At 57.5% G+C, this 57,671-nt stretch carries 51 protein-coding genes and 1 tRNA gene (1 of these 52 running past the window's edge); 16 read left to right on the top strand and 36 right to left on the bottom strand.

All coding sequences use genetic code 11. The features are described from left to right. The 3 genes from trpS to BLQ24_RS04090 form a co-directional block, all read right to left on the bottom strand. Positions 1 to 287, bottom strand: the 5' portion of a protein-coding gene (gene trpS, locus BLQ24_RS04100; RefSeq protein ID WP_090162944.1) for a tryptophan--tRNA ligase. It extends 811 nt beyond the left edge of the window; 287 of the gene's 1,098 nt are visible here — the first part of the coding sequence; its start codon is at positions 285 to 287; its stop codon lies beyond the left edge, outside the window. 88 nt (positions 288 to 375) lie between these two features. Then, the gene (locus tag BLQ24_RS04095) at positions 376 to 783 is read right to left on the bottom strand and encodes a VOC family protein (RefSeq protein ID WP_090162942.1); all 408 of its coding nucleotides are present in this window, start codon (positions 781 to 783) and stop codon (positions 376 to 378) included. A 3-nt stretch (positions 784 to 786) separates the two neighbouring features. Beyond that, entirely contained in the window at positions 787 to 1,278 is a 492-nt protein-coding gene (locus tag BLQ24_RS04090) for an HD domain-containing protein (RefSeq protein ID WP_205508137.1), read from the bottom strand. A 100-nt stretch (positions 1,279 to 1,378) separates the two neighbouring features. Here BLQ24_RS04090 and BLQ24_RS04085 point away from each other — a divergent pair, with 100 nt between their 5' ends. Further along, a complete protein-coding gene (locus tag BLQ24_RS04085) occupies positions 1,379 to 2,293 on the top strand; it encodes an ROK family protein (RefSeq protein WP_090162938.1) in 915 nt (304 codons plus the stop codon). A gap of 45 nt (positions 2,294 to 2,338) precedes the next feature. On the opposite strand, the gene BLQ24_RS04080 is transcribed toward BLQ24_RS04085, so the two are convergent. The 5 genes from BLQ24_RS04080 to BLQ24_RS04060 all read right to left on the bottom strand — a co-directional run bounded on the left by BLQ24_RS04080 (position 2,339) and on the right by BLQ24_RS04060 (position 6,824). Continuing rightward, positions 2,339 to 3,118, bottom strand: a complete 780-nt coding sequence (locus BLQ24_RS04080; RefSeq protein ID WP_090162936.1) for an amino acid ABC transporter ATP-binding protein — start codon at positions 3,116 to 3,118, stop codon at positions 2,339 to 2,341. Positions 3,119 to 3,120: 2 nt separating this feature from the next. Beyond that, complete coding sequence (locus tag BLQ24_RS04075; protein WP_090163009.1) at positions 3,121 to 3,774, bottom strand: amino acid ABC transporter permease; 654 nt, start codon at positions 3,772 to 3,774, stop codon at positions 3,121 to 3,123. Positions 3,775 to 3,915: 141 nt separating this feature from the next. Continuing rightward, positions 3,916 to 4,752 carry an amino acid ABC transporter substrate-binding protein gene (locus tag BLQ24_RS04070; RefSeq protein ID WP_090162934.1) on the bottom strand — a complete coding sequence of 279 codons (837 nt, stop codon included), beginning with the start codon at positions 4,750 to 4,752 and terminating at the stop codon, positions 3,916 to 3,918. Positions 4,753 to 4,880: 128 nt separating this feature from the next. Next, a complete protein-coding gene (locus tag BLQ24_RS04065; RefSeq protein WP_090162932.1) occupies positions 4,881 to 5,852 on the bottom strand; it encodes a D-2-hydroxyacid dehydrogenase in 972 nt (323 codons plus the stop codon). Positions 5,853 to 5,855: 3 nt separating this feature from the next. After that, positions 5,856 to 6,824: a LysR family transcriptional regulator gene (locus BLQ24_RS04060; protein ID WP_090162930.1), complete on the bottom strand. Its 969-nt coding sequence runs from the start codon at positions 6,822 to 6,824 to the stop codon at positions 5,856 to 5,858. A gap of 247 nt (positions 6,825 to 7,071) precedes the next feature. Between BLQ24_RS04060 and BLQ24_RS04055 the strand changes: the two genes are divergently transcribed. Both BLQ24_RS04055 and BLQ24_RS04050 read left to right on the top strand, forming a co-directional pair. Then, a complete protein-coding gene (locus BLQ24_RS04055; protein WP_090162928.1) occupies positions 7,072 to 7,545 on the top strand; it encodes a C-GCAxxG-C-C family (seleno)protein in 474 nt (157 codons plus the stop codon). A gap of 401 nt (positions 7,546 to 7,946) precedes the next feature. Continuing rightward, positions 7,947 to 9,326: an alanine/glycine:cation symporter family protein gene (locus BLQ24_RS04050; RefSeq protein WP_090162926.1), complete on the top strand. Its 1,380-nt coding sequence runs from the start codon at positions 7,947 to 7,949 to the stop codon at positions 9,324 to 9,326. A gap of 136 nt (positions 9,327 to 9,462) precedes the next feature. On the opposite strand, the gene BLQ24_RS04045 is transcribed toward BLQ24_RS04050, so the two are convergent. After that, positions 9,463 to 10,788, bottom strand: coding sequence for a replication-associated recombination protein A (locus tag BLQ24_RS04045; protein WP_090162925.1), 1,326 nt, complete (start codon positions 10,786 to 10,788; stop codon positions 9,463 to 9,465). Positions 10,789 to 10,980: 192 nt separating this feature from the next. Between BLQ24_RS04045 and BLQ24_RS04040 the strand changes: the two genes are divergently transcribed. Continuing rightward, the gene (locus BLQ24_RS04040) at positions 10,981 to 12,741 is read left to right on the top strand and encodes an aminopeptidase P family protein (protein ID WP_090162923.1); all 1,761 of its coding nucleotides are present in this window, start codon (positions 10,981 to 10,983) and stop codon (positions 12,739 to 12,741) included. Between the two features lie 196 nt (positions 12,742 to 12,937). On the opposite strand, the gene BLQ24_RS04035 is transcribed toward BLQ24_RS04040, so the two are convergent. From BLQ24_RS04035 to BLQ24_RS04005, 7 genes are all read right to left on the bottom strand, one after another. Continuing rightward, positions 12,938 to 13,822 (bottom strand): methionyl aminopeptidase, encoded by an 885-nt coding sequence (locus BLQ24_RS04035; protein WP_090162921.1) that lies wholly within the window; start codon positions 13,820 to 13,822, stop codon positions 12,938 to 12,940. Between the two features lie 97 nt (positions 13,823 to 13,919). Further along, positions 13,920 to 14,315 carry an aspartate 1-decarboxylase gene (gene panD, locus BLQ24_RS04030; protein ID WP_090162919.1) on the bottom strand — a complete coding sequence of 132 codons (396 nt, stop codon included), beginning with the start codon at positions 14,313 to 14,315 and terminating at the stop codon, positions 13,920 to 13,922. A gap of 94 nt (positions 14,316 to 14,409) precedes the next feature. Continuing rightward, positions 14,410 to 15,273, bottom strand: coding sequence for a pantoate--beta-alanine ligase (gene panC / locus BLQ24_RS04025; RefSeq protein ID WP_090162917.1), 864 nt, complete (start codon positions 15,271 to 15,273; stop codon positions 14,410 to 14,412). Between the two features lie 1,003 nt (positions 15,274 to 16,276). Beyond that, positions 16,277 to 17,425, bottom strand: a complete 1,149-nt coding sequence (locus BLQ24_RS04020) for a double-cubane-cluster-containing anaerobic reductase (RefSeq protein ID WP_090162915.1) — start codon at positions 17,423 to 17,425, stop codon at positions 16,277 to 16,279. Positions 17,426 to 17,434: 9 nt separating this feature from the next. Continuing rightward, positions 17,435 to 17,791, bottom strand: coding sequence for a cupin domain-containing protein (locus BLQ24_RS04015; RefSeq protein WP_090162913.1), 357 nt, complete (start codon positions 17,789 to 17,791; stop codon positions 17,435 to 17,437). A gap of 26 nt (positions 17,792 to 17,817) precedes the next feature. Next, entirely contained in the window at positions 17,818 to 18,138 is a 321-nt protein-coding gene (locus tag BLQ24_RS04010) for a hypothetical protein (protein ID WP_090162911.1), read from the bottom strand. 83 nt (positions 18,139 to 18,221) lie between these two features. Then, positions 18,222 to 18,297 (bottom strand) — tRNA-Ala (locus BLQ24_RS04005). 288 nt (positions 18,298 to 18,585) lie between these two features. Here BLQ24_RS04005 and BLQ24_RS04000 point away from each other — a divergent pair. Beyond that, positions 18,586 to 19,749: a 3-phosphoglycerate dehydrogenase family protein gene (locus BLQ24_RS04000; RefSeq protein ID WP_090162910.1), complete on the top strand. Its 1,164-nt coding sequence runs from the start codon at positions 18,586 to 18,588 to the stop codon at positions 19,747 to 19,749. 92 nt (positions 19,750 to 19,841) lie between these two features. On the opposite strand, the gene BLQ24_RS03995 is transcribed toward BLQ24_RS04000, so the two are convergent. The 6 genes from BLQ24_RS03995 to BLQ24_RS03970 all read right to left on the bottom strand — a co-directional run bounded on the left by BLQ24_RS03995 (position 19,842) and on the right by BLQ24_RS03970 (position 27,556). Then, a complete protein-coding gene (locus BLQ24_RS03995; RefSeq protein ID WP_242869581.1) occupies positions 19,842 to 20,615 on the bottom strand; it encodes a radical SAM protein in 774 nt (257 codons plus the stop codon). A gap of 10 nt (positions 20,616 to 20,625) precedes the next feature. Continuing rightward, positions 20,626 to 22,992, bottom strand: coding sequence for a glycyl radical protein (locus tag BLQ24_RS03990; protein WP_090162908.1), 2,367 nt, complete (start codon positions 22,990 to 22,992; stop codon positions 20,626 to 20,628). A gap of 246 nt (positions 22,993 to 23,238) precedes the next feature. Then, a complete protein-coding gene (locus tag BLQ24_RS03985) occupies positions 23,239 to 24,108 on the bottom strand; it encodes a LysR family transcriptional regulator (protein ID WP_090162906.1) in 870 nt (289 codons plus the stop codon). Positions 24,109 to 24,111: 3 nt separating this feature from the next. Further along, positions 24,112 to 25,044, bottom strand: a complete 933-nt coding sequence (gene hslO / locus BLQ24_RS03980) for an Hsp33 family molecular chaperone HslO (RefSeq protein WP_090162904.1) — start codon at positions 25,042 to 25,044, stop codon at positions 24,112 to 24,114. Positions 25,045 to 25,131: 87 nt separating this feature from the next. Then, complete coding sequence (locus BLQ24_RS03975) at positions 25,132 to 26,505, bottom strand: MATE family efflux transporter (RefSeq protein WP_242869580.1); 1,374 nt, start codon at positions 26,503 to 26,505, stop codon at positions 25,132 to 25,134. Between the two features lie 22 nt (positions 26,506 to 26,527). Further along, the gene (locus BLQ24_RS03970) at positions 26,528 to 27,556 is read right to left on the bottom strand and encodes an ornithine cyclodeaminase family protein (protein WP_090162900.1); all 1,029 of its coding nucleotides are present in this window, start codon (positions 27,554 to 27,556) and stop codon (positions 26,528 to 26,530) included. A gap of 334 nt (positions 27,557 to 27,890) precedes the next feature. Between BLQ24_RS03970 and BLQ24_RS03965 the strand changes: the two genes are divergently transcribed. The 4 genes from BLQ24_RS03965 (at position 27,891) to BLQ24_RS03950 (ending at position 34,945) form a co-directional block, all read left to right on the top strand. Then, positions 27,891 to 28,457, top strand: coding sequence for a TetR/AcrR family transcriptional regulator (locus BLQ24_RS03965; protein WP_090162898.1), 567 nt, complete (start codon positions 27,891 to 27,893; stop codon positions 28,455 to 28,457). A gap of 1 nt (position 28,458) precedes the next feature. Beyond that, on the top strand, positions 28,459 to 30,972 hold the full coding sequence (locus tag BLQ24_RS03960; RefSeq protein ID WP_090162897.1) for a glycoside hydrolase family 2 protein: 2,514 nt from the start codon (positions 28,459 to 28,461) through the stop codon (positions 30,970 to 30,972). Positions 30,973 to 31,079: 107 nt separating this feature from the next. Further along, a complete protein-coding gene (locus tag BLQ24_RS03955; protein ID WP_090162895.1) occupies positions 31,080 to 32,447 on the top strand; it encodes a glycoside-pentoside-hexuronide (GPH):cation symporter in 1,368 nt (455 codons plus the stop codon). A gap of 23 nt (positions 32,448 to 32,470) precedes the next feature. After that, entirely contained in the window at positions 32,471 to 34,945 is a 2,475-nt protein-coding gene (locus tag BLQ24_RS03950; protein ID WP_090162893.1) for an alpha-galactosidase, read from the top strand. 6 nt (positions 34,946 to 34,951) lie between these two features. Here BLQ24_RS03950 and BLQ24_RS03945 read toward each other — a convergent pair whose 3' ends face one another. The 3 genes from BLQ24_RS03945 to BLQ24_RS03935 all read right to left on the bottom strand — a co-directional run bounded on the left by BLQ24_RS03945 (position 34,952) and on the right by BLQ24_RS03935 (position 38,924). Then, positions 34,952 to 36,553, bottom strand: coding sequence for a UDP-glucose--hexose-1-phosphate uridylyltransferase (locus BLQ24_RS03945; RefSeq protein ID WP_090162891.1), 1,602 nt, complete (start codon positions 36,551 to 36,553; stop codon positions 34,952 to 34,954). A gap of 25 nt (positions 36,554 to 36,578) precedes the next feature. After that, positions 36,579 to 37,577: a UDP-glucose 4-epimerase GalE gene (gene galE, locus BLQ24_RS03940; protein ID WP_090162889.1), complete on the bottom strand. Its 999-nt coding sequence runs from the start codon at positions 37,575 to 37,577 to the stop codon at positions 36,579 to 36,581. Between the two features lie 69 nt (positions 37,578 to 37,646). Further along, positions 37,647 to 38,924 (bottom strand): galactokinase, encoded by a 1,278-nt coding sequence (locus BLQ24_RS03935; protein WP_173452345.1) that lies wholly within the window; start codon positions 38,922 to 38,924, stop codon positions 37,647 to 37,649. A gap of 317 nt (positions 38,925 to 39,241) precedes the next feature. Between BLQ24_RS03935 and BLQ24_RS03930 the strand changes: the two genes are divergently transcribed. Beyond that, entirely contained in the window at positions 39,242 to 40,270 is a 1,029-nt protein-coding gene (locus tag BLQ24_RS03930) for a 3-deoxy-7-phosphoheptulonate synthase (protein WP_090162885.1), read from the top strand. Positions 40,271 to 40,440: 170 nt separating this feature from the next. Further along, positions 40,441 to 41,358 carry a carbon-nitrogen hydrolase family protein gene (locus BLQ24_RS03925; RefSeq protein WP_090163005.1) on the top strand — a complete coding sequence of 306 codons (918 nt, stop codon included), beginning with the start codon at positions 40,441 to 40,443 and terminating at the stop codon, positions 41,356 to 41,358. Between the two features lie 179 nt (positions 41,359 to 41,537). Here the strand turns inward: BLQ24_RS03925 and BLQ24_RS03915 are convergent, their stop codons facing one another. The 11 genes from BLQ24_RS03915 to BLQ24_RS03865 all read right to left on the bottom strand — a co-directional run bounded on the left by BLQ24_RS03915 (position 41,538) and on the right by BLQ24_RS03865 (position 52,389). Then, positions 41,538 to 41,978, bottom strand: coding sequence for an MFS transporter (locus BLQ24_RS03915; RefSeq protein ID WP_090162880.1), 441 nt, complete (start codon positions 41,976 to 41,978; stop codon positions 41,538 to 41,540). A 98-nt stretch (positions 41,979 to 42,076) separates the two neighbouring features. Continuing rightward, the gene (folE, locus tag BLQ24_RS03910) at positions 42,077 to 42,673 is read right to left on the bottom strand and encodes a GTP cyclohydrolase I (RefSeq protein WP_090163003.1); all 597 of its coding nucleotides are present in this window, start codon (positions 42,671 to 42,673) and stop codon (positions 42,077 to 42,079) included. A 46-nt stretch (positions 42,674 to 42,719) separates the two neighbouring features. Further along, on the bottom strand, positions 42,720 to 43,385 hold the full coding sequence (locus BLQ24_RS03905) for a radical SAM protein (RefSeq protein WP_090162879.1): 666 nt from the start codon (positions 43,383 to 43,385) through the stop codon (positions 42,720 to 42,722). Next, a complete protein-coding gene (gene queD, locus BLQ24_RS03900; RefSeq protein WP_090162877.1) occupies positions 43,375 to 43,707 on the bottom strand; it encodes a 6-carboxytetrahydropterin synthase QueD in 333 nt (110 codons plus the stop codon). Before queD ends, BLQ24_RS03905 begins: the two co-directional genes overlap by 11 nt. Positions 43,708 to 43,728: 21 nt before the next feature. Then, positions 43,729 to 44,430 (bottom strand): 7-cyano-7-deazaguanine synthase QueC, encoded by a 702-nt coding sequence (gene queC, locus BLQ24_RS03895; protein ID WP_173558062.1) that lies wholly within the window; start codon positions 44,428 to 44,430, stop codon positions 43,729 to 43,731. Between the two features lie 201 nt (positions 44,431 to 44,631). Continuing rightward, a complete protein-coding gene (gene queF / locus BLQ24_RS03890; RefSeq protein WP_090162875.1) occupies positions 44,632 to 45,114 on the bottom strand; it encodes a preQ(1) synthase in 483 nt (160 codons plus the stop codon). Positions 45,115 to 45,175: 61 nt separating this feature from the next. After that, positions 45,176 to 45,541, bottom strand: a complete 366-nt coding sequence (locus BLQ24_RS03885; RefSeq protein ID WP_090162873.1) for a metal-dependent transcriptional regulator — start codon at positions 45,539 to 45,541, stop codon at positions 45,176 to 45,178. Positions 45,542 to 45,638: 97 nt separating this feature from the next. Further along, positions 45,639 to 47,999, bottom strand: coding sequence for a ferrous iron transport protein B (gene feoB, locus BLQ24_RS03880; RefSeq protein ID WP_090162871.1), 2,361 nt, complete (start codon positions 47,997 to 47,999; stop codon positions 45,639 to 45,641). Between the two features lie 343 nt (positions 48,000 to 48,342). Further along, a complete protein-coding gene (locus BLQ24_RS03875; RefSeq protein ID WP_090162869.1) occupies positions 48,343 to 49,524 on the bottom strand; it encodes an iron-containing alcohol dehydrogenase in 1,182 nt (393 codons plus the stop codon). 13 nt (positions 49,525 to 49,537) lie between these two features. Further along, on the bottom strand, positions 49,538 to 50,758 hold the full coding sequence (locus BLQ24_RS03870; protein ID WP_090162867.1) for a homocysteine S-methyltransferase family protein: 1,221 nt from the start codon (positions 50,756 to 50,758) through the stop codon (positions 49,538 to 49,540). Positions 50,759 to 50,760: 2 nt separating this feature from the next. Next, complete coding sequence (locus BLQ24_RS03865; protein ID WP_090162865.1) at positions 50,761 to 52,389, bottom strand: ASKHA domain-containing protein; 1,629 nt, start codon at positions 52,387 to 52,389, stop codon at positions 50,761 to 50,763. A gap of 161 nt (positions 52,390 to 52,550) precedes the next feature. Here BLQ24_RS03865 and BLQ24_RS03860 point away from each other — a divergent pair, with 161 nt between their 5' ends. The 5 genes from BLQ24_RS03860 to BLQ24_RS03835 all read left to right on the top strand — a co-directional run bounded on the left by BLQ24_RS03860 (position 52,551) and on the right by BLQ24_RS03835 (position 57,189). Then, positions 52,551 to 53,087, top strand: a complete 537-nt coding sequence (locus BLQ24_RS03860; RefSeq protein ID WP_090162863.1) for a DUF2284 domain-containing protein — start codon at positions 52,551 to 52,553, stop codon at positions 53,085 to 53,087. Between the two features lie 67 nt (positions 53,088 to 53,154). Further along, entirely contained in the window at positions 53,155 to 54,945 is a 1,791-nt protein-coding gene (locus BLQ24_RS10470; protein WP_336433257.1) for a cobalamin-dependent protein, read from the top strand. 133 nt (positions 54,946 to 55,078) lie between these two features. Further along, complete coding sequence (gene ndk / locus BLQ24_RS03845) at positions 55,079 to 55,492, top strand: nucleoside-diphosphate kinase (RefSeq protein ID WP_090162861.1); 414 nt, start codon at positions 55,079 to 55,081, stop codon at positions 55,490 to 55,492. Further along, the gene (locus tag BLQ24_RS03840; RefSeq protein WP_090162860.1) at positions 55,493 to 56,686 is read left to right on the top strand and encodes an AI-2E family transporter; all 1,194 of its coding nucleotides are present in this window, start codon (positions 55,493 to 55,495) and stop codon (positions 56,684 to 56,686) included. Next, positions 56,686 to 57,189 carry an NUDIX hydrolase gene (locus tag BLQ24_RS03835; protein ID WP_090162858.1) on the top strand — a complete coding sequence of 168 codons (504 nt, stop codon included), beginning with the start codon at positions 56,686 to 56,688 and terminating at the stop codon, positions 57,187 to 57,189. Before BLQ24_RS03840 ends, BLQ24_RS03835 begins: the two co-directional genes overlap by 1 nt. The last annotated feature ends 482 nt before the right edge of the window (positions 57,190 to 57,671 follow it).

Genomic DNA, 57,671 nt, shown 5'->3' with positions numbered 1-57,671 from the left:
GTCAGTTCCGGGATTTCTGACTGGACCATAATGGTGGTTTTCGACGGATCCAGTCCCACCGCCAGGTAGTCCAGCGCGACTTCCAGCACATTCTTCCGGACCTTCTCCGGGTTATCGAAATTATCCGTCAGGGCCTGGGCATCGGCGACCATGACATAAATCTTGTCGAACTCACCGGTATTCTGCAGTGCCACCCGGTTCCGGAGAGAACCGACGTAGTGACCGATGTGCAGTCTGCCCGTCGGCCGATCCGCCGTGAGAATGATCTTCTCTTTTTCGTTACTCATCTGCTATACTCCTTATCTGAAAAAAACTGATGTCAAATACATGCAAATACACAACTATTTATTGTACTCCGAAACCGGCGTGCTGTCACTACTTCTGCGCATCGGTCCGCTGGGCCGCCGGAATCCACGATTCGTTGCGCTCCGCCGGAAGGATCTCCACCCAGTAGCCGTCCGGATCCTCGATGAAGTAAATGCCCATGGCCGGATTCTCGAAGCAGATACATCCCATCTCTTCGTGATGTCTGTGGGCTGCCTCCATATCATCCGTCACGATGGCCAGATGATACTCGATCTCTCCCAGATCATATGGTTCCTTCCGGTCCTTCATCCAGGTCAGTTCCAGCCGGAATCCCGTGGCATGATCCTGCAGGTAAACGATGATGAAATCCTCCGCTTCCTTCCGGTTCACCTCTTCCAGGTCCAGGGCCTCCCGATAAAACGCCATGCTGCGTTCCAGGTCCAGAACATTGAAATTAAAATGATTGAAACGATACATGCTTTACTCCTCTCTCAGATAAAGTGTATTCAGCAGCCGGATGCCGGATTCCGTCCGGTACACCCGGTCCCGGAATTCCCGGATCTGCTCCGTGCTGTATTCCGATTCGTCCGCATTCACCAGAAAATCCGCCTCCAGAAGAATCTGCCAGTCGATCCCGTCCACCCCCGTATAGGTGTGATGATGGGACACCACCCGGATCAGCCGTTCTTCCGTCTCCGGCGGCAGATTGAATTCCTCCAGAAACGGTCTGAGCACCCCCTCACTCTCCGCTTCCTGGTGCGCCCCGGCGGTATTTCCGTATTTTTCACGACAGACCGGGCAGGCGATGTCATGCACCACCGCTTCCATCTCCAGAAGCGCCTGCATCCGCAGATCCAGCCCCTCCAGCCTTCCGATGGTTCTGGCCCATCCCCAGACCTTCAGGAAATGCGCCACATCATGACGATTACCCTCATAAAAATCCGTCATTTTCTCTGTCATTTCCGCAATCATTCGCTGTCCTTTCTGCTTTTCCATGTAGTATATTAGAGTAAATTGTATCACAGTTCCCGGGGTTCATGACAGTCCCGGCATCGGAAAGGACGGACAAAAAATGACAGAATATGCGATCGGCATCGATATCGGCGGCACCACGGTGAAGCTCGGACTTTTCGCTGCAGATACCGGGAATCTCACAGAACAGTGGGAGATCCCCACCCGCCGGGAAGAGGAAGGCCGGTACATCCTGCCGGACATCGCAGCTTCCCTGCGCGAGGTTCTGATCCGGCTTTCCATCCCGCTTTCCCGGATCCGGGGCGCCGGTCTGGGCATCCCGGGTCCGGTGCTGGAAGAGCGGATCGTGAACCGGGGCACGAATCTGGGCTGGGGCCGCTTCGACGTATGCGCCGCCTTCCGGGAACTGAGCGGCATCTCCCGGGTGAAAGCCGGAAATGACGCCAATGTGGCCGCCCTGGGGGAAGCCCGGAAGGGAGGGGCCGCCGGATACCGGAGTGCCGTTCTGATCACCCTGGGCACCGGCATCGGAGCCGGCATCATCCTGAACGGTCAGATTATTTCCGGCGCCAACGGGGCCGCCGGAGAAATCGGACACTTCCACGTGAGAGACGGCGAACCGGAAGCCTGCGGCTGCGGTCTCCACGGCTGTCTGGAGCAGTACGCTTCCGCCACCGGACTGGTCCGGCTGGCCCGGCAGGGCGGAGCAGATTTCCCGGTTCTGACGGCGAAAACCGTCATGGACCGGGCGAAAGCCGGAGATCCGGCCTGTCTTTCCGCAGTCTCCGAAGCAGCGGAGCTGCTGGGGGATGCAATGGCCCGGATCGCCGCCGTAGTGGATCCGGAAATATTCCTCATCGGCGGCGGCGTTTCCCAGGCCGGTGAATTTCTGTTCTCCCGGATCAGGTCTGCCTATCGGGCCCGCGCCTTCCATCCTTCCCGGGATACAATAATCCGGCCTGCGGAGCTGGGTCCGCAGGCCGGCATCTACGGCGCAGCCCACCTGATTCTGTAATCTGATCCGGTGATCCGAAGCAGTGATCTGTCCCCGCTTTTCCTTCTAAAGCATTGCCTGCAGGAACTCCCGGAGCCGGTCACTCTTCGGATTGGTGAAGATTTCTTCCGGCGTTCCTGTCTCCAGAATCTGGCCCCGGTTCATGAAGACCACCCGGTCCGCCACTTCCCGGGCGAATCCCATCTCATGGGTCACCACGATCATGGTGATCCGCTTGGCCGACAGGTCCTTCATGACATTCAGCACTTCTCCGGTAATTTCCGGATCCAGCGCAGAAGTCGGTTCATCGAACAGCATGATCTTCGGTTCCATGGCCAGACCTCTGGCAATGGCAATCCGCTGCTTCTGGCCGCCGGACAGCATGTTCGGAAACTCGTCCCGCTTGTCCGAGAGCCCCACCATTTCCAGAAGCTCCATGGCCCTTGCTTCCGCCTTCCGGGGATCCTCCCCCTTCACCTTGATCGGCGCATAGGTGATATTTTTCAGGCAGGTCATATGTGGAAACAGATTGAAGTGCTGGAACACCATCCCTGTCTCGCTGATCAGTTTCTTCAGTTCCCGGTCCGGCAGATACTTCGCTTCCTTCAGACGGCCGGTTTCCTCACCCGGCTTTCCGTCCACGAAAGTGGTGCCGTTCAGCGTGATCTTACCGGAACTGATCCTGGTCAGGCAGTTTACGGTGCGAAGCAGGGTACTCTTTCCGGAACCGGAAGGTCCGATGATCGCCACCGTCTCTCCGTCTTCCACCGTGAGGTTCACATTGTTCAGCGCTGTGAAGTCTCCGAAATGCTTTACAATATTCTTCATTTCCAATACTGCCGCCATCACTACGCCTCCTTTCTGTCATACCGGGATGCCCGCTTCTCCACATAGGTGACGAATACGGTGGCCACCGCCGTGAAGGCCAGGTAAATCAGGGCCGCTGCCGCATACGGCATCAGACTGCCGGTACGGTTGACCGTGCCCTCTGCCACACGCATCATTTCTCCCAGAGAGATTACGGACGCCAGCGGCGTATCCTTGATCAGCACCAGGATCTCGTTGGACACCGGCGGCAGAACAACCCGGAGGGCCTGGGGGATGACGATATCGAAAGTGGTCTGGGCCCGGGTGAGTCCCAGTGAGTGAGCGGCCTCATACTGCCCTTTGTCAATACTGTTGATGCCGCCCCGGTAGATCTCGGCGAAGTACGCCGCATAGTTCAGGGTAAATGCCAGCACAGCCGCCGGGAATGCCTCGATGTTCCATCCCATGACGAAGGGGAAGAAGAAGTAGAAGAACATGAGCTGCAGCATCAGCGGTGTGCCCCGGAACACGAACACGTATGCTTTGCAGATCCAGCGCAGGGGCGGGATCCGGGAATTTTCACCCAGAGCGATGGGAAGTCCCAGGGGCAGTGAAAGCACCAGGGTCGCTGCGAACAGAGCGATGGAAATTTTCGCACCGGTCAGCAGCGGCGGGAATAATTCAGCAAAACTCATTCTGTCTCCTTCCGATCCGCGGCCGGGCCGCGGCATTTTCATCAATACATCGAGGATCGTTTTCTTTCCTTCTCTTTCCAAAGGAACGTGAACAGGCGGCCGCCCCTCCGGCCGGCCGCCCGATACTCGCACATCGTCCTTCTACTTGTTTGCGCCGATCTTCACCAGGTTCTTTCCGAACCACTTCTTCGAGATCTTCGCCGCCTGGCCGTCATCCACGGTCTTCTGCAGCGCCTCGTTGATCTTCTTCGCCAGCGCCTCGTCTCCCTTGCGGAAACCGATTGCGTAGTTGTCCGCTCCGAAATTGTACTTGCTCTCGTAGAGCTTGGTCTTGTTCTTGTTATTGTAGATTGCGTAGACCTCGTCGATCGCTACCACGTCGATCCGGCCGGCTTTCATATCCATCATGGCCGCATCGTAATCCTTGTATTCCTTCACATTGTCCTTGAAAGAATCGTAAGCCTTGTCCTTCTGAATTGCTTCCAGCGCAGAGGAGCCGGCCTGTGTGCCGATCTTCACCTTCGTCAGCTGCTTCGCCGAAGTGATGTTCATATCCTTCTTCAGGGACATGAGCAGAATCCGGTTCTCCAGATAATGGTCGGACATGGTCATCGCCTTCAGACGATCCGGTGTCACGGAAAGACCGTTCCAGATGCAGTCGATCTTCTTCGTCTTCAGTTCCGCTTCCTTCGCATCCCAGTCAATCGGCTTGAACTCCACTTTCACGCCCAGTTCCTTGCCGACCGCCTTGGCCAGATCAATGTCGAAACCGATCAGATTGTTATCCTTGTCCCGGAAACCCATCGGTGCGAAGGTGTCATCCAGTCCGATGATCAGTTTCCCGTTTTTCTTCACATAGTTCCAGCTGTCATCCTTGCTGCCGCCGGAGGATTTCCCGCTGTTTCCGCAGCCCGTCATCACAAACATCGTCGTCACTGCCAGAACCAGCGCCAGCAGAAGCGATACTTTCTTCTTCATACCAGTCATTCCTTTCTAAGACATCCGTTTTCGCTATATCGCTTTAACGTTCTAAAACATCAATATCGATATCTTAGCACAGGGACCCCCGGTATGTCAATTCCGATTCTCCCTGGCGGGCCCCGGGTCTAATACCCCCGGATCCGGTCCACCACATGATGCAGCGGTTCCCCTGCCGCATAACGGCGCAGATTGTCACAGAACAGCTCCACACTGCGGTCCGCCGTGTATCCCAGCGTCATATTTCCGGAAATGTGCTGGGTCAGGATCAGATTCTCCGTTTCCCACAGCGGATCTTCCGCCGGCAGCGGTTCCGGCACTACCACGTCCAGCGCAGCGCCGCCGATCCGGTGCTCCGTCAGCGCCTGCCGCAGCGCATTCTGGTCTACGGCGCTGCCTCTTCCGACGTTGATGACGATCCCGTGCTCCGGCAGCAGTGAAATCCGCTGCCGGGACAGAATACCCCGGGTTTCCGGTGTATCCGGCATACAGAGAATCAGAATATCCGTCTCCGGGAGATAGGACTCCGCTTCCGTGCTCCTCGCTGTTTCATCGAAAGCGGCGCCCTCCGGCATCCTTCCGCTGTGGTTCAGACCCACAATCCGGGATGCACCCATGGCCTTCAGCGTTCCTGCCGTGGTTCTCCCGATGTCCCCGGTTCCCATGATTGTAACCCGGCTTCCGTGGATCGAGCGGATGCCGAGACCGCCCAGCCATTCGTGCCGGGCCGCCGCCTCCTGATATTCCCCCATGCGGCGCAGCAGCATCAGCGCCACCATGACAATATGCTCCGAAATCGTCACGCCGTAGGCGCCGGCGCCGTTGGTCAGCACCGCCTGATCACTGGCGAAAACCCCCGGCACCAGGAACGGATCCACCCCGGCGTTGCTGCTGGCGCACCACCTCAGGGCCGGCGCATCCTGCAGAACTTCCCTAAACTGAGTGAAAATAATCTCCGCATCCGCTAACTTTCCCCGGGCTGTCTCCGGACCGTCAAAAAAATCCACTGTAAATCCCAGTGCCTCACCGCATTCCCGGATTTTCTCTTTCTGGGTGTCGTTCAGATACTTCTGGACAACGGCCAGTTTCCTGCTCTCCATTTCTCAGCTTTCCTCCTGTCTTACCCTTTCTTCCTTCTGCCGCATTTCCATTTCGCGGTAATATTTCTCCAGATATGTCACAAACTGCTCCACCGCCCGTCTGGATTTCCGGGGCCTTGAGATGCCGATGACCCGCCCAACCTCCGGGCGGTACGGCACAGCAATCAGATCCGCAGGCATTTCCGTCAGGTTGAATTCCGGCATGGCACAGACGCCGAGTCCCCGGGCGGCCATGGACATGAGAACCTTGTCCTCATCCGATGCAATGGTGATCACATTGGACACATCCCGGACATTCAGCTCTGCGAAATCATCCATCGTGGCGGAAATGAACGGCACTTCTGCGATGTCCGCCTTCGTGACAAAAAGATCCGGCACCGGCGTCCAGTCATCCGCTCCTTTCCGCTGCCCCATCATCTCATGCATCATTCTCTGTTTCTCCGGCGTTCCGATCCGGTCAATCAGCTTCTCCGGCACGAGAATATAATAGGGGTCTTCGAACAGCCGGGTCCAGCGTACACTGCGGATCCGCTCGTCCCCCAGCGCCACATCAATTTCTCCCAATTCCAGTTTCCGCTTCAGAGAAGTCGTGCCGATGACAATGTCGAAGGCCGCTTCCGGCGCCACCTTCTGATACCGTTCGATGATCACCGGCATCCACCGGCAGGCGATGCTGGAGAAGGTCCCCACACGGATCGTCTCTTCATTCCGTTTCGCAATCCGCTCCGCAGCCTCCCGCAGAAAGACCAGGCTGTCCAGCGCATTCTGCATATAGACTTCCAGCTCCCGGCCCTCTCTGGTCAGCGAAACGCCCCGGTGCGTCCGCTCCAGAATTCTCACCCCCAGTTCGGATTCCACCGCATTCATCATCTGGGTTACGGCGGACTGGGTACAGTGCAGTCTCTCTGCCGCTGCGCTGAAACTCCCTTCTTCCAGAACCGCCTCCACCCCCTTCAGTTTTCTTTCGTCCATCTCCGTCCTCCTGCGAAGAACATTAGTGACTCTAATAACAGCATTATATATTCTATCTTCTTATGCCGCAACAGCAGTGCTATTATAATGTTACATTCATAACAGAGCAGCAGACGGGCCTCCGGTATCCGCTATCAATACCCTGGCCTGTCCGACGCTTTTTTATTTTTTTGCGTTTTGCCGCAGGAAGCCCCTCCAGGTACTCCTGATACGCTATAATGGAAAGGTTACGAGGGAGGTATACCATATGAACAGGAATATCGACATGGAACAGCTCCGGAAGGATGCCGCAGACTATTTTAACGGCGGATACGCCTGCTCCGAATCCGTCATCTGTGCCATACGGAAGAATTTCGGCCTGGACTGGCCCGACGACGTGATCGCCATGAGCTCCGGATTCCCCTGGGGGCTGGGAGATCCGGGCTGCATCTGCGGCGCACTGGCCGGCGGCACCATGTGCCTGGGCTACTTCTTCGGGCGCCGCCGCCCGGGGGATCCGAAAGTGCAGCGCTGTTTCCGGCTTACAACCGAGCTCCATGACGGCTTCACGGCCAAATGCGGCGCCCCGTGCTGCGGGAAACTGATCGCCGGATATGACCGGGACGCACCGGAACGGAAAACGAAGTGTACCGGATTCGTGGAGTACGCCGTGACGAAAACCGCAGAAATCATCCTGCGGGAACTGGCGGCGGATGAAACGTCAGAAAGACCGGAAGTGTAGTCCCGCAGTCCGGAACGAAAGCTGTACAATTTATGACCCAACGAACCCTTACGGATGACGGACCCATCCGAAGGGTTTTATTATTTTTGTATATCACAACAATAAGCGCGCTTTATTTGTGTAGATTTAGTGTGAATGCACAATAAAAAAATAATTTTCTCGTTATCAAATTATCAATATTGATTTTCCAATGGTTACAGCCGTCCACGATGCCGTAATTGTCAGAATCATTGGATATATTAGGTTTTTTTACTTGTAACTGGATAACTCTTGTATTATCATGATGATAAAGACATAAAAGTATGAAGTTCAGGATATCCCTGCTCAGTTATTCTGAAGATGTGTTTCGCTCTTTTGTGTTTCGACGATTCGTTATTGGCTCGAATTAAGGTGGTGTTATTATGTTGAAATTTATCACGTGGTTTGACGGCTGGTTGTGGGGTCTCCCTCTGATCATCATTCTTCTCGGTACGCACATTTTCTGTACCATTCGTTCGAAGTTCATTCAGCGCAGGGTCGGACAGGGCATCAAGCTCTCCGTAACTCCTGACCCGGACGGTGAAGGTGAAGTTTCCCAGTTCGGTGCGCTGGCGACGGCGCTGGCGGCAACCATCGGTACCGGAAATATCATCGGTGTTGCCACAGCGTTTGCATCCGGCGGCCCGGGAGCCATTTTCTGGTGCTGGATCACCGGTGTACTCGGTATGGCCACCAAGTACATGGAAACCGTCATGTCCGTTAAGTACAGAGAGCAGACGGAAGACGGCCGTATGATCGGCGGTGCGATGTACGCACTGGAGAGAGGTCTCCATGCGAAATGGCTGGGCGTTACCTTCGCTCTGCTGGGTGCCGTCGCCGCCTTCGGTATCGGCTGTATGACCCAGGCGAATTCCATTGCGACAGCCCTGAACCAGAACTTCGGCGTCAGCCCGCTCATCGCAGGCGTCGCAGTCGCAGCGATCACCGGCGTCGTAATCATCGGCGGCGTGAAGTCCATCACGAAGGTAACCGAAAGACTGGTGCCGTTCATGGCAGCATTCTACGTCATCGGCTGTATCTGGGTTCTGATCCAGAACGGCGGAGCAGTCGGAACCGGTCTGGTACTGATTGTCAAGTCCGCATTCTCCATGCAGGCAGGTGCGGGCGGACTGTTCGGCTTCAGCGTAGGCGCAGCACTCCGTTACGGATGTGCGAGAGGACTCTTCTCCAATGAGTCCGGCATGGGTTCCGCTCCGATCGTAGCGGCATCCGCGAAGACGAGAAACTCCGTCAGACAGTCTCTGGTATCCATGACAGGAACTTTCTGGGATACCGTTATCATCTGCGCTCTGACAGGTCTGACACTGGTCAGCTCCGCTGTTGCACATCCGGAATTCCTGAAGGGCGACGATACAACCATTCTGACATTCAAGTGCTTCGAACTGATTCCGGTGATCGGCCGTCCGATTATCGCCATCGCTCTGGCCATGTTCGCCTTCTCCACAATCCTCGGCTGGTCTTACTACGGTGAGAGATGCGCCGAGTACCTGGTGGGCGCGAAGATCATCATGCCGTACAAGATCGCATGGATCATCTTCTCATTCGTCGGATGCGTTATCAAGCTGGATACCGTCTGGACCATCGCAGACATCCTGAACGGTCTCATGGTTATCCCGAACGTCATTGGTATCTGGGCACTGTCCGGTCACATCATGGAAGACACGAACAAGTATGTGAACGATGTGGATGCAGTAGACCCGACGCCGATCCCTGTTATTCACAAGGAAGTGGCGGATATCTAATGTACAGGGTGCAGTATCCGAAATAACAGATTATAACGTTCCGTCTCACAGAGCAGTGTGAAACGGACGCTGCACACACAGCAGGAGGGCTTCCCGGCATCCGGGAAGCCCTCCTGCTGATTTATTTTGTCTTTCATCAGCCCCGCCAGCCGTGACGGCGCTTCCATTCCTTGATCTGTTCCAGCCGCTTCCGAAAACGGGCCTCGGTGCCCTGTTCGGTGGGATGATAGTACTCCCGGCCCGTCAGAGACTCCGGCAGGCACTGCATGTTCGTCAGCTTATCCTCGTAGTCGTGGGCATACTGGTAGCCCTCACCGTATCCCATCTCTGCCATCAGCTTCGTCGGCGCATTCCGGATGGTCATCGGCACCGGTTCGTTCAGCTGATGAAGCGCGTCGTCCCGGGCGGCGAAATACGCTTCCTCCATGGCATTGGACTTCGGCGCCACGGACAGATAGACCACTGCCTGGGTCAGATGGACGGAGCACTCCGGCATTCCCAGGAAGTGACAGGCCTGATATGCCGCCACCGCCTGTTCCATTGCCCGGGGATCCGCCAGTCCAATGTCCTCACTGGCCATGCGCACGACCCGCCTTGCCACATAGAGAGGGTCCTCCCCTGCCTCCAGCATCCGGGCCAGCCAGTAAACCGCCGCATCCGGATCCGAATTCCGCACGGACTTGTGCAGCGCCGAGATCAGATTGTAATGCTCTTCCCCGTTTTTGTCATACAGCAGCGACTTCTTCGAAGTGATCTGCTCCAGGGATTCCTTCGTGATGTGAATGCCGTCCTCTGAAAAGTCGCCGTTCAGAATGGTCATCTCCAGGGTGGACAAAGCCATCCGGGCGTCCCCGTTCGCAAACTCTGCAATCATCTCCAGGGTGTCCTCCTCCACTACCACCTTCTGATCCCCATAGCCCCGGGGATCCGTGATTGCCCGCTTCAGCAGCACCAGCAGATCCTCTGCCTTCAGCTCCTGCAGCACGAACACTTTACAACGGGAAAGCAGAGCGCTGTTGATCTCAAAAGAAGGGTTTTCCGTGGTGGCACCGATGAGGATGATGCTTCCCTTCTCCACAAAAGGGAGAAAGGCATCCTGCTGTGCCTTGTTGAACCGGTGGATCTCATCCACGAACACGATAGTCTTCTCCCCGTAGAGCCGGTTCTGCTCCGCTTCCTTCATCACATTCCGGATATCCTTGATCCCGCTGGTGACAGCCGAAAAATTAATGAATGTCGCCCGGGTCCGCTCCGCAATGATGCGGGCAAGAGTGGTTTTCCCCACCCCCGGCGGCCCCCAGAAAATCATGGACGTAATCCGGTCGCTCTCAATCAGACGCCGCAGCACCTTCCCCTCGCCGATCAGGTGCTGCTGTCCCACATATTCATCCAGATTCTTCGGCCGCAGCCTGGCCGCCAGAGGCTGGTCATTCTTCTTCTCGAATAGATTCATCTGTTCCATGCCGCACCGGTCCTTTCTGCATCTTCACAATATACCGGTGTCTATTGTATCACATTCCCCACCCCCGGCAAAAACGAACTCGCGGCCGGCCACACAATTTCGTCATGTATGAAGATCTTTTCGTGCTATAATGACATTTGGCTGCGGGAACGATCCGCAGCGGGAGATATTATGTGTAATTGAGGTGAAAATATGAAAAAAGAAGTTCTGGAACTTCGGGAGAAAATGAAGGAGAACGGAATCGACGTATATTTCGTTCCTTCCGGAGACTATCACAGCTCCGAGTATGTCAATGATTTCTTCAAAGCCCGGGAATTCATGAGCGGCCTGACCGGCGAATCCGGCGAGCTGATCGTGAATGCCGAAGGTGCTTACCTGTGGACGGACGGACGTTACTTCCTGCAGGCGGAAACCCAGCTGGCAGGCAGTGAAATCGAACTGATGAGAATGGCAGAGCCGGGGGTTCCGACTGTAGAGGAATTCCTGGAGGACCTGGCGAAGAAGAACGGCGGATACACACTGGGCTTCGACGGACAGATCGTGAACGGCGCCCGGGGTGAAGCGCTGAAAGCACTGCTGGAGCCTTATGGCGTCACCATGAAATATGACAAGGATCTGGTGGGCGAAGTCTGGACTAACCGTCCAGCGATTCAGCCTTCGAAGATTTATGAGCTGTCCCAGGATATCGTCGGTCTCTCTGCGGATGAGAAGATTGCCGAAATCCGTGAGATCATGAGAGAGAACAGAGCGGACTACCTGCTCATTTCCGACCTGATGGAATCCGCATGGCTTTTCAATCTGCGGGGTGCGGACATCGACTACACACCGGTATTCTTCGGCTACACACTGCTGAGCCAGGACAACGTGACCCTGTATGTCATGGACGGCGCGCTGGACGAGATGCCGGAAGACCTCAGCTACGTCAACCTGAAGAAGTACGACGAAATTGCCGGTGACCTGGCGAAACTGCCGGCGGGCAAGACCCTGTGGCTGGACGAAAACACAGCCAACTACGCACTGTGCCTGAACGTGGCGGAAGGCGTCACCCTGCAGAACCGGGAGACACCGATCGCCATCATGAAGGCGGTGAAGAATGACACTGAGATCGACGCCACCCTGAACGCCCACGTGAAGGACGGCATCGCCATGGTCAACTTCATCTACTGGCTGAAGCAGAACCGGGGCAAGATCGAAATGACTGAGCTTTCCACCGGAGACTATCTGTGGAACTGCCGGAAGGAACAGGGCGCTTTCGACCTTTCCTTCGAGACCATCTCCGGATACGGCCCGAACGGCGCAATCATCCACTACGCTCCGACCGAGGAAACCAATGCGAAGGTGGAACCGAAGAGCTTCCTGCTGGTAGACTCCGGCGGCCACTATGAGGACGGTACCACGGATATCACCAGAACCATCGCCATGGGCCCGCTGACCCAGGAAGAGAAGGACGACTACACCTACGTTCTGAAGTCCCACATCGCCATGGCCACAGCGGTTCTGACACCGGATATGAACGGCATCGATCTGGACCGGATCACACGTCAGCCGATGCGTGATGCCGGACTGGACTTCAAGCACGGCCTGAGCCACGGCATCGGCCATCTGCTCAGCGTCCACGAAGGACCGAACATCCTGCGCAGAGTGCCGACACCGATCCAACTGCTGCCAGGCATGGTTATGTCTGATGAACCGGGCGTATACATCGACCACAAGTTCGGTGTCCGGATCGAGAACGAAGTGCTGCTGTACCAGAACGAGCTGGGCAACACAGCATTCCAGTCCATCACGTACTGCCCGTATGAGCCGGAAGCGATCAACGTCGACCTGCTTTCCGATGAGGAAATCGACTGGCTCAACGCTTACAACATGGAACTCAGAGAGACTCTGACACCATATCTGGACGAGGATGTGGCGAAGTGGCTCATCGACGAGACGAAGCCGATCAGCCGGTAACACGAAAAATCACCAACAGGCGGCCTGCGGGCCGCCTGTTTTCCTTTCAACCAGCTGGGCACGGCGGATTGCATACGATCATGGCCTTTCGGGCGGCCTGTGCACCCCAAGACTTCGTTTTTTGCGGGCGCCTCCCGGCACCCGCAAAAAAAAGCACAGGGAAGCACCCGCTTCCCTGCGCTCTTCGATCGTTCTGTTACCGGCACAGTATTTCGCAGCCGTCTTCGGTTACCAGCACCTGTACCTCCCACTGGGCGGACCAGGAACCATCCTTGGTGTAGACCGTCCACCCGTTTTCTTTGTCCACCGTCACATCCGGCTTCCCCATGTTCACCATCGGCTCGATGGTAAATGTCATGCCCGGCACCATCAGCATTTCTGTTCCCGGCTCGCTGACGTAGCTGACGAATGGGTCTTCGTGGAATTCCACACCGCAGCCATGGCCGCCGAACTCCCAGACGATGGAGTAACCGTTCTCCAGCGCATGCTGATGCACCGCATTTCCCATGTCCCCCAGGCAGGTCCACGGTTTCACATGCTCCACGCCGATTTCGACGCATTCCTTCGCCACCTGCACCAGCTTCCGGTGTTCTTCGGACACGTCTCCGATGCAGAGCATCCGGGAGGAGTCCGAGAAGAAGTGATCCTTGATGGTGGAGGCGTCGATGTTCACGATATCCCCGTCCTTCAGAACAACCTTCTCGGACGGGATGCCGTGGCAAACCTCATTGTTGACGGAAGTGCAGATGCTCTTCGGGTATCCGCCGTAGTTCAGGTCCGCCGGGATACCACCCATGCTGTAGGTGATATCGTTTACAATCTCATCAATCTGCAGGGTGGTCATGCCCACATGGGCTTCCTTTTCGATGGCGTCCAGGACAGCCATATTGATTTTCGCACTTTCCCGGATTCCCTGAACCTGCTCCGGTGTCTTGATAATCGAGCGGGAAGGCACTTCGAATCCCTCGAATTCGAATTCCCTCAGTTTCTCGTCGAAATGCATGTGACATTTCTTGTATTTCTTCCCGCTGCCGCACCAGCAAGGAGCATTCCGGTCGTATTTCTTATTGACATATTCCATTTCGCTTTCCTTCTTTCTGCCCGCCTGCTGCGGGCTCATACGGAAATATTATAGCACGAAACGGAAGAAAAGGAAGTACCCGCCGGGCTGCCGGAAACTACTTTCCCATGTCCTCCAGCAGGCCGTGCCGCTCGTAGTTCGTGACCTGCTGTATGGCGTTTCCTTCTCCCAGGAACACCACCTTCGGTTCATGCCGGTCCGCCTCCTCCGGCGTCATTTCGGCGTAGGCCATGATGATGACCTTGTCCCCCACCGCACTGCAGCGGGCCGCCGCACCGTTCAGGCAGATAATGCCGCTGCCGGCCTCTCCTGCGATTGTATATGTGGAAAACCGCGCACCGTTGTCCACGTCGGCGATTTCCACCTTCTGATACTCCCGGATGCCCGCGGCCTCCAGGAAGGCCCGGTCGATGGTGATGCTGCCCACATACTCCAGATCCGCCTGGGTGACAGTGGCCCGGTGGATCTTCCCCAGTAACATTGGAATTGTCATTATTCTTCTCCTTCTGCTGTGTGAATACCTGTTCCTTATTTTCGCCGCCGAATGTTCCTGCCCGGCGGCCCTGCGAATCCTGTTGACCGGCCTTCTAACGCACCTGAATCATCGGATCCCCCACGGTAAAGTTATCGATCAGCCGGGTGGAACCGATCCGGACCGCCATGGCCACCAGATCTCCTTCCTTAAACTGTTCCACCGGCTGCATGCTCAGGCCGTCCACGACTTCCACATACTCCACGTCTGCCATCGGCTCCGAAGCCAGATTCTCCTTCATCTTCTCCAGCAGCGCCGCAGCATTCCGCTCCCCGCCGGCACAGATCTCCTGTCCCAGACGGATGGTGCGGCTCAGAATCACTGCCGCCTTCCGCTCTTCCGGGTTGAGATAGGTGTTCCGGGAGCTCTTCGCCAGTCCGTCCGCTTCCCGGACGATCGGGCATCCCACCACCTCAACATCGAAGTTCAGATCCCGCACCATTCTCCGGATAATCGCCAGCTGCTGAGCATCCTTCTGACCGAAGAAAATCCGGTCCGGTCTCACGATGTGCAGCAGCTTCGTGATCACCGTGCAGACACCCCGGAAATGAATCGGCCGAGTCTTCCCGCACAGCGTCTTGGACAGCACATCCATATCCACATATGTACAAAAATCATCGAAATACATCTCCGACGGTTCCGGATGGAACACCATATCCACGCCGTGGGCTTCCAGCAGCTGACAGTCGTGATCGAAGTCCCGTGGATAGGTGGCCAGATCCTCCTTCGGTCCGAACTGAATCGGATTGACGAATACCGACGCCACAGTGCGATCGTTCCGCTTCACTGATGCATCCATCAGGGACGCATGCCCCTCATGCAGATACCCCATCGTCGGACAAAGCCCGATGGTGAGGCCTTCCGCCTTCCATGCATTGATCTGATCGGTGACTTCCTGAATTGTTGTTGCGATGATCATGATATCTTCCTCCGTTTGTGAAATAAAAAAACATCCGTACGTTCCGGCGGCCGGTGAACCGACCTGTCCGAAACAGCGGATGGACTCAAAAAACCGAAGGTTCCTGTATACACAATTCCCAAAAAAACGCACGCCCCGTGCGTCTCTTCCTCTAAATCTGTCAATTGGTACAGTTTCTTCGTTGAATACCGTCCATCGTTAAAAAAAATACCACAATTCCCGCATGGTGTAAAGGCTTTCTCATCACGAGAGCGGGCAGACGGTCGGGCGTGTAGAGAGAACCGCCGGGTGTACCGCCCGGCTGATTGTGGATGAGGGTACCGCCCCGGCTGATTGTCTGCGCCCCGGGGTCCGCCCCCGCTGGTTGTATATGGCCGGATACCACCTTGCTGATTGTATACAAATCACGATCTGAATATGAGTGCATAGTAGCGGATGACTTTTCGTATACGAATCATGGTTATATAACGGTGGAAGGTGCGAAATCGCCCTTTTTCTCGATTCCGCACTTGTTTCACGCCCGCCAGGGTGCGAAAACAAAAGAAAAATCCGATTAATATATTCCAGATGCCCGGGATGGTGCGATTTGGCGAAAACGGGATTTTCCGCACCCAGAGAACCCGAGAGAATATCCGATTACTCGGATAAACATCCACCCCTCATGGTATTCGTCGTCGCGGTTTTCCATCGAACGTCCGATTATCTTCGCCGGACGCATATTAGTAAATATCACCGTATCATTATTCACCTGCAAAAAATAATCCACGATGATTCAATTTCACACGAAACAAGTCGGGTGCGAAAACAGGATTTTTTGACATTCCGCACTCTGAAATATCGGCCCACACATCCTCCACCGCCCCCAGGCAAAAAAACAGATGCGAAATTCGAAAAAAATCGAATTTCGCACCCGACAACTCGATCGGCCGCATCTGACAATACGGTCACACCTGTTCAGCCCGGCAGGCCCCGCCCGACCGCACCTGTTCCACCGGCCGCCGCTCTACAGCATCTCGATGAATGCGGCAATCCGGGTGTTCAGCTGGCCGATATCCGCCTGGCTGTAGTCCGTTTCCACACTGAAGAACGGCAGACCCTTTTCCTTTGTCACAAAGTTCCGGATCTGGTGGGTCTCCAGGTTATAGGTATGGCACGCACTCAGGGTCATTTCCAGCACCCCGTCCACATGGAACTCGTCACAGAGCCGGCCCAGCAGTTCCAGACGGTTCGGGTTCGGTGTCATGACGGAGCAGCCGATGCTCAGATAGCGCTCTGCCAAGGCATGCCAGACATCCGGGTCCTGCTCGTCCACCATCCGGTCATAACTCTTGTAACCGGAACAGTTCTCATAGCAGACCACCACACCGCCGTTCTCCTCCACGGCACGGACCACCTTCAGCGTGGCGCCGCCCATCGGGCAGCCGGTGATGAGGATCCGCGGCTTCTTCTCCCGGGCCGCCGGGTCATACTCCGCCCGGATCTGCTCCTTCAGAGCCGAAAGCTCCGCAGGAATCCCGTCCAGATCGAACTTGAACTGAGAGCCGTAGAGCACATTGAACAGATCCAATCCGCTCATCGGCGTCGGATCCGCTTTCATCACACCACTCAGTTCCTTCAGTCCCTGCCGGATGGCATTCTGCTGCTTCACCGCCGCCCGGAGCTTCTCCTCGGTCACCTCTGTACCGAACTTCTGCTCCAGATAGGCCGCCAGCTTCCGGATTTCCTTCTCCCAGGCCTCCAGCGCATCCTCATCCTGGGTCTGGGGAAGCTGCATGGTGATAATGTCCTTGAACTCCCTCATGTATTCATACATTTTCTTCTTTCCGTCGCAGGTGGTTTCCCCCACCACCACATCGGAAAAATGGAAGTACGGGCACTTGTCCGTCTTCGCAAATCCGTAGCTGGACTTAATCAGCGGACAGAGATTCTTCGGCAGTTCCTTCTCGGCGTCCGGAATCGGCTCGTCAGACATGGAGCAGAGGCTGATCGGCACCGCCCCCGCCGCTACGGCAATCTCCTTCGGGAAATAGGTACAATACGAACCCACCACAGGAATGCCCCGGTCCTTGATTTCCTTTACAGCCAGAAAGGACTTTCTGCGCTGATCCGAAAACTCTTCGAAAATCTCCGGCAGTTCCTTCACAATCTCCATCAGGGCCTCCTATTCGTAAACCACCAGCGCAATGAAACGGAGCGGCTCCTCCTTCTCATTCGTGATGCCGTGGTATTCTCCCGGGCCGGTGAAGGTCAGGTCTCCCGGATGCAGTGTGACGATGCTGCCGTTGTCATTGTACTGTGCTTCACCGGACAGAATATAGTACAGCTCCGCATCCCCTACATGCTGGTGATAGCCGACGCCGCATCCCTTCTCCAGAACGATGTCGTTGAAGAGACGTCCCTTGTTCAGGAGCTCCTCGTCCTGATTGATCAGCTTGTGTGCGCGCATCGTTCCCGGACCGCCCTGAGCCCCTTCCTTTTCGATCGCTTCTCTCTCTCCTGCTTTTCTGACAAAACTCATGTTTTCTCCTCCATTCTCCGGGCGTCTCAGATCCTGAGGCCTGCCTCCCCGGTCATAATATCCGTCAGCGGAATCCGCCTTCCGTTCATGGTCACCGCAGTGACGATGCGGACCGGCACACCGCCGGCCGTCTCCCGGTATCCTTCCATAGTGAGGGCTGCGCCTCCCTCTTCCATGGTGTACCGCTGCTGACAAAGGGTTCCCGGCAGGGAACGATCCAATTCCCGGCGAAAATCTGCCATGATTCCCGGCATCACCGTATTCTGGATCTTCCGGCCCTGTGCTTTTCCGTACATACGGCCGAATTCATCCGCCAGCTGTTCCATCCAGTTCCTTCCGATCGCCATGCAGGCCCACCTCCTGTACTGCTTTCATCATCGCTATTTCGGACAACGAAAAACCCCGGAACAACTGTTCCGGGGTTTCTCTATGGTGGAGCATACGAGGCTCGAACTCGTGACCTCTTGACTGCCAGTCAAACGCGCTCCCAGCTGCGCTAATGCCCCTAAATACCTGGCCCGCGAGCGGCAACCTGTCCGAATGTGTGTGATGAGATAGAACCGGTCACCGGACCAGCGGCCCGGAGATATTCATTTGGTTAGATTATACTGAACCGTCCGGGTTCCGTCAATAGATGTACCGAAAAAAATTCAGAATTCTTTCCAACCCGCTTTTTACCTATTGTTATCGCCAACATATTAACATCCGGTAATTTAGGATCTGTACACATACAATTTACTATGGTAAAATAGTAATGTTGAATCACTTTCAGAACAACTACCGGGAGGCATATCATGTTTCAGTATAAATGTATGAATAATATCTCCGATGCAATTCACACAGTGCTGGATGATCAGTACAAGAAAACGGATGAAACCGAAGAAGCAGACGGCATCATCGTCCGTAGTGCGAAAATGCATGACATGGAATTCGGAGACCGGCTGAAGGCCATCGTCCGGGCCGGTTCCGGCGTCAACAATATTCCGATGGAGCGGTGCGCAGAAGAGGGCATCGTCGTTTTCAACTCCCCGGGAGCCAATGCCAACAGCGTGAAGGAACTGGTGATCGGTTCCATGATCAACGCCTCCCGTAATATTCCGGATGCCATCCGCTGGGTGAAGGATAATGCCAAGGATGAAGATCTGGCCAAGGATGTGGAGAAAGGCAAAAAGAAATTTGCAGGGACAGAATTGAAGGGCAAGACCCTGGGGGTCATCGGCCTGGGGGCCATAGGCGGCATGGTGGCCAACGCCGCCTATGCACTGGGCATGCATATTGTCGGAATCGACCCTTATCTGAGCGTCCGCAACGCCCTGGCCCTGGACCGCAGCGTGAAAATCCGGAAAACCTACGGTTCCGTCTACAGCGAAGCGGATTACCTGACGATCCATCTCCACCTGACGGATCAGACCCGGGGCATGATCAACAGCGAGGCCTTCGACCAGATGAAGGACGGCGTAATTCTGATGAATTTCTCCCGGGGCGAAGTGGTGGATAACATTGCACTGAAGGAGGCGCTGGAGTCTGGAAAAGTCCGGAAGTATGTCACGGACTTCCCTTCTCCGGAAGTGATGAAGATGCCGAATGTCATCGCCACCCCGCATCTGGGGGCCAGCACGAAGGAGGCAGAGGACAACTGCGCCATCATGGCCGTGGAAGAGCTGCGGGATTACCTGGAAAACGGATGTATCACCAATTCCGTCAACTATCCGAACGTCAACCCGGGACCGTGCCAGTCCGAAGGCCGGGTTGTGGTGCTGCACCACAATGTGCCGAATGTACTTTCCACCATCAGCACGGTCTTCGGCGGGAAGGGCATTAACATTACGAATCTGACCAACCAGACCCGGGGCAAGTACGCCTGCTGCGTGGTGGACACCGAGGCACCGGTGACCAAATCCCTGGCCCGGGAACTCTGTGAGGCAGACTCTGTGATCCGTGTCATTGTAGTGAAATAGAACCGGAACCATATCGATGAACATTCAATTAAACAGGGGAATCGCCCGGTCCGGGCGATTCCCCTGTTTTCTTCCGACGGACAGGCGGCCTGTCACCGGTAGGAAACCGTCCGGATCCCCATTCGCCGGGCCCGCTGGCTCCAACGGGAAAGCTGCTCTTCGGAAGGTGTACCGAAGAATGCCGGCGGCAGAGGGAGGCCCAGCTTCTCGTACTTTCCCTCTCCGTAGCGGTGATAGGGCAGGAGTTCCAGCTCCGGGTCCGGCAGGTTCTCCGCCATGAAATCGAAGATCCGTTCCAGATCCTCATCCGTGCCGTTGACCCCCAGGATCACCGGCACACGGATCGTGAGAGGAATGCCCAGTGCCGCCGTACGGCGGATATTCTCCAGAATCCGCTGGTTGGAACGGCCGGTGAAGTGCCGGTGCAGTGCGGGATCCATGTGTTTGATGTCCATGAAGATCTGGTCCAGCCGCTCCAGGGTCGGACGGACCGCTTCGAAATCGAAAAATCCGCAGCTTTCCATGGCCAGATGATACCCCTCATCGTAGAGTCTTCCGGAAAGGCAGTTCAGAAATGCCGGCTGCATGCCCGGCTCTCCCCCGGAGAAGGTGACACCGCCTCCGGAGAAGCGATAGAATATCTCTTGTTCAGCAATCTCCGATGCAATTTCATCCACAGTGGCCCGTCGAACCATCCCATTGTCCCGGGTCTGTCCCTCCGGATTAGCACACCAGGCACAGCGGAGGGGACAGCCCGCCAGGAAAACAATGGTCCGGATCCCCTCCCCGTCATTGACAGACAGGTTCTGAAGCTGCATGATGGTGCCATCTTCGGCCGGACAGAAAGCTTGTTTTTTGTCCTTCATGACCCACCGCCTAATAGTTATGTTCCGTGCGGGCGATGATGGCATCCTGCATGGACCGGGACAGGTTCACGAACTGAGTGGAGTAACCCGCCACCCGGACCAGCAGATCCCGGTAGTTTTCCGGATGGGCCTGGGCATCCCGCAGTGTCTCGGAACGGATGCAGTTGAACTGTACGTGGAAGCCGCCCATGGAGAACAGGGACTGGACCATGGCGCCCAGGTTCGCCTGACCCCGCTTCGTCGCCACGATTTCCGGATTTAGTCTGAGGTTCAGGAGCGTTCCCCCGGAATGGATTTCCTGGTTCAGCTTCGCCGTGGACTTCATGGCCGCCAGCGGCGTGGAATGGTCGGTGCCCACGTACGGGGAGACCCCTTCACTGGACGGCTCACCGTTTTTGCGGCCGCAAGGGGTGGCGCCCAGCACTCTGCCCATCGGGATGTAATTGGAAATGCCCATGAAGGCGGTATTGAACGGGGAGCCGAAGATGTCCCTGTACCCGTGGATTTTCTCATAGAAATGATTGGCCACTTCCAGCGCCAGATCATCCACATAATCCTCGTCGTTGCCGTACTTCGGGCAGGCCTTCGCCTTTGCCCGCAGCTGCTCATATCCTTCCCAGTTCGCCCGGAGCGCCTGGGTGAGTGTAGCCATGTCGGTCTCATGATCTTCGAAAACCAGTTTTTTGACCGCTGCCAGGGAGTTGGCTACCACAGCGAGGCCGATGCCGGTGATGACCGGTCCGACATTGTATTTTGCCCCGCCCCGGCTCAGGTCCTTTCCATTTTCCATGCAGCTTTCGATGCAGCTGGAGAGGAAAGGCCGCGGCACCATTTCCTCATGGAGACGCTGTGCCTCGATGACGGAAATGACAGAGTGATAACAGAGATTGTCAAACTGACGGAAGAATGCCTGCTTCACTTCTTCGAAGGATGTCATTTCCGCCGCCGGCTTCTCGTCCAGTCCCATCTTCTCTCCGGTCATCAGACTGACGCCCTGATTCAGGGCATACTCCATGGCACTGCCGAAGTTCATATTCACGGCTGCCGTCCACTCCCCGGTTTTCCGGTTATGGGGCACCACACATCCGCAGTTGTTCCAGTCCCTGGCGTCCTCCGGCTCATAGCCGGCATTCAGCAGCATCTGGTATCCCACCGAATCGCTGTGAATGGCCGGGAAACCGGTACCCTCCGCCACCAGTGCTGTCACCGCATTCAGAAATTCCTTCGGGCAGGTCTGGGACACCCGGACGGAAAGCCCCGGCTGATGGGTCTTCACCTCACCGGTGGCTTTCAGTGCCATGTAGGTGACCGGGTTCGTGCCGTCGCTGCCGTCCCGCTTCTTTCCGCCTACCGTCAGGTTCTGAAACTGGTTATATCCGGCGAAGTAGTCCGCCGTGTTGGCGGAGATCGTCCATACCCATTCCGAATACTTCAGCCACAGAGCGTCCACCAGTTCCTGACCAAAATCCGGGGTAATGCGCCCCGCCGCCAGATCCGCCTCGTAGAACGGGTCCGTGTACTGGTCGAACCGGCCCGGATTCAGGGACAGAGGATTTTCGGTCAGAATGCCGCCGATCTGGACGAACCACATGAACTGAAGTGCTTCATAGAAAGTCTCCGGCGGATTCTCCGGCACCTTCCGGCAATTTGCTGCAATCACCCGGAGTTCCTCCCGCCGGACTTCATCCTTCTCCTGCGCCGCCATCCTCTCCGCTTCCTCCGCATAGCGATTGGCATAACGGATGATGCCCCGGGAGGTCAGGATCACAGAATCATAGAATTCTTTCTTTTCTTCGTCCTCCGGCTTCGTCAGATCCAGCTTCCCGATATGCTCTTCCGCTTCCCGGATGATGCCGCCGAACCCCTTCGGAAACAGCTGATCCTGATAATCCGGGGTCACTTCTCCCACCGCTTGACGCCACTTCGAATCCGAATCAATAATACCCGTGTCCACGCCGATTTTCTTCGTCTCTTCCGGCAGCCTCCGGAGGAAAGCCTCTTCCAGGGACTTTCCCTTCCAGTACGGGAAAATATTCTTCCGTACGAAGGCCCGCTGCGCCGCCGTCATCTCATAGGGATCCTGTTTCCGCTCCGAGAAATGATCCATCTCCCGGTCCACCCAGGTCCAGGAATATTCCGGGGTCAGAATGCCGCACTTCCGGAATTCACCGATGGCGCCCACCAGCAGCTCTCCCTCGAAAATGTGGACGCCGATCTGATCACAGCAGTCATAGAAGGCCTGTGCCCGCCGGATGGCAATCGGCAGACCCTCCGTTTTCCTGTGGGACTCCGTCCAGATCAGCGCTCTCTCATAAGAGATCGCCGGTTTCGTGTTCACATAGTTCTGTCTGATTTTCTCAATCCGATCCGTAAGCATGACATCCTCCTCCGGGTATGATTCACAGCCCGCCGGCGGACCGGCCGGGGCGGGTGAATGATCTTGAATGTAACCTGCATATGATATGAAAACGGCCTGAATATTATCTGTATATTCTGATCATACACCGATCATGGGATTGCGTAAAGTTCATGATATTCAATGTTTCATGAATATTTTTCATGTAACGCACACACGCATACCGCCCGGGAATCAGAACCGCCGCCGGCCATGCCGGATGTCTCCTCAGATCCCCCGCTTCACCTCTTCCACGAACCGGGCGGCCGCCGGAGAAAGCACCCGGTCCCGGCGCACAATCAGCCCGATGGTGCGGAACACTTCCTCCTCCAGGGGCCAGACCGACACATGAAAGCCGATGTGGGACAGGGTCAGTTCCGGCAGCAGCGCCGCCCCCAGATTCGCCTCGATCAGTGCGAAAATCGACCGGTCATCATCGATCCGGTAATGCACCGGCACCCCCGCCAGATGAGATTTCAGAAAGGCCTCCGCATCCTTGTTATATCCCGCCCGGCGGACAATCAGCGGAAGAGCACCACTCTCCGCTCCGGAACGGATCTCCTCGGCCGTGACTGCCCGGCCTCCGGCCGGACGAAAATCCGGCGGCGCCACCAGCAGAAGCCGGTCCCGGGCCACCTGTTCCACCCGGAACCCCTCTCCGGCGGGCAGCGTGTCGAATCCGATCTCCACATCCCCGTTCCTCACCCAGCGTTCCACGTCTTCATAGTCTCCCTGAAAGATATTCACTTCCACCCCCGGGCAGCTGCTGCGGAACCGATGGAGCGCATCCGTCAGCCAGCTGACCAGCACACTGCTGAACGTTCCGATATTCACCCGGCCGCTGGCCAGTCCCCGGATCTGCCGGGCCTCCTCCTGCATCAGCCGTTCCCGGTCCCGGATCGCCCGCACATGTTCCAGCATCCGGGCGCCCTCGTCCGTCAGTGTCACACCGCCCCGGCCCCGGTTAAACAGCCGGAACCCCAGTTCCTCTTCCAGAGCGGAAACCGCATGACTGACGGCGGAGGGGGTCAGCCGGAGCGCCTCGGCCGCCCGGACGAAGCTGCCATGCCGGGCCACCTCGTCGATGATCTCATACATACGCTACTGCTTCTCCTCCGGGGCATCCTCTTCATTTTCCGCCGGAGCCTCCTTCTTCCGTCCCGCCAGAATTCCCTTCAGGTCCGATACACTGAAGTGATAGGCCGAATTACAGAAGAAACACTTCACTTCCGTCTCTTCTCCGTCATCAATCATCTCCTGCAGGTCTTCCTCCCGGATTGTCGCCAGAGCCCGGGATACCCGCTCCTTCGAGCAATTACAGTGAAACCGGACGTCGGAACGATCCGTAATCTCCAGACCCAGGCCTTCCGTAACCCTTTCCAGAATCTCCTCCGGTGTCTTCCCGTCTTCCAGCAGCTCCGTAACGGATGGCATGGCGGCGATATTCTGCTCCAGACGGGCGATGACCTCCTCCGGCGTGTTCGGCATGAGCTGAACGATGAATCCGCCGGCGTTCTTCACACTCCGGTCCGTGTCCACCATGACTCCCAGGCCCACCGCAGAAGGCGTCTGCTCCGAAACCGTGAAGTAATAGGCCAGATCATCTCCGATCTCCCCGGTGGCCAGTTCCACCTGTCCGGAGTACGGCTCCTTCAGTCCCAGATCCATAATCACCGACAGCGTGCCCTTTCCCACGGCACCGCCCACATCCAGCTTGTGGTGTTCCTCCGACTTCAGCGGAATGATGACATCCGGGTTGGCGGCATAGCCTTTCACATTTCCGTGACTGTCCGCTGTGACGATCATGTTCCGGATCGGGCCGTCTGCCTTGATCTGCAGCGTCAGAATATCCTGCTCTCCCTGCATCATGGTGGCCATCATGGCACCGGCGGACAAAAAGCGGCCCAGTGCAGCGGTCACCACCGGTGTTGTCTGATGAATCCGCCGTGCCTCTTCCACCAGATCCGTAGACCGGATGGCAAATGCCCGCACGCTGGCATCCCCGGTCACTGCTCTCACAATATAGTCTTTCATATTCCCTGTCTTCCTTTCCTTTTTTCATTCTTTTCCCGTCCGGCCGCAGATTTCAAGTCATTCCTCTGTTACGCCGATGCACACCTGTCATGCCGTTTCCTGCATCCTGCGCCGAAGTACGAAATACAGAAGGATCAGCACACCGCTGGTCACCACGAAACTGATCGGAAAAGCTGTCATCAGCACATTCATCGTACGGTGCCGGCTGAACACCGTGAGAACCCAGAGAACACGCAGCACACAGATGCCCAGCACCGAAACCAGCGCCGGCACCATGGAATATCCGTATCCCCGCATGACACCGGACAGCGCTTCGATAGGCGCATAGGCTCCTTCCCAGATGGTAATAAAGCTCATGCGGATCATGCCCCAGCGGATCACGGACGGATCGCTGTTAAACAATCCGATCAGATGAGGGCCGCCGGCGTACACCAGAATACCCAGTATTTCACCGATTCCCACCGCCATGATCATACAGAGCGCCGTGACCCGGCGGCACCGCTTCAGGTCACCGGCGCCATGGTTCTGCCCGATGAATGTAGTGGCTGCCTGCCCGAAGGCGTTGACCACGAAATAGACGAAGATTTCCACATTGAATGCGGCGGAAGAACCCGCCACCACATCCGGTCCCAGGCTGTTCACCCCCGACTGGATGACCATATTCGCCACCGAAAACAGCATCCCCTGCACCCCTGCCGGAATACCGATCCGCATCATCTGTTTCAGCTGGCCGCCGTGAATGCCCAGGGACCGGATCCGGATCCGCACCGGACCCTGACTCCGGGAAAGCATCAGAAACATGATGCCGGAGCTCAGCACATTGGAAAGTACTGTTGCGATGGCCACTCCATCCACATTCATGCCGCAGAGCAGCACAAAAAACAGATTCAGCCCCACATTCACCATGCCGGCAGATGCCAGGACGATCAGCGGCGTCCGGGTATCTCCCCGGCTCCGGAAGATGGCCGACTCGAAATTATACAGCATGATGAAGGGCATCCCCAGGAAATAGATCCGGAGATAGGTCCCTGCCATTTCCCGCAGCGCGGGAGGAACCTGCATCAGTTCCAGAATCGGACGGGTGGCGAGAAGACCGATGCCGGCGGCACAAAGACCGCTGAGCAGCGCCACCGTCACGGCAGTACTGACGGCCCGGCTCACCCCTTCGTGATCGCCCCGTCCTGTATACCGGGAGATCAGCACATTCGCCCCCAGAGACAGTCCGACAAAAAGATTGACAACCAGGGCGATGAAGGCGTTGTTCGACCCGGCCGCCGCCATGGCATGTTTCCCGGCGAACCGGCCCAGAACTGCGATATCCGCCGCATTGAACAGCTGCTGCAGCATGCCGGTCAATGCCAGCGGCAGGGCGAACAGAAGAATCTTGTCCCACAGAGAACCGTGGATCATGTCCATCTCCCGCCTTCGTTTTCCTCCGTTCCTGTGATCTGCTTTCTCCAAAAGTTCTTCCCGTCCTTTCTTTCTATTTTTCTTCCCGGCCGGGCGCCTGCCTGGCAGACCAGACCTGGCCGACACCGGCGCTCTTCGCCCGTTCCAGCACCCGATAGGCCGTCACCAGGTCCTGGGCGCCGATCCCGACGGAATCGAACACGATGATCTCTTCCTCCGTCTCCCGGCCCGGCAGTTTTCCCAGCAGACAGTCACCGATGTCTCCGGTGATATCTTCCCGCCGGATGGTTCCCTCCGCAAGCGGGGTGATCAGATCGCCGGCTTCTTCCAGCACTGCATCCACCGAATCACAGTAAATCTTCGATGCCCGGCGAAGCAGCGCATCGTCGATCTCCCGCATTTCCGGCCGGTAGGCGCCGATGCAGCTGACCGTCGCCCCCGGCTTCACCAGACTGCCGTCAAAAACCGGGGAATGGGAAGATGTGACCGTAATAATCAGGTCCGCATCTCTCACGGCTTCTTCCGGTGTTTCCGCAGGGATCAGTTCTGTGCCGCAGGTAGCCAGTTCCCGGCCCAGTTCTTCCTTCATTTCCTCTGCGAACTTCTCCCGGCTCTCCTTCTTCCGGGAATAGACATAGACCCGATCCAGACGCCGGACCTCCAGCATTCCGCAGAGCTGGTCCTTCGCCTGGCTTCCCGTGCCGAACAGGGCCCCCACCTTCGCCTCTTTCCGGCCGAACAGGTCCAGCGCCGCTCCGGATGCCGCTCCGGTGCGCAGACTGGTAATGCAGGCTCCGTCCAGCAGCGCGGACGGAACACCGGTCTCACCGTCGAAGGTCATCACCATGGACGGCAGGGTGGTGATGCCGAATTTCACATTTCCCGGGAAGATATTCACGGTCTTCACCGAAGCAATGCCCAGCCTTTCGGAATAGGCAGGCATGAAACAAAAAACACCGCCGGCACCGGCTGCCTCAATCTGTGTCCTCAGCGGCACAGTAATTTCGTCCGAAGAAAACATCCGATACGCTTCGCAATCCGCCTCGATGGCATCCCGCATAGAAAATACCCTGCGGATTCCGGTTTCATTCACTAATACCATATCAATCTCCAAACTGTCCTGACACGTTCACTTATGACATATCCACGCAGTACACATCACGATCCTGTCCCCGCTTCCGGAGCCCGGACCCTGTACTGCATTCTACCATAGGTTTTCCCTCCTGTCAGCCCGGCGGCGGCCGGAGGCCCCGCCCTCTTCTCCTCCCGCCTGCTTCCGATGTGCTCCGAATTCCGTACAGGAATCCGGTATTTTCTTGCAGGCCGGATTTCTCTATGCTAAGATGAACGAAGGGAAACTAAACATTCTGAATACAGTTTCCGGCCGCCTGTGACATCGCTTTTTGCTGCACAGCTGTGACGAAGGAGGACACATTATGGAAATCCGGGAAACCATTCTGCAGGGCAGCCTCGAATTATTCCGGGACCGGGGCATTCAGTTCACCATGGACGATCTTTCGAAACGCCTGGGGATCAGTAAGAAAACGATCTATACCGTCTTCCGCAGCAAGGAAGAACTGACGCTGGCCGCCTGCAGCCGGATTTTTGACCGGATCAAGGCGGAAGAGACCGCCGTGATGGCGGATGACACCCTGACCACCGCCGAAAAGATCCGGGCAGTTCTGAACGTGATGCCGGAGGGCTATCAGTCCCTGGATTTCACCAGGCTGGACGTTCTGGAGGAACGTTATCCCGCCGTGTTCCGGGAAGTGACCCGGCGTCTGGAAACCGGCTGGGAGAACACCCTGGCGCTGCTGGAGCAGGGCATGGCGGAAGGGGTGATCCGGCCGGTGCGTATTCCGGTGATCAAGGCGATGTACGAGGCGTCTCTGGAACACTTTTTTCGCCGGAATCTGCTGTCCGAAGCCGGCATTCGTTACCAGGATGCACTGGCGGAGGTGGTTTCCATTCTCATGGATGGGATATTGATGACGGAGGAATGACATGGCAAGGAAACGGATTGATCTGAACAACCACTGGAAATTCACAGAGAACTGGACGGATGATCTGGCGGACCCCGCATATTCCGAAGCAGGAATGCAGGACGTCCGGATTCCCCATACGGTCCGGGAAACCCCGCTGCACTATTTTGACGAAGAAACGTACCAGATGGTAAGCGGCTACCGGCGTCATTTCCGGGCGCCGGAGGAATGGCGGCGGAAGACGGTCCGGCTCACGTTCGAAGGCGCCGCCCATGACAGCACAGTCTACCTGAACGGCCGGATGGTGGGCCGCCACCACTGCGGATACACCGCTTTCACAGTGGACCTGTCCGATGCTCTCCTGTATGGAGAAGACAACGTGCTCGCCGTCCGGCTGGACTCCCGGGAGTCCCTCAATGTTCCGCCCTTCGGCTTCGTGATCGACTACATGACATACGGCGGAATCTACCGGAATGTGTATCTGGAAGTACTCTCTCCCTCCTGCCTTCAGGACATCTTCGTGACGGTGAAGCTGGCGGGCCGGTACGAGAAGACGGCGGGAGGAGCGGATCTGACGAAGAAAGAACTGCGGTGCGCCCGGTCCCAGACCATCAGCCGCATCGAGATTGAAAACCTCTGTCCGAACATGAAGATCCGTCAGTTCATCCGGCAGATACCGGACCCTGCAGCCCCGGACAGCGGAACACTGCCGGATCCAGAGGAAGGGATGAAGTCCGAAGACCCCGGAGAATTCCGCCTGCTGAAGGAGGAACCGGCTGCGGATTCTGTCCTGGAACTGTCCTGCCTCACCGGCGACGTGAAACTCTGGGATATCGATCAGGCGGCACTCTACGAAATGAAAACCCAGCTGATCGATGTGGAGGATCAGATCATAGACGAAGCCATCACCCGGTTCGGATTCCGGAAGGCCAGATTCCGCCGGGACGGATTCTGGCTCAACGGCCGGAAAGTGAAAATCCGGGGTTTGAACCGGCACCAGTCCTATCCCTATGTAGGGTACGCCATGCCGGACAATGTACAGCGCCGGGATGCCGATCTTCTGCGGTTCGAACTGGGGCTGAATGCTGTGCGCACCAGTCACTATCCGCAGTCTCAGGCTTTCATCGACCGCTGTGACGAACTGGGACTCCTGGTCTTCACCGAAATTCCGGGGTGGCAGCACATCGGTGACAACGAGTGGAAGAATCAGGCGCTCCGGAACCTGAAGGACATGATCCTCCAGTACCGGAACCACCCTTCCATAATTCTTTGGGGCGTGCGCATCAATGAATCCCTGGATGACGACGAATTCTATGCCCGGACCAACCGGATGGCCCATCGCCTGGACCCTTCCCGCCAAACCGGCGGTGTTCGCTGCTATAAGAAAGGAAGTTTCCAGGAAGACGTCTTCACCTATAACGATTTTTCCCACAATGGCCGGACGAAGGGCTGCGAGAAGAAATCCAGAGTGACGCCGGATATGAAACGGCCGTATCTGATTTCGGAATACAACGGGCATATGTATCCCACCAAGTCCTTCGATGATGAGGAACACCGGCTGGAGCATGCGCTGCGCCATGCCCGGGTCCTGAATGACGTGGCGGAGCAGAATGATATCTGCGGCAGCTTCGGCTGGTCCATGACAGATTACAACACCCACCGGGATTTCGGCAGCGGCGACCGCATCTGCTACCACGGGGTCACCGACATGTTCCGGAACCGGAAGGCGGGGGCCTGGCCGTATGCGATCCAGCAGGACCTGGTTCCGGTGCTGGAAATCAGTTCATCCATGGACATCGGCGAGCATCCGGGCAGCTGCCGGGGAGACGTGTACATTTTCACCAATGCGGACAGTGTGCGCATGTACCGGAATAACCGGCTGATCTGCGAATTCCGGACAGATGACTCCCCTTTCACCCATCTGCACCACGGTCCGATCCTCATCGATGACTACATCGGCAGCACCATGGCGGAGGACGAGAACTTCCCGGAGGCCCAGACCGAAGAACTGAAAAAAGTCCTGAACCAGGTGGCCCGGACCGGCCTCTACGGCCTGCCGAAAGGGATCTACGTATCCCTGGCGAAGCTGATCCTCCGGTATCACATGAAGCCCCAGGACGCTGTCGATCTGTACAACCGCTACATCGGCGACTGGGGCAGCGCCTCGAAGAATTACCGGTTCGACGCCGTGAAGAACGGTCGGGTGGTGAAATCGGTCACGAAAGCGCCTATGACCCGGGCGGATCTGCAGGTTGACACAGACCGGACCCTGCTGCGGGAAACCCGTTCCTACGATGCAGCCTGCATCCGGATCCGGGCTGCAGACGAGAACGGAAACACCCTGCCGTACTACAACGATCCGCTGCTTCTCCGGACCGAAGGCCCGGTTCAGCTGATCGGCCCGTCGGTCATCAGCCTCTCCGGAGGCATGGGCGGCACCTATGTGAAAACCACCGGAATCCCGGGAGAAGGCCGGCTCATCATCGAAATGCCTTCCGGCAGATCCTGGCACGTGGACTTCCGGGTGGAAGTCTGACCGAAGGGCAGCATTCCCCCAGGGAAAGAAAGATATCAACAACCCCGGCCGCAGGCTCCCACGGATGCCCGGTCCGGCCCGCCAATTTACATCGAAAGGACTGACCAATGAGACTGACCACCAGCGAAAAAGCCTCCTACGGACTGGGTGCCGTAGGAAAAGATATGGTATACATGCTTTCTTCCAACTATGTGCTTTACTATTACCAGGATATTCTCGGCGTTTCCGCCATCACAATGGGCATCATTCTGATGGCCGCCCGGATTTTCGACGCCTTCAATGATCCGGTCATGGGCGTCATCGTGGCAAAGACCCGCACCCGCTGGGGACGGTTCCGTCCGTGGCTCATGATCGGCACACTCACCAACGCCCTGGTGCTGTTTCTGATGTTTTCCGCTCCCCCGGCGCTGGACGGCCGGGGCCTGGTTGCCTACGCCGCCGTATTCTACATCCTCTGGGGCATGACCTACACGATGATGGACATTCCGTTCTGGTCCATGATTCCGGCTTTCACCGAAAGCGGAAAGGAGCGGGAAAACCTGTCCACCCTGGCCCGCTCCTGCGCCGGACTGGGGGATGCGCTCATCACCATCATTACCATCAAGTGCGTGATCGCCCTGGGCCGGGGCGACGAGCGCAGCGGATTCCGCCTCTTCGCACTGATCATCGCCGTGCTGTTCATCCTGTTCACCACCGTTACATGTCTGAAAATCAGAGAAAAATCCACCGTGGATGTGGAATCCCCTTCCGTCAGACAGATGTTCCGGGCACTGATCCAGAACGATCAGGCCATGACTGTGGTGCTGGTGATCGTACTGGTCAACTGCTCCCTGTATGTCACTTCCAACCTGCTGATCTACTTCTTCAAGTACGATATGGGCGGTGCGAAATGGAGCGACAGTTACACCCTCTTCAACACCTTCGGCGGGGGCGTTCAGATCCTCTCCATGATGATATTCTTCCCGTTGTTCCGCCGGTTCATGAACACCATACGGGTGTTCTACACCAGCCTCACGCTGGCCATGGCCGGATACGGTATTCTGCTGATCATGATGATGTCCGGCGTCAACCAGCTCTATCCCCTGCTGGCCCCGGCATTTCTCATCTTCCTGGCCTTCGGCATGCTCACCGTCCTGACCACGGTGTTTCTGGCCAATACCGTGGATTACGGGGAACTCAGAAACGGCCGGCGGGATGAATCGGTCATCTTCTCCATGCAGACCTTCGTGGTGAAACTGGCCTCCGGCATTTCCGCCATGCTGGCCGCAGTCTGCCTGCAGATCTTCCGGATCAGCCGGGATACCGCAGCCGCCTCCGGTACCCTCAGCGCCGCATCCCTCAACGGTCTCCGCATGACCATGACCCTGCTTCCGATCGCCGGCCTGTTCCTGGCGTTCATCGTTTTCCGGAGGAAATTCATCCTCACCGACCGGAAACTGGAGGAAATCACGGCGGAACTGAAATCCCGGGCATAACGCCCTTTCCAAGGAGAGAAATCATGATACAGACCACCGACAACTGCTTCGTTCTTTGCACGGACCACACCACATATGCCTTCCGTGTCCTTCCCCCCGGCCATCTGGAGCATCTGTATTACGGTCCCCGCATCCGCACGGATCATCCGGAGGATCTGGCCCCGCTGATCCGGACCCCGGTATTCCCTTCCGGCAACACCAATGTCTACAGCGAAGAATACAGCAATTATTCTCTGGAAGACCTCGCCCTGGAAATGAGCGCCGACGGGAAGGGCGATATCCGTGCGCCGTTTCTGGCCCTGACCCACGGGGACGGTTCCACCACCTCAGACTTCCTGTACCGGTCCTTCGCCGTGACGGAGGGTGTTCGGCCCATGCACAGTCTTCCCCAGGCAGGGATGACAAAAGAAAACCGTTTCCGGTCATCTGACGGCAGCATCGAGACGCTGACCGTCACCCTGCAGGATGCCGAATACGGACTGTATCTGGACCTGATCTGGACCGTCTTCCCGGACTGCGACGTCATCACCCGCCGGGCGGTGCTGCGAAATGAAAGCAGTGATCCGGTCACCATCCGTCAGATCGCTTCCCTGCAGATCGATTTCCCGGACCCGGATTACACGGTCAGCACCTTCACCGGCGGCTGGGCATCCGAAATGGAACGGACGGACTTCCGCCCGGTGCCTTCCGCCCGCATTGAAAACGCTTCCTTCACCGGCACCAGTTCCAGCCGGGCGAACCCGTTTCTGATGCTCTCCGCCCGGGGCGCCGGAGAAACCTGGGGCAGAGTATACGGATTCAACCTGGTCTACAGCGGAAACCATGCGGAAGTGCTGGAAACCTCCCGTTCCGGCATTCTTCGTCTCCGGACCGGCATCAATCCCCGGGGGTTCCGCTGGTTTCTCCCGCCCGGGGACTTCTTCGAGACCCCGGAGGCGATGATGACCTGCTCCGGCGAGGGCGCCGGAGGAATGAGCCGGAACATGCACCGGTTCATCCGGCAGTATATTCTTCCGCCGGCCTGGCGCAGCCGGCCCCGGCCGGTGCTGCTGAACACCTGGGAAGCCGACTATTTCAACGTCAGTGAGCGAACGGTGCTGCGGCAGGCGAAACTGGCAAAAAAAGCCGGCATCGAGCTTCTGGTCATCGATGACGGCTGGTTCGGCCACCGGGAGGATGACACCTCCTCCCTGGGGGACTGGACGGTGAACCGGAAGAAATTCCCCGGGGGACTCCGTCCGCTTTCCGAGAAACTCCGGCGCATGGGGCTGGAACTGGGCATATGGACAGAGCCGGAGATGATCAGCCGTGACAGCGACCTGTTCCGGCAGCACCCGGACTGGGCCCTCCGGATTCCGGGACATCCCCACAGCGAAGGCCGCCGCCAGATGATTCTGGATCTGACCCGGTCCGATGTGCAGGAATACCTGATTGAGACGATATCCCATCTGCTGCGTTCCGCCCGGATTTCCTATGTAAAATGGGACATGAACCGGACCTTCTCGGACATCTACTCCCGGTCGCTTCCTGCGGACAGGCAGGGGGAAGTGCTGCACCGGTATATGATCGGTCTGTACCGATGTCTGGATATACTGACCCGGCGCTTCCCGGAGATTCTCTTCGAGGGATGCGCCGCCGGCGGCAACCGGGCGGACCCGGGCATGCTGTGCTATTTCCCCCAGATCTGGGGAAGTGATAATACCGATCCGCTGTGCCGGACGGTGATCCAGCAGGGATACAGCTACGGATACCCGCTTTCCTGCATCAGCGCCCATGTCTCCGCATCCCCGAACCACCAGACCCTGCGCCGCTCCCCGCTGCACGCCCGGTTTGCGGCTGCCGCCTTCGGCCTTATGGGATATGAACTGAACCTTCCGGACCTCACCGGGGAAGAGCGAAACGAGATAGAAGAGCAGATCCGGTTCTACAAGGAATGGCGGGATGTCTTCTTCCAGGGGGACTTCTACCGCACTGCTCCGGCTCCGTCCCCGGCGGGGCCCGGCACCCGGTACCCGGCGGAATCCGCAGGGATCCTGTCCCCTGTGTCCTCCAATTATGTGCAGTGGACGGTGGTTTCGGAGGACCGCCTCCGGGCTGTTCATCTGGTATTCCAGAAGCGGACGATCCCCAATCATCAGCCCCTCCGCATGACACCCCGGGGACTGGATCCCGAGAAGCGGTATCGTGTCCGCAATCTGCCAGTGAAATACGACATCCGGAATTTCGGAACCCTGGTCAATACTGCATCACCGGTCCATATCCGGCCCGGATCCCTGGCAGAGCGGGCAGCGGCCCGTTTCGTGAAACTGCCCGGCGAACGGGAGGACCTCACCTGCGGAGGCGATGTTCTGCTGCAGGCCGGCATGAAACTGGCACCCGGATTCGCCGGCGTCGGCCTGTCCGATCAGGTGCGCATCTTCCTGGACTGTGATGCTCGTCTCTATCTGATCGAGGCAGCGGATGACGGAAAAGAAGAAGCAGAACACAACGAAAAGTGAGAAAGGTCAGCGGAGGGAATCGAGAAAACGATCGAATCCTTCCCGGCCTTTTTTTGTATACTTAAACACCCCGGCACATTCCAGAACCTTTGCGAAAACAATGCCGATTTCTTCCTGCACGGCTTCGTGCAGCCTTTCCCGAAGCAGGGAACCACCCTGATCCGGTCCGTCCTTTCCGCCACTTACCGCAGCCCCCCGCTCTGGATTGATTCCCCGGGCAGCGATCCAGGATTCCGCCCAGTCCGCATGCGCCTTCGTCCGTTCCGATTCCCGCAGATCCTGCCCGCACAGGATCCGGTCCTCCAGCTCGGCCATCTCCTGCTTCAGCCGCGCCGGCAGCACAGCCAGCCCCATCACTTCGATCAGGCCGATATTCTCCTTCTTGATGTGATGGTATTCCGGATGGGGGTGGAAATACCCCAGCGGATATTCCTTTGTGGTGATGTTGTTCCGCAGCACCAGATCCAGTTCGTATTTTCCTTCCCGCATGCGGGCAATCGGTGTGATGGTATTGTGGGATTTTCCCTCCGTCTCATGATAGATGAAGCAGGCCGGGTCGTCGTAGCTGCGCCAGGCGGTCAGAACCCGTTCCGCCGCCCGGGCCAGATCGCCCGCAGATTCCGAACGCAGCCGGATCGTGCTGAGGGGCCACCGGATGATGCCCGCCTCCACATTCTCCGCCCCGGGGATTTCGAAATGCTTCTCGTACGGCGCCCGGACCATAGGAAATTCGTATCCCCCGCCCTGGAAATGATCGTGACTCAGAATGGATCCGCCGACGATGGGCAGATCCGCATTGGATCCGGCCGTGTAGTGGGGGAACTGGCGGACGAAGTCCAGCAGTTTCCGGAATGTTCCTCCGTTGATCACCATCGGGATATGCTTTTCGTTCAGAATGATGCAGTGTTCATTGTAGTAAACATAAGGGGAATACTGCAGGTAGTAGGATTCCCCGTCCAGAATCAGCGGGATGATCCGGTGGTTCTGCCGGGCGGGATGGGTCAGATGACCCGCATATCCTTCGTTTTCCATACAGAGGGCACAGGCCGGATACCCGGATTTTTTTGCCTTCCCCGCTGCCGCAATATCCCGGGGATCCTTCTCCGGCTTCGACAGGTTGATGGTGATGTCCAGGGCCCCGAATTCCGTTTCCGCTTTCCACTTCACATCCTTCCGGATCCGGTCCCGGCGAATATAATTCGTGTCCGTGCTGAAACGGTAGAACCAGTCCGTTGCCGTCTTCGGAGAAACCCTGTATTTCTCCCGGAACCGCCGCCGGACTACGGAAGGCGGCGGTGTCAGGCAGCCCATCACACAGGTATCGAAGAGATCCCGGGACACAGCAGTGTCCTGCTCCAGAACCCCGTTTTCTGCGGCCCATTCCGTCATATCCCGGAGAATATCTGCGACTTCCCGCGGGGATTCTGCTTCCGCCGTCTCCGGATTACCGGGCTGATAATCCTTCTGCCGGAACACTTCCAGCAGGCGGTTGACGGTATACACTGAATCCGCCGGGTCCACCAGTCCTGTACGGATCCCGTAGGCAGCAAGCTCCCCGATCAGTTCCGATATCCGTTTCTCTGTTTTCTGTTCTGTCTTCTCTTCCATTTCTCCTCCGTCCTGCTTCTTTCCCTCACTGCGCCCGGCCGCCGTACCCGTTCGGGTGAGACTGATGCCACTTCCATGCCGTGGAGATGATGGTTTCCAGGTCGTCGAACTGCGGATCCCATCCCAGAATCTCCTTTGCCTTGGCGGAGGAGGCGATCAGGGTGGAAGGGTCTCCCGCCCGGCGGGCTTCCTCTGTGGCCGGAATCGGATGGCCGGTCACCTTCCGGGCTGTTTCAATCACCTCCCGGACAGAAAATCCGACCCCGTTTCCCAGGTTGAAGATATCACTCTTTCCCCCCTCCCGGAGGTACCGGAGCGCCCGGATGTGGGCCTGGGCCAGATCCGAAACATGGATATAATCCCGGACGCAGGTGCCGTCCGGCGTATCATAGTCTGTTCCGAAAATGGCGATGTGGTCCCGCTGCCCCAGCGGAACCTGGAGGATCAGCGGAATCAGATGGGTTTCCGGATCATGCGCTTCTCCGATCTGTCCGTTTGGATGGGCTCCGCAGGCATTGAAATACCGCAGAGAAACGTAGCGGAGATTGTGAGCCTGGCCGGTCCAGTGGAACATTTTCTCCATGGAAAGTTTCGTTTCTCCGTAGGTATTCGTCGGAGCCGTCCGGTCGGTCTCCAGAATCGGAATCCGCTCCGGCTCCCCGTAGGTCGCCGCCGTGGAGGAGAACACGATCTTGTCCACCCCGTGAGCCACCATACTCTCCAGCAGCGTCTCCGTGCCGCAGAGATTATTATTGTAATACTTCAGCGGCCTGGTCATACTCTCTCCCACCTGGGAGAAAGCCGCGAAGTGGATCACCCCGTCGATGTCCTCCCGGTCGAAAACCGAATCAATGAAGGCTCTGTCCCGGATATCCCCCCGGTAGAATTTCGCCTTCGGATGAACCGCTTCCCGGAATCCGGTGAGAAGGTCGTCCGCCACCACCACATCTTCTCCCTTGTCGATTAATTCATACACGGTATGGGAACCGATATATCCGGCTCCGCCCAGAACCAAAACACTCATTCTCTGATGCTCCTTCCTGATTTTTCATTGATTTCCGCTTATTTCCAGTTTCCCTGCATTTCCGTTTCCTTACAGCATGCGCAGACAGCCGTATTTCCGAATCCTGAAGATCCGGCACGACCCGGGCCCCAGAATCTGGTCCATGGTCTCCCGGTATTTGTCCGCCATTTCCCGGCGCACGAACGCCTGAATGGTGCCCGCAAATCCGCCGCCGTGCACCCGGCTGACGCCCTGAGAGCCGAGGATCTGGTCACTGACCGCCAGCGCCACCGCCACCGGCTGGTCCGCCGGATCCCTCCCCGTACTGACATTCTGCAGATACTTCCAGGAGGAATCCCCGGATTCCCGGACGAGATCCAGAAAACGGGGATAGTCTCCGGCTTCCAGCGCCTGCACTTCTTCTTCCGCCCGGGCCGTTTCACCGACGAAATGCATGGCCCGGAGAAATGCCCGGTCTCCGCACTTCTCCCGGATTTCCCGGGCCTCATTCAGCAGATCCCCCATAACAATATCCCGGAGAACCGGTTCTCCGAAGAAGTCCGCCACCTGCTTCATCTCCCGGGGAACCGCGGCGAAATCTTCGGTCAGATCAGCATGGGACCCGCCGGTCGCTGTAATCGCCACCGCATAGGGCATTTCCCCGGGATCCGTCTGAACCCGGTGAATCTCCGGTTCCTCCGGATCGAAAAAGTCGAAACCACAAAGACCGCCCACCGCACAGGCCAGCTGATCCATCAATCCGCAGGGTTTCCCGAAATACACATTCTCCGCAAACTGACCGATTTTCGCCAGTTCCGCCGGTGAAATCTCTCCCCGGTTGAACAGCTGTGAAACCATCAGTCCCGTCAGAATCTCGAAGGCCGCCGAAGAAGATAGCCCGGATCCCCCGGGCACGTCGCCGGAAACATAGGCATCGAATCCCCCGGCCCGGTAACCTCTGTCCGCCGCTCCTTTCAGCACCCCCCGGACCAGCGCTTCCGTCCTTCCGGTTTCCTCGACTTTCCGTTCCGTTTCACGCAGAGAAACAATGAATTCCCCGTACCCCCGGGAATAGATCCGCACCCGGTCCGAACCGTTCGGCGCCGCCGCAGCGATCATATCCGCATCTACCGCTGCCGCCAGGACCTTTCCCCACTGATGGTCTGTATGGTTGCCCCCGATCTCCGTTCGGCCGGGAGCGCTGAACAGCCCCATATCCTCCCGGTTCCCGAACCGTTCTGAAAACCGCTTCACCACATCCTGATACCGGTCCGTCTGCTCTTCCGCCCCGGCCGGCCCGTACACATCCTCCAGTTTTCTCCGAAAGGCCTCTGTCTTCACAGCACTTTCCAATTCCGATCGATTCATTCCGTCCCCTTTTTTGTCTATCATATAACATGCGGCATCGTTCCTGCCCGGAATTTCCCGGATGCCTTATTATACCATACCCCGCTTCCCCGGCTGCATTTTCAGAAGGACAAAAACAGACCGGGCCGGCGTTCTCCCATCCCTCCAGCTGCCTTCCTGCGCCAAAAGAGGGATCACCACCAATTCGAAACCAAAAACATTGTGCATCATCACAATTTCACTGGAAAGCCGCCGCTTCACCTGCTATACTATTGGAATAGTGCGATTCTGCGCACGATCAGTTAATGAATACCAATCTAATGATTCAGGAGTATATGATGGGCACAACATTTTTCAGAAAACTGCCGACACCGAAGGAACTGAAGGCAGAATTCCCGATTGAAGAGTCCCTGGCGAAGATCCGGGATGAACGGGCGAAGGAGATCGCCGGGATTTTCGAAGGAAAGAGCGATAAATTTCTGCTGATCATCGGTCCATGTTCCGCCGATAACGAAGACGCCGTTCTGGACTACATGACCCGGCTCCGGAAAGTTGCCGACGAAGTCAGCGAGAAGATCTTCATCATTCCGAGAGTTTACACAAACAAGCCGAGAACGGTGGGCCTGGGGTACAAGGGAATGCTCCACCAGCCGGATCCGGAGAAACCGGAAGACATGCTGGCCGGCATCATCGCCATCCGCGATCTGCACACCCGGGTTCTGCGGGAAACCGGATTCACCTGCGCCGATGAGATGCTGTACAGTGAGAACCACCGCTATCTGTCCGACCTGCTGGGTTACGTCGCCATCGGCGCCCGCTCCGTTGAGGATCAGCAGCACCGGCTGGTTGCCAGCGGTGTCACGATTCCGGCAGGAATGAAAAACCCGACGGCGGGAGACCTGTCCGTCATGATGAATTCCATCATCGCCGCCCAGGCGCCTCACACATTCATCTACCGCGGATGGGAGGTCCAGTCCTCCGGAAATCCGCTGGCCCACGCAATTCTGCGGGGTTATGTGGACCGGTACGGCAGAAGCCTGCCGAACTACCACTACGAGGACCTGCGCATGGTTCTGGATGCCTACCAGGAGAAGGAACTGCAGAACCCTGCGGTGATTGTGGATGCGAACCACGCTAATTCCGGAAAACAGTATCTGGAGCAGAGCCGGATCTGCAAGGATATTCTGCACAGCCGGGATCATTCGGAAGACATCCGCAAGCTGGTGAAGGGGGTCATGGTGGAAAGCTACCTGGTGGACGGCCGGCAGGACATCGGCTGCGGCACCTACGGACAGTCTATTACCGATCCGTGCATCGGCTGGGAGAAGACAGAAAAACTCATCCACGACCTGGCAGATCTTCTGTAAGAGCGAATTCAGATCGGGAATGCGCATCCTGCATCCGGAAATTTTTTTCGGATGCAGGGGAAATCAATTCCCTCCCGGCCCGAAATCGGTTACAGTAGAGATACAGGATTTTACAGAAACAGATTCCCTGTTTCCACCCAGATACCATGCTGCTGCAGGAGGAGGTAACCGTGAGAGATCTCAGAAACAACCTTAGAGTCGCCGTTGTACAGGCGGAGCCGGCACTGTTCGACCAGAAAACCTGTCTGGAGAAGGCGCTGAAGAAAATCGAGGAATGTGCCGAGAACGGCGCAGAACTGGTGGTTTTCCCGGAGCTCTATATTCCGGGATATCCGTTCGGAATGAATTTCGGCTTTGCGACCGGCTGCCGGAACGCCCCGGGACGGGAGGACTGGAAACGATACTATGACAATTCCCTGCTGGCGGACGGCCCGGAGATCGGTCAGCTGTGCGATGCGGCGAAGAAACACGGGATTTACCTCAGCATGGGGTACTCCGAACGGGACGGGGTTACCGGAACCCTCTATAATTCCAATGTCATGATCGATCCGGAAGGCCGCCGGATGAACCACCGGAAACTGAAACCTACCGGCAGTGAACGGCTGGTGTGGGGAGATGCCAACCGGGATTATTTCCCGGTGATGGACACGCCCTGGGGGCCGATGGGCTGCCTCATCTGCTGGGAGAGCTACATGCCTCTGGCCCGTGTGGCGCTTTATGAACAGGGTATTTCTCTGTACATCTCCGCAAATACGAATGACAACCCGGAGTGGCAGGACACCATCCGGCACATCGCCATCGAAGGCCACTGCTACTTCATCAACGCAGATCTGCTGATCACCAAGGCATCCTACCCGAAGGATCTGAATGAAATTCATGCGCTGGACGACCGGCCGGACATTCTCTGCCGGGGCGGCAGCTGCATCATCGATCCGTTCGGCCACCTGGTCAGCGAATGCATCTGGGATGAGGAAGCCGTGATCTACGCCGATCTGGATATGCAGAAGGTCCCTGCCTCCAAGATGGAGCACGACGTGTGCGGCCATTACGCCCGGCCGGATGTGCTTCGGTTCGACTTCGACCGTTAAACACCTGCCGCCGAACTTCGATGATCCGGTGCGCCATCAGCCGGCCGGACAGAAACCCGGGGCAGCCGGAAAGCAGAATCCTGCTTCCCGGCTGCCCCGGATTTTTTTGTCTTCCCCGAAAACGGAAAAATCCCGCACACTCGCTCTGAGTGTGCGGGACTTCGATGCCTGTGCTTCTTCTATCTGTGTTTCTTCTTCCGCTGCTGCGCCTTCCACTGGTTATTTCTCCGGCGCTTCTGCTGCGCATTCATCGGCTGGCCGCCGCCCGTTCCTTCTCCGTTCCGGTCCCGGTTGATATCATTCTTCCGGGGATCGTAGTATCGGGAATCCGGTGAATTCGTGGCCAGAGGGCTCAGGAAGAACCAGGCCGCCAGAACATAGATTCCCATCAGAACAACCATCTCATAGATCGTGTTTTCCTTGCACCACTGATCCAGGCCCGGATACTGGGCCCGCAGAAAATCCACCAGCCGGCTCACCAGCAGGACGATGGCCACGAAGTTGAAGGATCCCAGAATCCGCTGTTTCCCCAGATCCCCCTGTTTCTCAAATACAAAAAAGAAATATGTTGCGCCGATGACGAACACCGCCAGCGCGATCAATATAATCATATTCAGCATTGCAGTTCCTCCTGCGCATCTTGAAATCGTTTCATGCCGCCGAGACAGTATTATATCATCGAAAGTGTTCCTCTGCATCTTTTTTCGGCGGAAAGAAACTACCCGATCTGCATCTGCATCAGCAGACGGCTCTGGAGCCCCGGGTCCGACTCGAAGCGGCCCCGGAAGGTGGTGGTCACCGTTTCGGAACCCGGCTTCCGGATGCCCCGGGCCGTCATGCAGGAGTGGCATCCGTGAATCACCACCGCCACATCCTCGGTGCCCGCAGCCATGCCGATGATCTCTGCGATGTCGGCCCCCAGCCGTTCCTGCAGCTGCAGCCGCTTCGCCGCCATATCCGCAATCCGGGCGATCTTCGAAAGGCCCAGCACCCGTCCCCGGGGCAGATACGCCACAGAGACCTTCATGTCATACATCAGGGCCAGATGATGCTCACAGTAGGAAAATACATCAATATCCTTCACCAGCACCATGTCCGATGCCGGATCCCGCCCGGTCTCCCGGGGGAAGGTCTTTCCGTATTTTTTTGCAATTTCCTCGTTTGTGAATTTCTCGCCGGCCAGAACCTCTTCACACATTCTGGCCACCCGGGAAGGGGTTTCCCGGAGTCCTTCCCGCTCCGGATCCTCTCCTACCGCTTCCAGAAACAATCTGACCGCCTGCTTGATTTTCTCGTGGTCCATTTTCCGTTCCATATTCATCGCCTCTGCTCCACGCCCTGTTCTTCTAAGTGCCGTTCCTCTATACTCCCCGCTCTTCCGGGTCCCAGATCACCTTGTGCAGCTGCACCTGAACCCGGATCTTCTCGGTATCCATCCCGGAATCCGCCAGGGATTTCAGGAAATCCACCAGCTGCTCCGGCCGGACCTTCCCGAATACCGGGCTCAGATAGACCCAGCACCGGAGGGAATGTTCTTCCAGCACCCGGCGAACCTCGTCGAAATCCGACGCTTCGCAGACAAACTTCAGCACGTCCCCCTCCCGGAGGAGCTCCGGGTTTTCCGGAAGCATGGCCTCTTCCATACCGCTCCCCGGACATTTCCAGTCCATGGTGATCATGACCCCCGGCTTCTGATACGGCCTGACCGGCACCGACCCGTTGGTTTCGATGTTCACCAGATGACCCTCCTCCAGAAGTGCGTCGATCAGTTCTTCCGCCCCCGGATGAACCAGCGGTTCCCCGCCGGTCAGCGTCACATGACGGTATCCGATCCGCCGTACCTTAGCCAGAATCTCCGGAATCGTCATCTCCCGGCCGTCTCCCGCTTCCAGCGCATATCCCGTGTCACAGTAGGAGCAGCGCAGATTGCATCCTGCCAGGCGGATGAAACAGGCCAGACCTCCCGCCGTCAGACCTTCCCCGTCAATACTTCCGAAAATTTCATTGACTGTCAGACTAACGCTCATACTCCGCCGTGTTCCCTTCGCTCTCCTTCACCCGGACCAGATAACATTTCTCTCCCAGCTGGTCCGCAATCCATTTCGCTATATTCTCTGCCGTCGGATTGACGTCCAGCACTTCATTCAGAAACCGGTGATCCAGCCGGTCCTTCACCCGCTGTTTGATCAGGGTAAAGTCACAGACCATTCCGTTTTCGTCCAGTTTCTCACTCTGCATGTACACATCGATCATCCAGTTGTGTCCGTGAATACGGGAGCATTTACTTTCATAATTCAGATCCAGGCGGTGCGCCGCACTGATCTCCAGCCTCTTGTGTATCCGATACATAATCCCTCTCCTCTTTGTCTTCTACAGCGCCGGGTCCTTCACACCGTTTGCTGCGAATGCCGCCGCCCGGTCAATGCAGGTGCCGCAGGTGCCGCAGGGCTTGTCCCCGCCTTCGTAGCAGCTCCAGGTCAGTTCATAGGGCGTGCCCAGTTCCAGACCCCGGCGGACCACCCCGGCCTTGTTCAGACCGACAAAGGGTGCCCGGAGGTGGACGTTCCCGTACGTGCCGATGGAAATGGCCTGCTCCATCGCATCCGTAAATTCCACACTGCAGTCCGCATAGGCGTTGCCCGCCGCATCGTCCGCATGGGCGCCCAGGTAAATGTCGCAGAGATCATCCGGATACAGGGACTGGGCCAGACTGGCCGCCGCCGAAAGCATCAGCCCGTTCCGGAACGGCACGTAGGTGGAAACCTTTCCTTCCCCGTTTTCCTTCACCTGCTCTGCGTAGGACTTGTGCTCGATCTCCTGGTCCGAATGGGCCAGCAGGGAACAATCAGAATACTGCAGCACATTGGAAAGATCCAGTTCATAATGCTGCACACCGTAGAATGCTGCCACCTGCCGGGCCGCCTCCAGTTCCTTCCGGTGCTTCTGTCCATAAAAAACCGATACGGTGGAAACGTTCTCCGCTCCCAGCTCATCCACCGCCACCGATACGCAGGTGGAAGAATCCACACCGCCGCTGGAGAGTACCAGCGCCTTCTTCATTTTCTTCTCCATATACGAAAAAAAGTGCCCCCCGATCACTGCCATCCGGCTGCAATCGGGGCACACCCCATGAAGGAGCCGTGCCGCCGGCACCGCTCCCGGATTTCTATGCGTTTTCCCCTTAGTTTTTTACAGTTGGATGGTCTCGAACAACTTGCCGGCTGCGCCGGCGATTCAATTTTCAATTTTTCTTTTCAGGCTCCGCCTGCCGGATCAGAAACTCCGATCCGCTGTCTCTGCGAACAGGCGCTGCTCCGCCATTTCCTCATACTTCGTTCCCGGCCTGCCGTATGCGGCAGTCGGCCAGATGGAAATGCCGCCCCGGGGACGGAAAATCCCCCGGACTTCCGCGAACTTGGGATCCATCAGCTTCACCAGATCGTTCAGAATGATGTTGCAGCAGTCCTCATGGAAGTCGCCGTGATTCCGGAAACTGAACAGATACAGCTTCAGAGACTTGGATTCCACCAGGTAGCCGTCCGGAATGTACCGGATCACCAGCTTGCCGAAATCCGGCTGGCCGGTTTTCGGGCAAAGAGTTGTGAACTCCGGACAGTTCAGTGTCACCATATAATCCCGGTACGGATGCTTATTCGGAAATCGCTCCAGGAGATCCGGCTCGTAATCATAGGAATAACGGGTGTGCTGATTTCCCAGCAGCGTTACCCCTTCCAGTTCTTCTTTCGTTCTGCTCATGGTTTCCTCCCTCTCAGAATACCTATTCTATCGGCTCATTTCCGGAATGTCAACTGCCATCCTACTGGAACATCTTCTTCACTTTCAGGAAGGAATCGTAGCTGATGCCGTGTTCCATGGCACAGGCCTCCACATCGGCGATCTCTTCCGCCACGCCGGCTTCCTTCAGCTTTTTCAGAAAGAAGGTGTGTTTTTCGTAGGTCTGGGAAGCGATGCGCCGGCCTTTCTCCGTGAGATGCAGGAACTTGTTCTGATCCGTTTCCAGATACCCGTCCTTCACCATGCGGGAAACCGCCACACTGACCGAAGGTTTCGTAATGTCCAGGTATTCCGCCACATCCACCGAGCGGCAGTACCCTTTTTCCTCTGTCAGAACCAGGATCGCCTCCAGGTAGTTCTCACCGGATTCATGGGATTTCGCTCTCATATCATATACCTTCCTCTCGTTGTTCCCGGGCATGCCTGGGGTGCGCCGCCTCATGCGGACCGCCGCATCCCTTGATTTCCCGGCCTTTCCTTCGGTCTTACGCCATGCCCAGCGCCATGCCGATCAGACGGACGGCGAAGGCACAGACCCAGGCCACAGCACACTGGAACAGCACCATGCCGATGCCCCATTTCCATCCCAGCTCCCGCTTCACGGATGTAATCGCCGCCACACACGGCGTATAAAGCAGGCAGAACACCAGGGCGCTGGCCGCTGTCAGCGTGGTCATGGAATGAACCATTCCCGCAGCGCCGCCGTACAGCACATTCAGAGTTGCCACCACACTCTCCTTCGCCATGAATCCGGAAATCAGCGCCGTGGACATCTTCCAGTTGCCGAATCCCAGCGGTGCGAATATCGGCGCAATGAGACCGGCTACCGCCGCCAGGATGCTGCCGGAGGAGTCCGGCGTCACCCGAAGGTGCAGGTCGAAGGTCTGCAGGAACCAGATCACAATCGTTGCGGCGAAAATAACGGTGAACGCCCGCTGCAGGAAATCCTTTGCCTTATCCCACATGAGGCGGAGCACATTGCGGCCGCTTGGCAGTCTGTAATTCGGCAGCTCCATGACGAATGGCACAGCCTCTCCCCGGAACACCGTTCCCTTGGACACCAGTGCGGTGAGGATGCCCACCAGAATGCCCAGAAGATAGAGCCCCACCATGATCAGCGCCCCTTTTCCCGGAAAGAATGCCGCTGTGAAGAAGCCGTAGATCGGCAGCTTCGCCGAGCAGCTCATGAATGGAGTCAGCATGATGGTCATCTTCCGGTCCCGCTCTGAAGGCAGGGTCCGGCTGGCCATGACCCCCGGCACCGTGCAGCCGAATCCCACCAGCATAGGCACAATGCTGCGGCCGGACAGCCCGATCTTCCGGAGAATCTTATCCATCACGAAAGCCACCCGGGCCATATATCCGCTGTCCTCCAGCAGGGACAGGAAGAAAAACAGGGTGACGATAATCGGCACAAAACTCAGGACGCTTCCCACGCCCCCGAAAATGCCGTCTGTGACCAGCGACTGGATCACCGGAGAGACATGAACCGCTGTCATGGCTGCGGCTGCTGCGTGTCCCAGAGCGTCGATCCCCGCTGCCACCAGATCCTGCAGCTTCGCACCGATCACATTGAACGTGAGCCAGAACACCGTCCCCATGATGCCGATGAAGGCCGGAATGGCCGTGAACCGTCCGGTCAGGATCCGGTCCAGTTTTCGGCTCCGGGCATGCTCCCGGCTCTCTCCCGGTTTGATCACCGTCTCCCGGGCCAGATTCTGAATGAAGGCGAACCGCATGTCAGCGATGGCCGCTGTGGCGTCCAGTCCCCGTTCGTCCTCCATCTGCCGGATAATATGGGCGATGGTCTGTTTCTCATTGATATCCAGAGAGAGCGCATTCATGACCCGTTCGTCCCCCTCCACCAGTTTGGTTGCGGCAAAACGAATCGGCAGCCCGGCCGCCTTCGCATGATCCTCGATCAGATGCATGATGCTGTGAAGGCAGCGGTGCACTGCACCGCCGTTCTCGTCCTCCCGGCAGAAATCCTGTCTGCCGGGGCGTTCCTGATTCTTCGCCACGTGCATTGCGTGGGCGATGAGTTCATCGATGCCCTGGTTCTTCGCAGCGGAAATCGGCACCACCGGAATGCCCAGCATATCTTCCATGCGGTTGATGTCGATGGATCCCCCGTTGCCCTGGACCTCGTCCATCATGTTCAGGGCCAGCACCATCGGCACATTCAGTTCCATCAGCTGCATGGTCAGATACAGATTCCGTTCAATATTCGTGGCATCCACGATGTTGATGATGCCGGTGGGATGCTCCTCCAGAATGAACTTTCTGGAAACCAGTTCTTCACTGCTGTAGGGAGAGAGGGAGTAGATCCCCGGCAGATCCACCACCTTCGTCATGCTGTTTCCCCGGATGGGACCGCTCTTCTGGTCCACCGTAACCCCCGGGAAATTTCCCACATGCTGGTTGGAACCCGTCAGCTGATTGAAGAGGGTGGTCTTGCCGCAGTTCTGATTTCCGGCCAGTGCGAAGGTCAGTACCTGATCATCCGGAAGCGGGTCCGCATCTGCCTTCACATGATAACGGCCCCCCTCTCCCAGCCCCGGGTGCTCCGTTTCCATGTCGACAGATGCCTTCGGTTCTGCTTCCGGCAGTTCTCCCTCCCGGAGCGGTTCCACATCGATGCGGGCGGCATCATCCATCCGGAGCGTCAGCTCGTAACCGTGGATCATGATTTCCATCGGATCTCCCATCGGTGCCAGCTTGATCATTTCCACATCGGCTCCCGGGATCAGACCCATATCCAGAAAATGCTGGCGGAGTTCCCCTTCTCCGCCGACTGCAGCGATTCTTCCCCGTTCACCGATTTTCAGATTTCGTAATGTCTTCACGTTTTCTGTCCCTTCTGTATTGTTCCACGCAAATCCTTCCTTCGATTTGGTACTATTCCCAAATTACCCCGGAGATAAACACCTGTCAACCGTATGCAATCCATTACCGGCTGATTTACTATGAATTTATCGAAACCAATACCGGTTCACAATGCAAAATATTGGTAAGTTGTTACTAATCACAAAGTCGGGAAGAATGAAAAAGGAAGCATCGAGGGCACCGGGCAGAGAACCGGAAGCGGGGGCGGACCGGAGGCCGCCCTTCTCCGGTTCTGCCGGACCCCCAGGACAGACAGATCTGCCGGATTATCCGTGTCTTCCGGATCTGCGCCATGTCCCGGATCTACCGGAAGGATCTCCGATAGATCTCCTCACAGTCTTCGTCTGTCATCGGATACCGGTCCTTCGTGAACTGCGGCGCCATCACTGTCTTCGCATTCTGCACAAACTTCGGCAGTTCTTCCGGCGTGATGCCGTAATCGGACATTTTCAGATCATCTACGCCGCAGGCCCTCTGCAGATCCGCCAGTGCATCCAGAAGCTCCTCCGGTTTCTCCGCATCCCGCCGGCCCAGTGCCCGGGCCATGCGGACGAATCGTTCGTCGCAGACATGCTTCTGAATGAAATACCGGAAGTACTCCAGCGATATCATGATGAGGCCGGCGCCGTGGGGCAGAGCGGTGTGATAGGCGCTCATGGCGTGCTCCATTCCGTGTTCACTGGTGGTGCCGGTGATGATCATGGAATAGCCTCCCATCGTGTTCGCATAGGCCACATTCGCTCTGGCTTCCAGATCACTTCCATCCTTCACCGCCCGTTCCAGGTACGCACCAATCTTTTCTATGGCGCTTTCCTGAATCATGTCTCCCATGAAGTTCGCCGCATTGGAGATGTACCCCTCCATATTGTGGAACAACGCATCGAATCCCTGATAGGCGGTGAACTTCGGCGGCACCGTCACCATCAATTCCGGGTCCACAATGGCATAGACCGGGAACATGTGACGGACCCGGCCGATCCCCACCTTTTCCCGGGTCTTGGGATTGGTGATGACACCCCAGCTGTCCACCTCGGATCCGGTGCCGGCGGAAGTGGTGATCATGATCGTCGGAAGGGACGGAATGTCCAGGGGTTTCCGGCGGCCGGTGGCACCCGGCGCATAATCCCACAGGTCGTCCCCCGGCATGACAGCGAATGCCGCCATAACCTTCGCCGCATCCATGACGGAACCGCCTCCCAGCGCCACCACCATGTCACATCCCTGCGCCCGGGCCAGCCGGGCACCGGCTTCCACCACCGGTTTCTCCGGATTCGGTCCCACCCGGTCGAACAGCACCACTTCCACGCCGGCCATCCTAAGCTGTTCCTCTGTCCGGTCCAGAGACCCGTTCGCCCGGGCGGACTTCCCGTCAGAAATCACCAGCAGCGCTTTCTTCCCCGGCATTTCCAGCGTATGCAGCGTATTCAATTTTCCCGGTCCGAAGACCAGTTCTGTGGGATCGAACCATCTGAAATCCTTTGTCATATATTCTCCTTCCTTAATAGATCAATCCATATTTCTCCGCCAGCGGACGCAGTGTCTCCTCCGGCAGATTTCCGTTGTACATGGCCCGGCCCTGGTACACCCGAAGAGCCGCTTCCAGAACCCCGGCATCCTCCGACGTCAGACAGAGAGGTTTCGTGATACCGCTCTGGCAGTCTGCCAGATACTCCGCATCGATTTTCGAGGATACCGCCACAGACACCAGAGGCATGTCGGACTCCATCTCATCCTCCAGCTGTTCCGCCAGGTCCGGTCCCGCAGGGATCGGCGCAGGCACCGGGACATCCGGATCCACAGGGAATACCTGCTTCTCTGTCGCCAGAGGCAGCTTCCCGTCCAGTGCCCAGGGCAGAGGTTTCGCCGGCATCACGCCCTCCAGCTTCTCCCGGATCCGGGCGATGTGGTCCGGCGAAGTGCCGCAGCATCCGCCGAACAGAGCCACCCCCGCCTGAGCCATTTCCTCTATGTGCGCCGTGAATTCCTCCGGATCGCATTCATAGACGGTCTTTCCATCCCGGATTTTCGGCATCCCCGCATTCGGCTTGGCCATAAGCGGCACCTCCGCATAGGGGCGCATGCGCCGGAATTGTTTCAGCAGCTCACCCGGCCCCACGGAACAGTTCAGGCCGAACGCATCCACGCCCATGCCCTGGAAGATCGTCACCAGGGCGGTCACGTCCGACCCCATCAGCGTCTGTCCCGACTCGTCACAGGTGAAAGAGATGATCACCGGTTTCCGGCTGACTTCCCGGATGGCCAGAAGTGCGGCCCGGGCGTCGGATACCGTCATCAGCGTTTCCACAATGAAGAGGTCCACACCGGCTTCTTCCAGAGCCGCCGCCTGTTCCCGGTACACTTCTGTCAGATCTTCGAAGGACATGTCCCCCAGAGGCGCCAGGAACTTCCCGGTGGGCGCCATATCCCCGGCTACCAGCGCCCGGCCTTCGGCTGTTTCCCTGGTGAGAGCCGCCAGACGCCGGTTATATTCTTCCACCTGATTGAAAATTCCGTTCTCCTCCAGCTTCACCCGGTTCGCACCGAAAGTCGGCGTGAAGAGGATCCGGCTTCCGGCCCGGAGATATTCCTCCTGGAGTGCCTTCAATTCTCCGGGATGCTCCAGCACCCATTTCTCCGTGCATTCGCGGCCGTCATACCCCCTCAGCTGAAGCTGGGTGCCGGTAGCCCCGTCCAATAGATACGGGCTGTATAGTTCCATGGTTATTCTTCCTTTCCGAACGACATCTGTTCCATATATTCCTCATTAAATGCGGCATTTCCCGACAGTTCCAGGTAGTGACACTGCCGGGCGATGCTCATGAGCTGAATCCGGCTTCCTTCCTCCAGCAGCGCTTCCCGGGCCCCTTCCAGAGAGGCGTTTCCCAGATAGGTGATGCGGTCTCTGAGCCCTTCCGGAATCATCCCGACTGCGCAGGCGGAATCCGGATTCAGATGACGGCCGAATCCCCCGGCGATGTACATCTGCCGGATGTCCTGTTCCCGGGCCCGTACGGTCCGCATCATCACCCGGATCCCCGCCATGATCGCCGCCTTGGCCAGCTGCAGTTTCCGCACATCCCCGGCGGTCAGGCCCACCCGGTGACCCGCATCCAGCCAGAATGCGCCGTTTCCGTTCTCATCTTCCGTGAGACGGCGGCACAGAGGTTCCGGCGCACCGCCTGCCCGGGCCGCTCCCGGAGGCAGCATCCGGCCTCCGGCGTTCACGATGCCGGTCCGAAGCAGCACAGCCAGAAGATCAATCAGTCCCGAGCCGCAGATCCCCTTCGGCGGCTCGCCCCGGATGGTATCGAAGATGATGTCCCTTCCGTCCGGGGTCAGCACAACCCGGTTCACTGCCCCGGCGGTGCTGGTCATGCCGCAGGTGAGTTCTCCGCCTTCAAAAGCCGGACCGGAAGCGACCGAACAGCATACCAGTCCGGTCTGTCCCCCCAGCGCCATTTCTCCATTGGTTCCCACATCCAGAAACAGATACCGGCCCGGCTGCTTCCGGGCATCCGCTGCCAGAAGGCCGGCCACAATGTCCCCGCCCACATATCCGGAGGCACAGGGAGCGAGCCGGACCGTAAGCCCGGGCCAGCAGACCGGGTTCTCCGCCGGCAGATCCCAGCTTCCCCCATCCAGCGCTGTTCCGTCCAGAAACAATGTCTCCGGACGGAACGGCGCCGATGCAATGCTCACCGGAGAAAGACCGGCGAAGATATGCTGCATGATCGTATTTCCCGCCAGACTCATCTCCGTGACCCGGTCTTCCGGGATCTCCGCTTCCCGGCAGATCTCCCGCATCATATCGAAAATCTGCCGCCGGATGCAGACGGTCAGCTCTTCTAACCCGTCTTCGTGCTCCTGAATATACTGAATCCGGGAGATAACGTCCGCCCCGTAAACCGACTGCCGGTTCCGGCCGCTGCGCTGTCCGGCCTGCCGTCCCTCCGTCAGGGAATAGAGTTCCGTCACCACTGTGGTGGTACCCAGATCCACACAGACACCGTACCGGTCTTCGGCCCCGCCCTCCTTCTTCCGCCGGGGCAGGGGAATCACCGGCGAACCGCTTTCTCTTCCGCCGGTTTCCACATCCATGGAATCACCGTCATCCTCCGGCAGAAGAATCCGGCGGATCGAATCCGAGAAAACCGTCTGACAGGCGAGCACCGATTCCCGGGCAGCGTCCTTCCCTTCCAGAACCACCCGGCACTTCCCGCAGGTCCCCTTCCCGCCGCAGACGGCATTCACGAAGAATCCGCCCCGGCGCAGCGCTTCCAGCAGATTTTCCCCCGGCCAGATCGTGAGTTCCGTTTCCGTCCCATTCTGTGTGACCCATGCGCTTGACATGCAAAAAATCCTTTCCTATAATCGTAATAATTGGTGTATCACACTAACTATTTCATGATTTACTGTACCCGACTAATATATTATTCTACTACATCGCCGAAACCGGTTGCAAGACTTGTCTCTCTTCTGCCGGAAATGCGAAGCGAGATCGGAGGCACATATTGGACCATCAGAAGCTGCTGCAGCTGGCGGAACAGGCCGGATTCGAACACAGCGGAGAACTGAATATCGAGGCGCTGGTGCTCCGGCAGGAGGTACGGGATATGTGTGCGGACAACACCTGCCGCAGGTACGGAAAATGCTGGAGCTGCCCGCCGGCCTGCGGATCGCTGGAAGCAATCCGCCGCCGGATCCGGAAATATACCGGCGGCATCCTGCTCCAGACCACCCGGACCCTCCGGGATGATTTCGACGTGAAGACCATGCTCCGGGCGGAACAGATTCACAAGGACCGGTTCCACACTCTCTCCCGCCAGGCCCGGATCCTGTACCCGGACTGCCTGCCCATGGCAGCCGGCTCCTGCACGATCTGCCAGCAGTGTACCTACCCGGACCGGCCCTGCCGGTTTCCGGACCGGATGTTTCCCTCCATGGAAGCCTGCGGTCTGGTGATCAACGATGTGTGCCGGGACTCCGGCATGCCCTATGATTACGGTGCCGGAACGATCACCTATACATCCTGCATCCTGACCTGCTGAGCGGGAAGCCGGGGGAGCGGCCGCCTGCCCTGTAATTTTTTGTCGCTGAAAGGAAACACGAAAGAAAATGATGACACCGAAGGAACTTTTCCTCGAACTTCTGAAGAAAGACGGAAGGCCGGACCGCATTCTCCGGCAGTATGAAGCATTGAATATGGTCATGTACGACCCGATCAACACGTACCTGCGGGGCAACCGGGTGCGGGGCTCCGTGAGCCGGGACCGCTGGGGAACGGTCATCGACTTCCCGGAGGATGCGCCGGGGGCCATGCCTCACGTCACCGAGGAGACCAAGGTGGTGAAGGATATCACCCGCTGGCGGGAATTTGCGAAGGCACCGGATCTGTCCGTCTGTGCCGGCGGGGACTGGGAAGCCTGCCGGGAGAAAGCCCGGGCCATGGATCCCCGGGGCGAGAAACTGGTCACCGGCTTCATGGGCACCGGCATTTTCGAACAGTGCCACTTCCTGATTCCCTTCACCGATGTACTGACATATCTGTACGAATATCCCCGGGAGATGCATGAACTGATCGACTATATCCTGCAGTACCGGCTCCGGTATGTGAAGATGCTGATCGACGGGCTTCATCCGGATGCCATCCTGTCCCATGACGACTGGGGGGCAAAGGATGCACTGTTCTTCCGGCCGGAAATGTGGCGGGAATTTTTCAAGGAACCTTACCGGACTTTTTATGGATACATCCGCTCCCGGGGGGTCATCACCATCCACCACTCGGACTCCTATCTGGTGCCGATTCTGGATGACATGGCAGAAATCGGCATTCAGGTGTGGCAGGGAGCACTGCCGGAGAACGACATCCCGACCCAGCTCCGCCGCATGCGGGGTTCCATGGTGTTCATGGGCGGCATCGGTGCGGCCGTGGACCGGCAGGATGCTTCGCCGGAGGAGATCCGTTCCTACGTGTCCCGCACCCTGGAAACCTGCTGCCCTCTGGGCCATTTCATCCCTTCCATCACCTATGGTGTTCCGGGTGCGGTGTATCCCCAGGTGGATCCGGTCATTGACGAGACCATTGAAGAATACAACCGTTCCCCGCACTTCCCTCATACGACAGCGCCCCTTCCGGCCCGGCGCCGCCGGTCTGTGCCTCTTCCAGGCGCCGGGAATGTACCGGCAGCTCCGGCGGATGCCCCGGCATCAGAACCTGCCCGGGGGAAGCATGCTCTGACCCCGGAGGAATACCTCAAGGAGATCGCTTCGGCGCTCCGGGAGGGCAAAAAAAAGCGGGTGACCGCTCTGACCGCCCGCGCCCTGGACGCCGGTGTCGATCCCCGTTCCATCCTCAGCGACGGGCTGGTGGCCGGCATGACCGCCGTGGGCGAAGACTTTTCCTGCGGCCGGGTGTTCGTTCCGGAAATGCTCATGGCGGCCCGCTGCATGAACGCAGCCACCGAACTCCTGAAGCCTCGTCTGGCGGCGGGGGCTTCGGAAGATACGGACAACCGTCCGGCCGGAACCGTGTGTCTCGGCACCGTGAAAGGGGATCTGCACGACATCGGGAAGAATCTGGTGAAGATCATGATGGAAGGCCAGGGCCTCCACGTGGTGGACCTGGGGACGGACGTTCCGGCGGAATCCTTTGTCCAAGCGGCGGTGGATCACCATGCGGACATCATCGGATGCTCCGCCCTGCTCACCACCAGCATGGATGAAATGCGTCAAGTGGTCCGTCTGGTCCGGGCGGACCACCGGCTGGACAATGTGAAAATCCTGGTGGGCGGAGCGCCGGTGACCCAGGAATACTGTGACGAAATCGGTGCGGACTGTTATACTGAAGATGCGGCATCCGCCGCCCGGGCAGCCGCAGTGATGCTGTCGGGAGAAGAAAGCGCCTGAGGGGAAGAAGCAGAACAGGAACGATTTCCGGCGGCGGAAATTCTCCTTGCGCTGAGCAGAGCAGAAACCGGATTTCCGGAAGCGGAAATTCTTCCGCTGCGAAAAACATGCGAATAACAATGGAGGTATCAGAATGGGAATGGAACGTACGTATATTATGCTGAAGCCGGATTGTGTGAACCGGGGACTTATGGGAGAAGTCATCCGCCGCATCGAGCAGAAGGGCTTCCGCATCACTGCCATGAAAATGATGATGCTGGATGAACCGATCCTGCGGGAGCACTACGCTCATATCGCCGATCAGCCCTGGTTTCCGGAAACCCTGGAATACATGACCTCCGGACCGGTGGTGGCCATGATCGTGGAAGGAAAATATGCCATTTCCGGCATGCGGAAACTGATGGGGAAAACGAAATACCAGGACGCAGAACCGGGAACTATCCGGGGCGATTTCGCAGAATCCACCACCCGCAACATCATCCACGGCTCTGATTCAGAGGAAAACGCGAAGATCGAGATCCGCCGCTTCTTCGGTGAGGACGCCTAAATGAAAAAACAGATCAGACAATATTTCCCTCTGGCACTGCTGGCGTTCCTGGTCTACCTGGCGGTACACTACTGGGCGGGAATCGAGAAACTGGCAGGAGTGTTCTTCTCGGCGGTGACGCCGCTTCTGGCGGGATGCTTCATCGCCTATGCGGTGAACATCCTCATGAGTTGGTTCGAAAGACAGTACAGCCGTCTGTTCCGCAGCGAGCGGGCCCTGCGCTTCCGCCGGGGAATCTGCATTCTGCTGGCATTCCTGACCCTGCTGGCCATCATCACCGCAGCCATGGGAATCATGATTCCCCGCCTGACCGGAAGCCTGGGTCATATTGTCACCAGACTGGGAATCCTGCTGGAACAGCTGGCCGCATTCCTGGACGGCAGCAGCGCAACCCGCAGTGCGGGAACCTATATCCGGGACAATGTCCTGCCCCTGCTGACCGTCCACCCGGAGCAGGTTGCCGAGAAAGTAGGAAAATTCCTGACCAACGGCTCCTCCGGCCTGAATCAGGGACTGATCCGGGCAGCGAAACAGGCCCTGTCCCTCCTGGGAACCCTGGGCGTCGGACTGTTCTTCGCGATCTACATCCTGGCAGGCAAGGAGCGGCTGGCCGCTCAGATCTCCCGCCTGCTCAGAGCCTGGTTCCCCCGCTTCAGTGAAAAACTGTTCCGCATATTGGGCATCTTCAACGAAAGTTACCACAACTTCATCGTGGGACAGGTGAAGGATGCCTGTGTCCTGGGGATCATGTGCTGCGCCGGCATGCTGATCCTGCGCATGCCGAACGCCGTAACCATTGCACTGATCATCGCCCTGACGGCACTCGTCCCGATTGTCGGTGCCCTGGTGGGGGCCGCTGCCGGCGCCGTGCTGATCTTCGCCGATTCCCCCATGAAGGCACTGATATTCCTGATCTTCTTCGTCATCATCCAGCAGGTCGACAACAACGTCACCTACCCCCGGATCGTGGGATCCTCCATCGGGCTTCCGGGCATCTGGGTGCTGGCCGCCGTCACCATCGGCGGCGGCGTCTTCGGCGTTCTGGGCATGCTCTTCTTCGTGCCCTTCTTCTCAGCGGTCTACCAGATCGTGAAGTCGGATGTAAAACGCCGGGAAACTGCCGCCGGCCCGGCGGTGAGTCCGTTACCACAGAACACGCATAACACATCACCAAACAACAGACAGGAGAAATAATGGAACTCTGGGATATCTACGACGAAAACAAACAGCCCACAGGCCGCACCATGGTCCGGGACGACTGGAATATGAAAGACGACGAATTCCATCTGACCGTCCAGGCGGCAATCATGCGTCCCGACGGCCGCTTCCTCATCACCCGGCGAAAACTCACAAAATCCTGGGGCGCCGGCTGGTGGGAAGTTTCCGGCGGCGGCGTCCTTGCCGGAGAAACGTCCCGGGAGGCCGTGATCCGGGAGGTCCGGGAGGAGACCGGCCTGGATGTCACATCGGCAAAAAGCGATCTCGCCTTCACCTACCGGCGGGACAACCACGAAGAGAAAAACAACTATTTCGTCGACGTCTACCGCTTCGAACTGGACTTCGACGAATCCAATGTCACCGTCCAGGAAGAAGAGGTCGAAGAGTTCCGCCTGGCCACCCCGGAGGAGATCCGTGCACTGGGCGAACAGGGCATCTTCAACCACTACAGCAGCATCCGCCGGGTGTTCGGGCTATAGCTCCGGCGGACCGATTCTGGGAAATGGCGGCGGCCGGGCGAACTGCCGGCCGGGGCGCTGGACACAATTTGGTGTGTATGGCGTGTATACTGTATGAAAAAGGTGCGGATTTGTCCTTTTAGTCCTTTTTCGCAGGCAAAACCCGATGCAGAAGGTGCGAAAACAAAAGAAAAACCCGATTAATCTTTTCCAGCCTTCCCCGAAGGTGCGATATGCGGATAAAGCGGATTTTCGCACCCGATCAGGACGGAAAATTGTATACAATTCGGATGTGCTGGACAAAAAATAACCCGGCTTTCGATCGGTCTGGCGTGATACAGTAAAATTGTAATTAGGTCGTTCATTTTGATATAATCACCGTAATATCAGTAACATCGAAAGGAGCACCTAATGTATGATATCGATCCTGAATTAAGGGAAAAGATCGTTCAGCTTCACGTCCAGGAAGGACGAACGTTCAAAAGTCTAAGTGACGAATTCGG

The organism is Eubacterium pyruvativorans, from assembly GCF_900102225.1.
GTDB classification, from domain to species: domain Bacteria; phylum Bacillota; class Clostridia; order Peptostreptococcales; family Anaerovoracaceae; genus Aminicella; species Aminicella pyruvativorans.
Note: the sequence above shows the minus strand (reverse complement) of the source record. Positions and strands in the feature narration are given on the sequence as shown.

Excerpts from the sequence above, each read along its gene's own strand:
- BLQ24_RS04095 (WP_090162942.1), bottom strand. The coding sequence starts at position 783 with ATGTATCGTTTCAATCATTTTAATTTCAATGTTCTGGACCTGGAACGC.
- BLQ24_RS04090 (WP_205508137.1), bottom strand. The coding sequence starts at position 1,278 with ATGATTGCGGAAATGACAGAGAAAATGACGGATTTTTATGAGGGTAAT.
- BLQ24_RS04085 (WP_090162938.1), top strand. The coding sequence starts at position 1,379 with ATGACAGAATATGCGATCGGCATCGATATCGGCGGCACCACGGTGAAG.
- BLQ24_RS04080 (WP_090162936.1), bottom strand. The coding sequence starts at position 3,118 with ATGGCGGCAGTATTGGAAATGAAGAATATTGTAAAGCATTTCGGAGAC.
- BLQ24_RS04075 (WP_090163009.1), bottom strand. The coding sequence starts at position 3,774 with ATGAGTTTTGCTGAATTATTCCCGCCGCTGCTGACCGGTGCGAAAATT.
- BLQ24_RS04070 (WP_090162934.1), bottom strand. The coding sequence starts at position 4,752 with ATGAAGAAGAAAGTATCGCTTCTGCTGGCGCTGGTTCTGGCAGTGACG.
- BLQ24_RS04065 (WP_090162932.1), bottom strand. The coding sequence starts at position 5,852 with ATGGAGAGCAGGAAACTGGCCGTTGTCCAGAAGTATCTGAACGACACC.
- BLQ24_RS04060 (WP_090162930.1), bottom strand. The coding sequence starts at position 6,824 with ATGGACGAAAGAAAACTGAAGGGGGTGGAGGCGGTTCTGGAAGAAGGG.
- BLQ24_RS04055 (WP_090162928.1), top strand. The coding sequence starts at position 7,072 with ATGAACAGGAATATCGACATGGAACAGCTCCGGAAGGATGCCGCAGAC.
- BLQ24_RS04050 (WP_090162926.1), top strand. The coding sequence starts at position 7,947 with ATGTTGAAATTTATCACGTGGTTTGACGGCTGGTTGTGGGGTCTCCCT.
- BLQ24_RS04045 (WP_090162925.1), bottom strand. The coding sequence starts at position 10,788 with ATGGAACAGATGAATCTATTCGAGAAGAAGAATGACCAGCCTCTGGCG.
- BLQ24_RS04040 (WP_090162923.1), top strand. The coding sequence starts at position 10,981 with ATGAAAAAAGAAGTTCTGGAACTTCGGGAGAAAATGAAGGAGAACGGA.
- BLQ24_RS04035 (WP_090162921.1), bottom strand. The coding sequence starts at position 13,822 with ATGGAATATGTCAATAAGAAATACGACCGGAATGCTCCTTGCTGGTGC.
- panD (WP_090162919.1), bottom strand. The coding sequence starts at position 14,315 with ATGACAATTCCAATGTTACTGGGGAAGATCCACCGGGCCACTGTCACC.
- panC (WP_090162917.1), bottom strand. The coding sequence starts at position 15,273 with ATGATCATCGCAACAACAATTCAGGAAGTCACCGATCAGATCAATGCA.
- BLQ24_RS04020 (WP_090162915.1), bottom strand. The coding sequence starts at position 17,425 with ATGGAGATTGTGAAGGAACTGCCGGAGATTTTCGAAGAGTTTTCGGAT.
- BLQ24_RS04015 (WP_090162913.1), bottom strand. The coding sequence starts at position 17,791 with ATGAGTTTTGTCAGAAAAGCAGGAGAGAGAGAAGCGATCGAAAAGGAA.
- BLQ24_RS04010 (WP_090162911.1), bottom strand. The coding sequence starts at position 18,138 with ATGGCGATCGGAAGGAACTGGATGGAACAGCTGGCGGATGAATTCGGC.
- BLQ24_RS04000 (WP_090162910.1), top strand. The coding sequence starts at position 18,586 with ATGTTTCAGTATAAATGTATGAATAATATCTCCGATGCAATTCACACA.
- BLQ24_RS03995 (WP_242869581.1), bottom strand. The coding sequence starts at position 20,615 with ATGAAGGACAAAAAACAAGCTTTCTGTCCGGCCGAAGATGGCACCATC.
- BLQ24_RS03990 (WP_090162908.1), bottom strand. The coding sequence starts at position 22,992 with ATGCTTACGGATCGGATTGAGAAAATCAGACAGAACTATGTGAACACG.
- BLQ24_RS03985 (WP_090162906.1), bottom strand. The coding sequence starts at position 24,108 with ATGTATGAGATCATCGACGAGGTGGCCCGGCATGGCAGCTTCGTCCGG.
- hslO (WP_090162904.1), bottom strand. The coding sequence starts at position 25,044 with ATGAAAGACTATATTGTGAGAGCAGTGACCGGGGATGCCAGCGTGCGG.
- BLQ24_RS03970 (WP_090162900.1), bottom strand. The coding sequence starts at position 27,556 with ATGGTATTAGTGAATGAAACCGGAATCCGCAGGGTATTTTCTATGCGG.
- BLQ24_RS03965 (WP_090162898.1), top strand. The coding sequence starts at position 27,891 with ATGGAAATCCGGGAAACCATTCTGCAGGGCAGCCTCGAATTATTCCGG.
- BLQ24_RS03960 (WP_090162897.1), top strand. The coding sequence starts at position 28,459 with ATGGCAAGGAAACGGATTGATCTGAACAACCACTGGAAATTCACAGAG.
- BLQ24_RS03955 (WP_090162895.1), top strand. The coding sequence starts at position 31,080 with ATGAGACTGACCACCAGCGAAAAAGCCTCCTACGGACTGGGTGCCGTA.
- BLQ24_RS03950 (WP_090162893.1), top strand. The coding sequence starts at position 32,471 with ATGATACAGACCACCGACAACTGCTTCGTTCTTTGCACGGACCACACC.
- BLQ24_RS03945 (WP_090162891.1), bottom strand. The coding sequence starts at position 36,553 with ATGGAAGAGAAGACAGAACAGAAAACAGAGAAACGGATATCGGAACTG.
- galE (WP_090162889.1), bottom strand. The coding sequence starts at position 37,577 with ATGAGTGTTTTGGTTCTGGGCGGAGCCGGATATATCGGTTCCCATACC.
- BLQ24_RS03935 (WP_173452345.1), bottom strand. The coding sequence starts at position 38,924 with ATGAATCGATCGGAATTGGAAAGTGCTGTGAAGACAGAGGCCTTTCGG.
- BLQ24_RS03930 (WP_090162885.1), top strand. The coding sequence starts at position 39,242 with ATGGGCACAACATTTTTCAGAAAACTGCCGACACCGAAGGAACTGAAG.
- BLQ24_RS03915 (WP_090162880.1), bottom strand. The coding sequence starts at position 41,978 with ATGCTGAATATGATTATATTGATCGCGCTGGCGGTGTTCGTCATCGGC.
- folE (WP_090163003.1), bottom strand. The coding sequence starts at position 42,673 with ATGGAACGGAAAATGGACCACGAGAAAATCAAGCAGGCGGTCAGATTG.
- BLQ24_RS03905 (WP_090162879.1), bottom strand. The coding sequence starts at position 43,385 with ATGAGCGTTAGTCTGACAGTCAATGAAATTTTCGGAAGTATTGACGGG.
- queD (WP_090162877.1), bottom strand. The coding sequence starts at position 43,707 with ATGTATCGGATACACAAGAGGCTGGAGATCAGTGCGGCGCACCGCCTG.
- queC (WP_173558062.1), bottom strand. The coding sequence starts at position 44,430 with ATGGAGAAGAAAATGAAGAAGGCGCTGGTACTCTCCAGCGGCGGTGTG.
- queF (WP_090162875.1), bottom strand. The coding sequence starts at position 45,114 with ATGAGCAGAACGAAAGAAGAACTGGAAGGGGTAACGCTGCTGGGAAAT.
- BLQ24_RS03885 (WP_090162873.1), bottom strand. The coding sequence starts at position 45,541 with ATGAGAGCGAAATCCCATGAATCCGGTGAGAACTACCTGGAGGCGATC.
- BLQ24_RS03875 (WP_090162869.1), bottom strand. The coding sequence starts at position 49,524 with ATGACAAAGGATTTCAGATGGTTCGATCCCACAGAACTGGTCTTCGGA.
- BLQ24_RS03870 (WP_090162867.1), bottom strand. The coding sequence starts at position 50,758 with ATGGAACTATACAGCCCGTATCTATTGGACGGGGCTACCGGCACCCAG.
- BLQ24_RS03865 (WP_090162865.1), bottom strand. The coding sequence starts at position 52,389 with ATGTCAAGCGCATGGGTCACACAGAATGGGACGGAAACGGAACTCACG.
- BLQ24_RS10470 (WP_336433257.1), top strand. The coding sequence starts at position 53,155 with ATGATGACACCGAAGGAACTTTTCCTCGAACTTCTGAAGAAAGACGGA.
- ndk (WP_090162861.1), top strand. The coding sequence starts at position 55,079 with ATGGGAATGGAACGTACGTATATTATGCTGAAGCCGGATTGTGTGAAC.
- BLQ24_RS03840 (WP_090162860.1), top strand. The coding sequence starts at position 55,493 with ATGAAAAAACAGATCAGACAATATTTCCCTCTGGCACTGCTGGCGTTC.
- BLQ24_RS03835 (WP_090162858.1), top strand. The coding sequence starts at position 56,686 with ATGGAACTCTGGGATATCTACGACGAAAACAAACAGCCCACAGGCCGC.